The 54,613-nt window shown below is 73.5% G+C and carries 57 protein-coding genes, 4 tRNA genes and 1 pseudogene (2 of these 62 cut by a window edge); 22 read left to right on the forward strand and 40 right to left on the reverse strand.

Annotated features, from left to right (window positions below):
* Positions 1-243, forward strand: partial view of a hypothetical protein gene (locus tag ZF1_RS23730; protein WP_073576493.1) — the 3' portion only. It extends 42 nt beyond the left edge of the window; the window shows 243 of its 285 coding nt (coding positions 43-285); the start codon falls outside the window, past its left edge; it ends in the stop codon at positions 241-243.
* A gap of 59 nt (positions 244-302) precedes the next feature.
* Positions 303-1,403, forward strand: a complete 1,101-nt coding sequence (locus ZF1_RS23735; protein WP_482638383.1) for a CaiB/BaiF CoA transferase family protein — start codon at positions 303-305, stop codon at positions 1,401-1,403.
* Between the two features lie 72 nt (positions 1,404-1,475).
* Here the strand turns inward: ZF1_RS23735 and rplA are convergent, their stop codons facing one another.
* The 14 genes from rplA to rpmG (ZF1_RS23805) all read right to left on the reverse strand — a co-directional run bounded on the left by rplA (position 1,476) and on the right by rpmG (ZF1_RS23805) (position 6,871).
* Complete coding sequence (gene rplA, locus ZF1_RS23740; protein WP_149665504.1) at positions 1,476-2,198, reverse strand: 50S ribosomal protein L1; 723 nt, start codon at positions 2,196-2,198, stop codon at positions 1,476-1,478.
* An 85-nt stretch (positions 2,199-2,283) separates the two neighbouring features.
* The gene (rplK, locus tag ZF1_RS23745) at positions 2,284-2,718 is read right to left on the reverse strand and encodes a 50S ribosomal protein L11 (protein ID WP_073576496.1); all 435 of its coding nucleotides are present in this window, start codon (positions 2,716-2,718) and stop codon (positions 2,284-2,286) included.
* Positions 2,719-2,789: 71 nt separating this feature from the next.
* Positions 2,790-3,728: a transcription termination/antitermination protein NusG gene (gene nusG, locus ZF1_RS23750; protein WP_226367648.1), complete on the reverse strand. Its 939-nt coding sequence runs from the start codon at positions 3,726-3,728 to the stop codon at positions 2,790-2,792.
* A gap of 58 nt (positions 3,729-3,786) precedes the next feature.
* Positions 3,787-4,134 (reverse strand): preprotein translocase subunit SecE, encoded by a 348-nt coding sequence (secE, locus tag ZF1_RS23755; RefSeq protein ID WP_482638384.1) that lies wholly within the window; start codon positions 4,132-4,134, stop codon positions 3,787-3,789.
* 132 nt (positions 4,135-4,266) lie between these two features.
* Positions 4,267-4,342: transfer RNA gene (locus ZF1_RS23760), tRNA-Trp, on the reverse strand.
* Positions 4,343-4,451: 109 nt separating this feature from the next.
* Positions 4,452-4,901 carry a MaoC family dehydratase gene (locus tag ZF1_RS23765; protein ID WP_139282878.1) on the reverse strand — a complete coding sequence of 150 codons (450 nt, stop codon included), beginning with the start codon at positions 4,899-4,901 and terminating at the stop codon, positions 4,452-4,454.
* Positions 4,898-5,365, reverse strand: a complete 468-nt coding sequence (locus ZF1_RS23770; protein ID WP_482638385.1) for an FAS1-like dehydratase domain-containing protein — start codon at positions 5,363-5,365, stop codon at positions 4,898-4,900. Before ZF1_RS23770 ends, ZF1_RS23765 begins: the two co-directional genes overlap by 4 nt.
* Before the next feature lie 26 nt (positions 5,366-5,391).
* Positions 5,392-5,559, reverse strand: coding sequence for a 50S ribosomal protein L33 (gene rpmG / locus ZF1_RS23775; protein ID WP_020623293.1), 168 nt, complete (start codon positions 5,557-5,559; stop codon positions 5,392-5,394).
* 42 nt (positions 5,560-5,601) lie between these two features.
* Positions 5,602-5,677 (reverse strand) — tRNA-Met (locus ZF1_RS23780).
* A gap of 40 nt (positions 5,678-5,717) precedes the next feature.
* Positions 5,718-5,790: transfer RNA gene (locus tag ZF1_RS23785), tRNA-Thr, on the reverse strand.
* A gap of 126 nt (positions 5,791-5,916) precedes the next feature.
* Positions 5,917-6,222 carry a 30S ribosomal protein S14 gene (rpsN, locus tag ZF1_RS23790; protein ID WP_073576499.1) on the reverse strand — a complete coding sequence of 102 codons (306 nt, stop codon included), beginning with the start codon at positions 6,220-6,222 and terminating at the stop codon, positions 5,917-5,919.
* On the reverse strand, positions 6,222-6,458 hold the full coding sequence (rpmB, locus tag ZF1_RS23795; RefSeq protein WP_179761792.1) for a 50S ribosomal protein L28: 237 nt from the start codon (positions 6,456-6,458) through the stop codon (positions 6,222-6,224). Before rpmB ends, rpsN begins: the two co-directional genes overlap by 1 nt.
* Before the next feature lie 3 nt (positions 6,459-6,461).
* Positions 6,462-6,704: a 30S ribosomal protein S18 gene (rpsR, locus tag ZF1_RS23800; protein ID WP_482638386.1), complete on the reverse strand. Its 243-nt coding sequence runs from the start codon at positions 6,702-6,704 to the stop codon at positions 6,462-6,464.
* Positions 6,704-6,871: a 50S ribosomal protein L33 gene (gene rpmG, locus ZF1_RS23805; protein ID WP_020623297.1), complete on the reverse strand. Its 168-nt coding sequence runs from the start codon at positions 6,869-6,871 to the stop codon at positions 6,704-6,706. The genes rpsR and rpmG (ZF1_RS23805) overlap by 1 nt, the downstream gene beginning before the upstream one ends.
* Positions 6,872-6,952: 81 nt before the next feature.
* Here rpmG (ZF1_RS23805) and mrf point away from each other — a divergent pair, with 81 nt between their 5' ends.
* From mrf to ZF1_RS23835, 6 genes are all read left to right on the forward strand, one after another.
* A complete protein-coding gene (gene mrf, locus ZF1_RS23810) occupies positions 6,953-8,206 on the forward strand; it encodes a ribosome hibernation factor-recruiting GTPase MRF (protein ID WP_179761790.1) in 1,254 nt (417 codons plus the stop codon).
* Complete coding sequence (rpmF, locus tag ZF1_RS23815) at positions 8,206-8,385, forward strand: 50S ribosomal protein L32 (protein ID WP_073576503.1); 180 nt, start codon at positions 8,206-8,208, stop codon at positions 8,383-8,385. The genes mrf and rpmF overlap by 1 nt, the downstream gene beginning before the upstream one ends.
* A 91-nt stretch (positions 8,386-8,476) precedes the next feature.
* The gene (locus ZF1_RS23820) at positions 8,477-8,794 is read left to right on the forward strand and encodes a hypothetical protein (RefSeq protein WP_346108271.1); all 318 of its coding nucleotides are present in this window, start codon (positions 8,477-8,479) and stop codon (positions 8,792-8,794) included.
* A gap of 70 nt (positions 8,795-8,864) precedes the next feature.
* On the forward strand, positions 8,865-11,909 hold the full coding sequence (locus tag ZF1_RS23825) for a helix-turn-helix transcriptional regulator (RefSeq protein WP_482638387.1): 3,045 nt from the start codon (positions 8,865-8,867) through the stop codon (positions 11,907-11,909).
* Between the two features lie 188 nt (positions 11,910-12,097).
* Entirely contained in the window at positions 12,098-13,798 is a 1,701-nt protein-coding gene (locus ZF1_RS23830; RefSeq protein ID WP_346106130.1) for a class I adenylate-forming enzyme family protein, read from the forward strand.
* A 210-nt stretch (positions 13,799-14,008) separates the two neighbouring features.
* Positions 14,009-14,578: a hypothetical protein gene (locus tag ZF1_RS23835; RefSeq protein WP_179761786.1), complete on the forward strand. Its 570-nt coding sequence runs from the start codon at positions 14,009-14,011 to the stop codon at positions 14,576-14,578.
* A gap of 6 nt (positions 14,579-14,584) precedes the next feature.
* Here the strand turns inward: ZF1_RS23835 and ZF1_RS23840 are convergent, their stop codons facing one another.
* Positions 14,585-14,815: a hypothetical protein gene (locus ZF1_RS23840; protein ID WP_224401401.1), complete on the reverse strand. Its 231-nt coding sequence runs from the start codon at positions 14,813-14,815 to the stop codon at positions 14,585-14,587.
* Between the two features lie 211 nt (positions 14,816-15,026).
* Between ZF1_RS23840 and tenA the strand changes: the two genes are divergently transcribed.
* Positions 15,027-15,695, forward strand: a complete 669-nt coding sequence (gene tenA, locus ZF1_RS23845; RefSeq protein WP_482638388.1) for a thiaminase II — start codon at positions 15,027-15,029, stop codon at positions 15,693-15,695.
* A 15-nt stretch (positions 15,696-15,710) separates the two neighbouring features.
* Here tenA and ZF1_RS23850 read toward each other — a convergent pair whose 3' ends face one another.
* The 3 genes from ZF1_RS23850 to ZF1_RS23860 form a co-directional block, all read right to left on the reverse strand.
* Entirely contained in the window at positions 15,711-16,115 is a 405-nt protein-coding gene (locus ZF1_RS23850; RefSeq protein ID WP_073576508.1) for a phage holin family protein, read from the reverse strand.
* Complete coding sequence (locus tag ZF1_RS23855; protein WP_100880685.1) at positions 16,112-17,362, reverse strand: serine hydrolase domain-containing protein; 1,251 nt, start codon at positions 17,360-17,362, stop codon at positions 16,112-16,114. The genes ZF1_RS23850 and ZF1_RS23855 overlap by 4 nt, the downstream gene beginning before the upstream one ends.
* A 217-nt stretch (positions 17,363-17,579) precedes the next feature.
* Entirely contained in the window at positions 17,580-18,380 is an 801-nt protein-coding gene (locus ZF1_RS23860; protein WP_157818348.1) for a class I SAM-dependent methyltransferase, read from the reverse strand.
* 191 nt (positions 18,381-18,571) lie between these two features.
* Here ZF1_RS23860 and ZF1_RS23865 point away from each other — a divergent pair, with 191 nt between their 5' ends.
* Both ZF1_RS23865 and ZF1_RS23870 read left to right on the forward strand, forming a co-directional pair.
* Positions 18,572-19,567 carry a patatin-like phospholipase family protein gene (locus tag ZF1_RS23865; protein WP_161151856.1) on the forward strand — a complete coding sequence of 332 codons (996 nt, stop codon included), beginning with the start codon at positions 18,572-18,574 and terminating at the stop codon, positions 19,565-19,567.
* Between the two features lie 95 nt (positions 19,568-19,662).
* A complete protein-coding gene (locus ZF1_RS23870) occupies positions 19,663-19,926 on the forward strand; it encodes a hypothetical protein (RefSeq protein WP_179761782.1) in 264 nt (87 codons plus the stop codon).
* 63 nt (positions 19,927-19,989) lie between these two features.
* Here ZF1_RS23870 and ZF1_RS23875 read toward each other — a convergent pair whose 3' ends face one another.
* Entirely contained in the window at positions 19,990-20,199 is a 210-nt protein-coding gene (locus ZF1_RS23875) for an FDXHR family putative zinc-binding protein (RefSeq protein WP_202417011.1), read from the reverse strand.
* A 19-nt stretch (positions 20,200-20,218) separates the two neighbouring features.
* The gene (locus ZF1_RS23880) at positions 20,219-21,385 is read right to left on the reverse strand and encodes a GNAT family N-acetyltransferase (protein WP_476652700.1); all 1,167 of its coding nucleotides are present in this window, start codon (positions 21,383-21,385) and stop codon (positions 20,219-20,221) included.
* Positions 21,386-21,476: 91 nt separating this feature from the next.
* On the opposite strand from ZF1_RS23880, the gene ZF1_RS23885 reads away from it, so the two are divergent.
* Complete coding sequence (locus ZF1_RS23885; protein WP_482638389.1) at positions 21,477-23,114, forward strand: CocE/NonD family hydrolase; 1,638 nt, start codon at positions 21,477-21,479, stop codon at positions 23,112-23,114.
* A 148-nt stretch (positions 23,115-23,262) separates the two neighbouring features.
* Here the strand turns inward: ZF1_RS23885 and ZF1_RS23890 are convergent, their stop codons facing one another.
* Positions 23,263-23,631, reverse strand: a complete 369-nt coding sequence (locus ZF1_RS23890; RefSeq protein WP_405414914.1) for a hypothetical protein — start codon at positions 23,629-23,631, stop codon at positions 23,263-23,265.
* Positions 23,632-24,229: 598 nt separating this feature from the next.
* On the opposite strand from ZF1_RS23890, the gene ZF1_RS23895 reads away from it, so the two are divergent.
* The 4 genes from ZF1_RS23895 (at position 24,230) to ZF1_RS23910 (ending at position 26,229) form a co-directional block, all read left to right on the forward strand.
* Positions 24,230-24,403: a hypothetical protein gene (locus ZF1_RS23895; protein WP_482638390.1), complete on the forward strand. Its 174-nt coding sequence runs from the start codon at positions 24,230-24,232 to the stop codon at positions 24,401-24,403.
* Positions 24,404-24,495: 92 nt separating this feature from the next.
* The gene (locus tag ZF1_RS23900) at positions 24,496-24,852 is read left to right on the forward strand and encodes an ArsR/SmtB family transcription factor (RefSeq protein WP_405414912.1); all 357 of its coding nucleotides are present in this window, start codon (positions 24,496-24,498) and stop codon (positions 24,850-24,852) included.
* Positions 24,849-25,517, forward strand: a complete 669-nt coding sequence (locus tag ZF1_RS23905) for a cation efflux transmembrane domain-containing protein (protein ID WP_345654656.1) — start codon at positions 24,849-24,851, stop codon at positions 25,515-25,517. The genes ZF1_RS23900 and ZF1_RS23905 overlap by 4 nt, the downstream gene beginning before the upstream one ends.
* Before the next feature lie 277 nt (positions 25,518-25,794).
* Entirely contained in the window at positions 25,795-26,229 is a 435-nt protein-coding gene (locus ZF1_RS23910) for a cupin domain-containing protein (protein ID WP_208818979.1), read from the forward strand.
* A gap of 667 nt (positions 26,230-26,896) precedes the next feature.
* Here ZF1_RS23910 and ZF1_RS23915 read toward each other — a convergent pair.
* The gene (locus ZF1_RS23915; RefSeq protein WP_482638391.1) at positions 26,897-27,589 is read right to left on the reverse strand and encodes an alpha/beta fold hydrolase; all 693 of its coding nucleotides are present in this window, start codon (positions 27,587-27,589) and stop codon (positions 26,897-26,899) included.
* A 457-nt stretch (positions 27,590-28,046) separates the two neighbouring features.
* A tRNA-Tyr gene (locus ZF1_RS23920) sits at positions 28,047-28,128 on the reverse strand.
* A 97-nt stretch (positions 28,129-28,225) separates the two neighbouring features.
* Between ZF1_RS23920 and ZF1_RS23925 the strand changes: the two genes are divergently transcribed.
* The gene (locus ZF1_RS23925; RefSeq protein WP_062397949.1) at positions 28,226-28,717 is read left to right on the forward strand and encodes a YajQ family cyclic di-GMP-binding protein; all 492 of its coding nucleotides are present in this window, start codon (positions 28,226-28,228) and stop codon (positions 28,715-28,717) included.
* 133 nt (positions 28,718-28,850) lie between these two features.
* A pseudogene (locus ZF1_RS23930) lies at positions 28,851-29,306 on the forward strand (TetR/AcrR family transcriptional regulator); the annotation flags it as partial.
* A gap of 43 nt (positions 29,307-29,349) precedes the next feature.
* On the opposite strand, the gene ZF1_RS23935 reads toward ZF1_RS23930, so the two are convergent.
* From ZF1_RS23935 to ZF1_RS23950, 4 genes are all read right to left on the reverse strand, one after another.
* Positions 29,350-30,828: an amidase gene (locus tag ZF1_RS23935; protein ID WP_482638747.1), complete on the reverse strand. Its 1,479-nt coding sequence runs from the start codon at positions 30,826-30,828 to the stop codon at positions 29,350-29,352.
* Positions 30,829-30,856: 28 nt separating this feature from the next.
* Positions 30,857-31,681, reverse strand: coding sequence for a hypothetical protein (locus ZF1_RS23940; RefSeq protein WP_482638392.1), 825 nt, complete (start codon positions 31,679-31,681; stop codon positions 30,857-30,859).
* Positions 31,682-31,791: 110 nt separating this feature from the next.
* Positions 31,792-32,652, reverse strand: a complete 861-nt coding sequence (htpX, locus tag ZF1_RS23945) for a zinc metalloprotease HtpX (RefSeq protein ID WP_073576528.1) — start codon at positions 32,650-32,652, stop codon at positions 31,792-31,794.
* 97 nt (positions 32,653-32,749) lie between these two features.
* Positions 32,750-33,253, reverse strand: a complete 504-nt coding sequence (locus ZF1_RS23950; protein ID WP_251786717.1) for a PaaI family thioesterase — start codon at positions 33,251-33,253, stop codon at positions 32,750-32,752.
* Positions 33,254-33,290: 37 nt separating this feature from the next.
* Between ZF1_RS23950 and ZF1_RS23955 the strand changes: the two genes are divergently transcribed.
* The 3 genes from ZF1_RS23955 to ZF1_RS23965 all read left to right on the forward strand — a co-directional run bounded on the left by ZF1_RS23955 (position 33,291) and on the right by ZF1_RS23965 (position 37,173).
* The gene (locus ZF1_RS23955) at positions 33,291-34,064 is read left to right on the forward strand and encodes an enoyl-CoA hydratase (RefSeq protein ID WP_251786718.1); all 774 of its coding nucleotides are present in this window, start codon (positions 33,291-33,293) and stop codon (positions 34,062-34,064) included.
* 125 nt (positions 34,065-34,189) lie between these two features.
* Positions 34,190-36,121, forward strand: coding sequence for a 2-oxoacid:acceptor oxidoreductase subunit alpha (locus ZF1_RS23960; RefSeq protein ID WP_062397963.1), 1,932 nt, complete (start codon positions 34,190-34,192; stop codon positions 36,119-36,121).
* Positions 36,118-37,173 (forward strand): 2-oxoacid:ferredoxin oxidoreductase subunit beta, encoded by a 1,056-nt coding sequence (locus ZF1_RS23965; protein ID WP_482638393.1) that lies wholly within the window; start codon positions 36,118-36,120, stop codon positions 37,171-37,173. Before ZF1_RS23960 ends, ZF1_RS23965 begins: the two co-directional genes overlap by 4 nt.
* A gap of 77 nt (positions 37,174-37,250) precedes the next feature.
* Here the strand turns inward: ZF1_RS23965 and ZF1_RS23970 are convergent, their stop codons facing one another.
* A complete protein-coding gene (locus ZF1_RS23970) occupies positions 37,251-38,555 on the reverse strand; it encodes a sunset domain-containing protein (protein WP_482638394.1) in 1,305 nt (434 codons plus the stop codon).
* Positions 38,556-38,698: 143 nt separating this feature from the next.
* Between ZF1_RS23970 and rarD the strand changes: the two genes are divergently transcribed.
* The gene (gene rarD, locus ZF1_RS23975; RefSeq protein WP_482638395.1) at positions 38,699-39,640 is read left to right on the forward strand and encodes an EamA family transporter RarD; all 942 of its coding nucleotides are present in this window, start codon (positions 38,699-38,701) and stop codon (positions 39,638-39,640) included.
* Here rarD and ZF1_RS23980 read toward each other — a convergent pair.
* The 12 genes in view from ZF1_RS23980 to ZF1_RS24035 are tightly spaced (at most 48 nt apart) and all read right to left on the reverse strand, a layout consistent with a single transcriptional unit that may run on beyond the window.
* Entirely contained in the window at positions 39,616-40,593 is a 978-nt protein-coding gene (locus ZF1_RS23980) for a polyprenyl synthetase family protein (protein ID WP_062403804.1), read from the reverse strand. The genes rarD and ZF1_RS23980 overlap by 25 nt on opposite strands.
* A gap of 48 nt (positions 40,594-40,641) precedes the next feature.
* Positions 40,642-42,255 (reverse strand): NADH-quinone oxidoreductase subunit NuoN, encoded by a 1,614-nt coding sequence (nuoN, locus tag ZF1_RS23985; protein WP_251786722.1) that lies wholly within the window; start codon positions 42,253-42,255, stop codon positions 40,642-40,644.
* Positions 42,252-43,907, reverse strand: a complete 1,656-nt coding sequence (locus ZF1_RS23990; protein ID WP_482638396.1) for an NADH-quinone oxidoreductase subunit M — start codon at positions 43,905-43,907, stop codon at positions 42,252-42,254. The genes nuoN and ZF1_RS23990 overlap by 4 nt, the downstream gene beginning before the upstream one ends.
* Positions 43,904-45,856 carry an NADH-quinone oxidoreductase subunit L gene (gene nuoL / locus ZF1_RS23995; RefSeq protein ID WP_482638748.1) on the reverse strand — a complete coding sequence of 651 codons (1,953 nt, stop codon included), beginning with the start codon at positions 45,854-45,856 and terminating at the stop codon, positions 43,904-43,906. The genes ZF1_RS23990 and nuoL overlap by 4 nt, the downstream gene beginning before the upstream one ends.
* 7 nt (positions 45,857-45,863) lie before the next feature.
* Entirely contained in the window at positions 45,864-46,163 is a 300-nt protein-coding gene (gene nuoK, locus ZF1_RS24000; RefSeq protein ID WP_060710483.1) for an NADH-quinone oxidoreductase subunit NuoK, read from the reverse strand.
* Complete coding sequence (locus tag ZF1_RS24005; protein WP_062397973.1) at positions 46,160-47,011, reverse strand: NADH-quinone oxidoreductase subunit J; 852 nt, start codon at positions 47,009-47,011, stop codon at positions 46,160-46,162. Before ZF1_RS24005 ends, nuoK begins: the two co-directional genes overlap by 4 nt.
* The gene (gene nuoI, locus ZF1_RS24010) at positions 47,008-47,547 is read right to left on the reverse strand and encodes an NADH-quinone oxidoreductase subunit NuoI (RefSeq protein ID WP_060710481.1); all 540 of its coding nucleotides are present in this window, start codon (positions 47,545-47,547) and stop codon (positions 47,008-47,010) included. Before nuoI ends, ZF1_RS24005 begins: the two co-directional genes overlap by 4 nt.
* Positions 47,548-48,792: an NADH-quinone oxidoreductase subunit NuoH gene (gene nuoH, locus ZF1_RS24015; RefSeq protein ID WP_062403806.1), complete on the reverse strand. Its 1,245-nt coding sequence runs from the start codon at positions 48,790-48,792 to the stop codon at positions 47,548-47,550.
* 35 nt (positions 48,793-48,827) lie between these two features.
* The gene (locus ZF1_RS24020) at positions 48,828-51,269 is read right to left on the reverse strand and encodes an NADH-quinone oxidoreductase subunit G (protein WP_482638397.1); all 2,442 of its coding nucleotides are present in this window, start codon (positions 51,267-51,269) and stop codon (positions 48,828-48,830) included.
* Positions 51,266-52,615 carry an NADH-quinone oxidoreductase subunit NuoF gene (gene nuoF, locus ZF1_RS24025; protein WP_208818965.1) on the reverse strand — a complete coding sequence of 450 codons (1,350 nt, stop codon included), beginning with the start codon at positions 52,613-52,615 and terminating at the stop codon, positions 51,266-51,268. The genes ZF1_RS24020 and nuoF overlap by 4 nt, the downstream gene beginning before the upstream one ends.
* Before the next feature lie 4 nt (positions 52,616-52,619).
* On the reverse strand, positions 52,620-53,387 hold the full coding sequence (gene nuoE, locus ZF1_RS24030) for an NADH-quinone oxidoreductase subunit NuoE (protein WP_208818964.1): 768 nt from the start codon (positions 53,385-53,387) through the stop codon (positions 52,620-52,622).
* A protein-coding gene (locus tag ZF1_RS24035) for an NADH-quinone oxidoreductase subunit D (RefSeq protein ID WP_482638398.1) crosses the window boundary here: on the reverse strand, positions 53,384-54,613 show its 3' portion. Its footprint extends 129 nt past the window's final position; 1,230 of the gene's 1,359 nt are visible here — the last part of the coding sequence; the start codon falls outside the window, past its right edge; the stop codon is at positions 53,384-53,386. Before ZF1_RS24035 ends, nuoE begins: the two co-directional genes overlap by 4 nt.

Here is a 54,613-nt window from a genome sequence, read left to right on the forward strand (position 1 = left end):
CGGGGCGTGCTGCACCGGATGACCGAGATCGAGTGCGACGCACCCGACCCGCTGCCCCGCGACTTCGACGAGTGGCACGGCTGGGCCGAGGCCTGCCTGCTGGAGGTCGCGACGCGGGACGGCTGGCAGCACGGCCGCTACGCCTACACGATCCAGGAACGGGACGCGACCGACCATCCCGTCCGTGAGATCGGCAAGGACATCTGGGACTACGAGGAGCCGGCTCGCGAGTCGACCGGCTGAGCACCGGCGCCGGGTCGCTACCGTCGCCGGGAACCGATCGCGCGACGAGGAGGTCCACGGTGACACGGGGCAAGGGTCCGCTGGCCGGACTGAAGGTGATCGAGCTGGCCGGGATCGGGCCGGGGCCGCACGCGGCGATGATCCTGGGCGATCTCGGGGCGGACGTCGTCCGCGTCGACCGGCCGTCGGGCGGGCTGAAGCTCGGGTCCGACGCGGTACCCGACCCGACGGCGCGCGGTCGGCGCTCGGTCACCGCGGACCTGAAGGACCCGGCGGGCCGGGAGACCGTGCTGCGGCTGGTCGAGTCCGCCGACGTCCTCCTGGAGGGCTACCGGCCGGGCGTCACCGAGCGCCTCGGCGTCGGCCCCGAGGACTGCCACGCCCGCAACCCGCGCCTGGTCTACGGGCGGATGACCGGCTGGGGCCAGGACGGCCCGATGGCGCCGCGCGCCGGGCACGACCTGAACTACATCTCGCTGACCGGTGCGCTGCACGCGATCGGCCGCGCCGGGGAGCGTCCGGTCCCGCCCCTGAACCTGGTCGGGGACTTCGGCGGCGGGTCGATGCTGCTCGTCGTCGGCGTGCTGGCCGCGATCTGGGAGGCGAAGGCCTCCGGGCAGGGCCAGGTCGTCGACGCCGCCATGGTCGACGGCGTCAGCGTGCTGAACCAGATGTTCTGGGGCTTCCTGTCCCAGGACGCCTGGGTCGACGAGCGCGACTCGAACCTGCTCGACGGGCACGCCCCGTTCTACGACACCTACACCTGCGCCGACGGCGGGCACATGGCCGTCGGGGCGCTGGAGCCGCAGTTCTACGCCCAGCTCGTCGCCGGCCTGGGGCTCACCGAGGACGAGCTCGGCCCGCAGTACGACCGCGGCGGCTGGCCGGCCATGCGGGCCCGGTTCACCGAGGTGTTCGCCTCCAAGCCCCGCGACGAGTGGGCCGCGGTCTTCGAGGGCACCGACGCCTGCACCACCCCGGTGCTGTCGTTCGCCGAGGCCCGCGAGAACGCGCATCTGACCGCGCGCGGCACCATCGTCACCTCCGACGGCGTGCCCCAGGCCGCCCCGGCACCGCGCTTCTCCCGCACGCTCACCGAGACCGCCGGTCGCGGCACCGGCCCGGAGAGCGTCGAGGACGTCCTGCGCGACTGGGCCTGACCCCGCACACGACGACGCCCCCGGTTCCGCAGGGAACCGGGGGCGTCGTCGGGTCAGGCGCTGATCAGTCGATCAGTCGGTCTCCTCGTCCGCGACCAGCAGGTTGCGGGTGCGGTTCGGGTCCACCGGGATGCCCGGCCCGGTGGTGGTGGAGACGGTGATCTTCTTGACGTAGCGGCCCTTGGCCGCCGACGGCTTGAGCCGCAGGATCTCGTCGTAGGCGGCGCCGTAGTTCTCCACCAGCTTCTCGGTGTCGAACGAGGCCTTGCCGATGACGAGGTGCAGGTTGGCCTGCTTGTCGACCCGGAAGTTGACCTTGCCGCCCTTGATCTCGTTGATGGCCTTCGTGACGTCCGGCGTCACGGTGCCCGTCTTCGGGTTCGGCATCAGGCCACGCGGGCCGAGGATGCGGGCGATGCGGCCGACCTTGGCCATCTGGTCCGGGGTCGCGATGGCGGCGTCGAAGTCGAGCCACCCGCCCTGGATCCGCTCGATGAGGTCCTCGGCGCCCACGGCGTCGGCGCCGGCGGCCTCGGCCTCGGCGGCCTTGTCACCGGTGGCGAACACGATCACCCGGGCGGTCTTGCCGGTACCGTGCGGCAGGTTCACGGTGCCGCGGACCATCTGGTCCGCCTTGCGGGGGTCGACGCCCAGCCGCATCGCGACCTCGACGGTCGCGTCGGTGTTCTTGCTGGACGTCTCCTGGGCCAGCTTCGCCGCCGAGAGCGGCGAGTAGAGGCGGTCCGCGTCGATCTTCGCGGCGGCCTCTCGGTAGGCCTTGCTGCGCTGTGCCATCTGTCCTCGTCTCCTTAGAGAGGTCAGGTCGTGGTCGGAGCCGCGCCCGGCTCTCCCACGCGTACGGGTGGTGTGGGGGGCTCGCTCAGCCGTCGACCGTGATGCCCATCGACCGGGCGGTGCCGGCGATGATCTTGGCGGCCTGGTCGAGGTCGTTCGCGTTCAGGTCGTTCATCTTGACCTGGGCGATCTCCCGGACCTGGGCCATGGTCACGCTGGCGACCTTGGTCTTGTGCGGCTCGCCGGAGCCCTTCTCGACACCGGCCGCCTTGAGCAGGAGCCGCGCCGCGGGCGGGGTCTTCAGCTCGAAGGAGAACGACCGGTCCTCGAAGACCGAGATCTCGACCGGCACGATGTTGCCGCGCTGGGCCTCGGTCGCCGCGTTGTAGGCCTTGCAGAACTCCATGATGTTGACGCCGTGCTGGCCCAGTGCGGGGCCGACCGGCGGGGCCGGCGTCGCTGCGCCTGCCTGGATCTGGAGCTTGATGATCGCGGAGAGCTTCCGCTTCTTGGGGGGCATGTCCGTTCCTCAGTGATCGATGTGCACGCCGCGCGGCCCTGCCATGCCGCGGACGTTCCTCACGGGTGCGATCAGATCTTGGAGACCTGGTTGAACCCGAGCTCGACCGGGGTCTCCCGGCCGAAGATCGAGACCAGCACCTTGAGCTTCTGGGCGTCGACGTTGACCTCGGAGATGCTCGCGGGGAGCGTGGCGAACGGGCCGTCCATGACGGTGACCGACTCGCCGACCTCGAAGTCGACCTCGATGGTGGGGGCGCCGCCGGACGAGCCGGAGCCGCCGCCGGACGCGGTCCTGCCGGCCTCGGCCTCCTTCTTGGGGGCCTCGACCTTCGGCAGCAGGAACTTCACGACCTCGTTGATCGTCAGCGGCGACGGCTTGGACGTCGCGCCGACGAAACCGGTGACGCCCGGCGTGTTCCGCACCGCGCCCCAGGACTGGTCGTTGAGCTCCATCCGCACCAGGATGTAGCCGGGCAGCACCTTGCGCTGGACCTTCTTGCGCTGCCCGTTCTTGATCTCGGTGACCTCCTCGGTGGGCACCTCGACCTGGAAGATGTAGTCCTCGACGTCCAGGGTCTGCGCCCGAGTCTCGAGGTTCGACTTCACCTTGTTCTCGTAGCCCGCGTAGGAGTGGACGACGTACCAGTCGCCGGGCGCGCGACGCAGTGCGGCGCGCAGCTCCTCCTCCGGGTCCACGTCCTCGGCCGGCTCCTCCGCGACGGCGTCGGCACCCTCGGTGTCGGCGTCCCCGGAGTCGGCGTCGTCCGCGTCCCCGGCGGTCGGGACCGTCTCGCCCTCGCCGTCCAGCGTCTCCGCCTCGGCGCCGGGGGTGCTGTCGTCGTCGGCCTCGGTGTAGTCGCCGGAGACGGCGTCCTCACCGTGCGCCGCCTCGACGTCGGCGTCCTGGACGGACTGCTCGGGCAGCGTCTCGTCGGCCGCGTTCTCGGCGACGGCGTCGATCGCGGCCTCGTCGGCCGCCTCGTCGTACGCCTTGCTGTCGGAGGTCACGTCCTACTCGCTTCCATTGTTCGGTGTCGGTCGGAGCCGGTCGGCGTTCGTACTCGCGTCAGTTGCCGAACAGCAGGGCGACGCCCTCGGCGAACGCCGAGTCCAGCACGAACACCAGCGCCACCATGATCGACACGAAGATCAGGACCGCGATGGTGTACTTCACCATCTGGCCGCGGTCGGGCCAGATGACCTTGCGGAGCTCGGCGACGACCTCCCGCAGGAACCGGGCGAGCCGGGCGAAGAGCGACGGCTTCTTCTCCTTCGTCGCCGCGGCGGCGCGGGTCGGGGTGGCACGGCCCTTGCCGGGGGTGCTCGCGGAGCCGGAGGCCCGCCGCCCACGACGGTCGGCGGCGTTGCTCGGGCGCTCCCGCCCGGGCCGCTCCGACTCGTGCTCGTCGCTCACGCGTGTCGCCCTCCGCACGTGGCGGGCGTCCGCCCGCCCTCGGTCACGTCCTCCGCTTCGGGAGAACCCTCGTCGCTTCGCCGTCCGTGCCGTCGGCCGCGCCGCCGTGATCTCCGGCGGCCTGCGGCGTCGTGGCAGGGGTGACAGGACTTGAACCTGCAACCTGCGGTTTTGGAGACCGCTGCTCTGCCAATTGAGCTACACCCCTTTGCCCCGATCCGCCACGTGGCGGCGGGGCGGACGCAACGGATCGTCCGGTGCGTCCGGCTGGAACGAGTGTACGCACCCGCTTCCGCGGGCCCGTACCCCGGGTCGCCTCACCCCGGGAGGACGACCTCGGCGCGGGCGCGGCCGAGCACCGTCTTCCCCTCGAAGGCCGCCTTGAGATCGACGACGGCGATCCGCTCCCCGCCCTCCTCGCGCACCTCGGCGACGGTGCCGGAGAGCTCGACGGTGGCGCCGGCGTCGTCGTCCGGGACGACGACGGGCCGTGTGAAGCGGGTGCCGTAGCTGCGGATCGCGGCCGGGTCCCCGGTCCACGCGGTCAGCACGCGGCCGGCGAGGGCCATCGAGAGCATCCCGTGCGCGATCACACCGGGCAGCCCGGCGACCGCGGCGACGCGGTCGCTCCAGTGGATCGGGTTGAGGTCGCCGGAGGCACCGGCGTAGCGCACCAGGTCGGCGCGGGTGACCTGCACGGTCAGCGACGGCAGCGCGTCGCCCTTGGCGCAGGCGGCGGCGGTCTGCGGGGTCAGCGGTGCACTCACGCGTCCCCCTCGCCGCCCGTGTCCTCACCGGCGGGGCTGACCAGCATCGAGTGCGTGGTCGCCACCGGCTCGCCCACCGCGTCGGTGACCTCGCAGCGCAGCGTCAGCATGTGGTTGCCGGCCCGGGTGCGCAGCTCGTCGACGTGCAGCACCGTGGTGAGCTCGTCGCCGGCGACGACCGGCCTGCGGAACGTGATCCGCTGGTCCCCGTGGACCATGCGGGTGTAGTCCCACCCGAAGGCGGGCTCCCGGAGGAAGCCCTCGATGACCGGCATCGTGAAGCAGGTCGGGAACGTCGGCGGGGCCACCAGGTCCGCGTGACCCGCGGCACGTGCCGCGTCCACGTCACGGAAGAGCGGATCGCCGTCACCGATGGCGACGGCGAACTCGCGGATCTTCTCGCGACCGACCTGGTACGGCCCGACCGGGTCCGAGCTGTGCCCGACCCAGGACTGGTCGACCACCGTCAGCTCCGGGAGTCGCTACGCACTCAGCGGGTCTCGCGGTGCGCCCGGTGGGTGCCGCAGTTCGGGCAGAACTTCTTGATCTCGAGCCGGTCGGGGTCGTTCCGCCGGTTCTTCTTGGTGATGTAGTTGCGGTGCTTGCACTCCTCGCAGGCCAGAGTGATCTTCGGCCGCACGTCCGTGGCCTTGGCCATCGCGGGTGCCTCCCAGCATGTCTCGTGAATGATGCGCCAACGTGGTGACGATGGCCGGACTTGAACCGGCGACACAGCGATTATGAGCCGCTTGCTCTACCAACTGAGCTACACCGTCATGCAAGAAGCCCCGCCGCATGCGGCGAGGCCCCTTGTAGAGCCCCCTTACGGAATCGAACCGTAGACCTTCTCCTTACCATGGAGACGCTCTGCCGACTGAGCTAAGGGGGCGGCAGCACCGGTGTCCTGCGGGCCCGAGGGCCTCGCTCTCACCGACGGGAAGAACTTTACACCGGGGTCCCGGGCCCCCGAACGGGGGGTCCCGGAACCCGGTTCCTGCAGGTCAACCGCTGTTGGTCACCAGCTCGACTTGCGGACACCCGGCAGTGCGCCGTCGTGTGCGAGCTCGCGCAGCCGGACCCGGGACACCCCGAACTTGCGGAGGTGCCCGCGGGGACGCCCGTCGACCGAGTCGCGGTTGCGGACCCGGGTCGCGCTGGCGTCGCGTGGCTGGCGGCGCAGCTCGGCGACCGCGGCGGCCCGCTCCGGCTCCGGCGTCGACGGGCGGGCGATGAGCGCCTTGAGCTCGGCCCGCCGCTCGGCGTAGCGGGCGACGATCTCCTTGCGCCGCTCGTTCTTCGCGATCTGTCCGGTCGTGGCCATCAGACCTTCACCCCGTTCGCCCGGATCTTCGCCACCGCGGCGGAGACGCCGATCCGGTCCACCGTCCTGATCCCCTTCACCGAGAGCGTGAGCCGCACCCAGCGGTTCTCCTCGGCCAGCCAGTAGCGGCGGGTCTGCACGTTGGGGTCCCAGCGCCGGCTGGTGCGCCGGTGGGAGTGCGAGACCGACTTGCCGAAGCCCGGCTCGCGGCCGGTCAGGTCACAGCGCTTCGCCATCGCTCACCGTCCCGCGTGCGGGTAGGGCAGCAGGGCCATCTCGCGCGCGTTCCGGATCGCGGTGGCCACCTGCCGCTGCTGCTGCCCGTTGAGACCGGTCACCCGGCGGGCGCGGATCTTGCCGCGGTCGGAGATGAACGTGCGCAGCAGCGCGGCGTCCTTCCAGTCCACGTGCTCGATCCCGCGCTGCTTCAGCGGATTGGGCTTGCGGCGCGGCGCGCGCACCGACTTGCCACGTGCGGGCATCAGCGCTCCTCCTTGAACTCGACGTGCCTGCGCACCTTCGGGTCGTACTTGCGCAGGACCAGGCGGTCCGGGTCGTTGCGGCGGTTCTTGCGGGTCACGTAGGTCGTGCCCGTCCCCGCCGTCGAGCGCAGCTTCACGATCGGCCGAACGTCGGTCGACTTGGCCATCGCGCCCCTCCTCTCAACATGGGAATCGTTTTCGTTTACGCTACACCGGACCGCGACCACGTCCGACTCCGGGAGGAAGACATGACCGAGCTGGTGGTCCTGTGCGGGACCGAGCCCGACGGGGTGGAGCGGACTATCACGCGGATGCGCGAGCTGGACCCGGGTGTCGTCGTGCTCCACCACGACCTGCGTGACCTCGGCCGCGGTGTGGTGCACCGGCGGCTGCGGGACGCGGGCCGCGACGAGCGCACCGTGCTGGAGCTCGCCCACGGCTGTGTGAGCTGCACCATCCGCGAGGACGTGCTGCCGACCCTGGCCGCGCTGGCCGGGACGGTGGACCGGGTGGTGCTGCACCTGGACCCGCGCCTGGAGCCGGAGCCGGTGTGCTGGGCGCTGGGGGCGGTGGTGTTCGAGCCGCCGGGTGGCGGCGAGGCCTGCACCGCGACCGACCTCGTCGACCTGCGCGGCGTGGTGGCCGTGCTCGACCCGGACCACTGGCTGGACGACGCCACCGGGGACGCGACCCTGCCCGAGCGCGGGCTGTCCACGCTGCCCGACGACGAGCGGACCGTCGCCCAGCTCGCCGTCGGGCAGGCCGAGTTCGCCGACGTCCTGGTGCTGACCCGCGCGGTCGGGCCCGGGGGCGCGGACCGGACCGCCGCCGTCCTGGACCGGCTGTGCCCGACCGCACCCCGGCTGCTCGCCGGGCGGGCCGACCACCGGGTCTTCTGCGACGGGCTCGACCCCGCGTCCCGCCGCGGTGTCCCGGGCGGGGTGCACGACCCGCTGCTGCGCGGGACACCCCCGCTGGAGGCCGACAGCGGCGTCCGCACCCTGCTGTTCTCCGCCCGACGCCCGTTCCACCCGGACCGGCTGCACGACGCGATCGACAGCCTGCTCGACGGCGTCGTGCGGGCCCGCGGCCGGGTCTGGCTCGCCACCCGTCCCGACGCGGTGCTGTGGGTGGAGAGCGCGGGCGGCGGCATGCGGATCGGCCACGCCGGCGACTGGCTGGCCGGCGCCGACGAGCAGGCGTGGACCGAGGCCGGCGACCAGCGCCGGGCGCTGGCCGCCCTGGCCTGGCACCCGCGCTGGGGCGACCGCGCCCAGGACATCGTCGCGATCTGCCACGACGCCGACCCCGACGAGATCGACGCCGCCCTGCGCTCCGCGCTGCTCACCGACGCCGAGATCGCCGCGGGCGAGGACGCCTGGGCCGCCCTGCCCGACCCGTTCGGCTGGGCCCACGACGAGCCCTGCGCCGAGTCCGAGCCCGTGGGGCCCGCCGCCCTGGACGACCCCACCGTCCGTTCCGACCGAGAAGGAGACCTCTGATGGCCGTTCCCAAGCGACGGACGTCGCGATCGAACACCCGGCACCGCCGGTCGCAGTGGAAGGCGACCACACCCGACCTGGTGCCGCTCACCCTGGAGGGACGCCGTCACCTGGTGCCGCGCGCCCTCGTCCCGGCCTACCGCCGGGGCCTGCTGCCCCCGCCCGCCGGACGGGGCTGAGGGCACCCCTTACCCGCGGGCCCCGGGCGGCCCGCGGGACGGCGTGATCGCCCGATGCCCCGGCCGGCCCCTCAGCCGCAGTGTCGTCGTCATGCTGATGACGCACATCCCGATGGACCATCTCGTCGCCCTCGCCGAGCAGCGGCAGGCCCGGCTGCGGGAGGAGGCGGACCGGTACCGCACGGAGCGGCTGGCGCGCGGCGCCGCCGGCCCGTCGCCGGTGGGACGGCTGTGGCTGCGGCTGCGGGCCCGGCTCACCGCCGCCCGGCGGCCGGGCCCCCGCGGGACCACCGTCGCCGGACCGGCGCCGCACCGGGCACCCCACCCGGCGGGCCCCCGCGGCGCGGTAGGGACCGGGCGGGACCCGGCGGCACCGGACGGGCGGGTCCCGGCCGGGCCGCGTGCCTGAGCCGCGCGGACGGTCCGGTGCCGCCGTCGCGCCCCCGGGGGTGTCGGTGGCCCGTGCCACGATGCGCTCCATGACGGCGGGAGCGACCCACGGGGACGGCGCGACCGGCCCGGACCCGGACGAGCTGGTGGGCCGCGCGGACGAGCTCGCCGGTCTGCTCCGCGACCTCGACGCCGCCCGGGCCGGGCGGGCCCGCGCCGTGCTGCTCGCCGGGGAGGCGGGGATCGGCAAGTCCCGGCTCGCCACCGCACTCGGCCGGGCCGCCGCGGGGGCGGGCGCGCAGGTCGTCGTCGGGCGGTGTCTCGACGCGGGCGGCGCCGCACTCCCCTACCTTCCCTTCTCCGAGGTGCTCGACGCGCTGGCCCGGGCGGGCACCGCGCTGCGGCCGGTGCTGCACGGGCTGCTGCCCGGCGCGGCGGAGGCACCCCGTCCCGCGGCGGGGGACGGGGACTCCGGGCGCCTGCAGGTGTTCGACGCGGTGGCCGGTGCCGTGCGCGACGCGGCCGCGACGGCGCCGCTGCTGGTCGTGCTGGAGGACCTGCACTGGGCGGACCGTTCCACCCGCGAGCTGCTCGCGTTCCTGCTCGCCCGGCTGGGCTCGCAGCGTCTGCTGGTGCTGGGCACCTACCGCTCCGACGACCTGCACCGCAGGCACCCGCTGCGCGCGTCGCTGGCCGAGCTCGTCCGGCTGCCCGCCGTCCGCCGGGTCGAGCTGGGCCCGCTCACGCCCGACGCCGTGCTGGCCCTGGTCCGGGCCCGGGCGGCCACCGGGGGTGTCGACGAGGCCACCCTGCACCGGATCGCCGCCCGCAGCGAGGGCAACGCCTTCTACGCCGAGGAGCTGGTCGCGGCGGGGTCCGACGGCCTGCCGGGCGGCCTGGCCGACGTACTGCTCACCCGGCTGGACCGGCTCGGCGGACCGGCGCGCGAGGTGCTGCGGGTGGCCTCGCTGGCCGAGCGGAGCATCCCCCACGACCTGCTGCGCGACGCGTCCGAGCTGTCCGCGGCCGACCTGGAGGCGGGGCTGCGGGAGGCGGTGTCGCATCACCTGCTCGTCCCGGACCCGGCGCCCGGCGCGGAGTCCTACGTCTTCCGGCACGCCCTGCTCCGCGAGGCCGTGCACGACGATCTGCTCCCGGGTGAGCGGGTCCGGCTGCACGCCCGGCTCACCGCGCTGCTCGCCCGCCGGTCCGACGACCCCGGGGTGGCCGCCGCGCTCGCCCGGCACGCGCTGGCCGCCCACGACCTGCCGCGGGCGCTCGCCGCGTCGGTGCGCGCCGCCGAGGAGGCCCACCGTAGGCACGGCCCGGCCGAGATGCTGGCCCACGCCGAGCGGGCCCTGGAGCTGTGGTCCGCCGTCGAGGACCCCGAGCGGCTCACCGGTGTCACCGAGAGCGCGCTGACCCGGGAGGCGGCCTGGGCGGCGAGCGCCTCGGGCGACCAGGAACGGGGCATCGCCCTCGGCGCCCGCGCGGTCCGGGTCGCCGACCTCGACGAGGATCCACGGGCCAGGGCCGGGGCGAGGCGGCACTACGCGATGCGGCTGCTCGACAGCGGGGCCCGGGTGGACGCGGCGGTGGCAGCGGCCACCGAGGCCGTCGCGCTGCTGGCCGGGGGCCCACCCGGCACGGAGCTGGCCTGGGCGCACGCCGTGCTCGCGCGGGCGCACCTCAACGCCGACCACGCCGAGCCCGCCTGGTCGCACGCCCGCGCCTCGCTGGCGGCGGCCCGTGCCGTCCACGACACCGCGCCACCGGCGGAGGGGTCGACCGCCTACCGCGACCTCAGCGCGGTCTGCGCGGACGCGCTGATCACCCTGGCCTTCTGCGCCCGGATGGAGGGGGACCCGCAGGCGGCCCGGGACCGGCTCGCCGGGGCGTCCTCGCTGGCCGCCGCGTCGGGGAACCGGGTCGTCGAGCTGCGGACGGTGTGGAACCGCGGGGTGTCGTTCATCGAGGACGGCCTGCTCGACGCCGCCGCGGACGAGTTCGCCGAGGGGGCCCGGCGAGCCGCCGCGTACGGCCTGCTCTGGGGCCGGTACGGCCTGGAGTTCCGGATCGCGCAGGTCCGCGTCGACGTCCAGCGCGGGGAGTGGGACGCCGCCGTCCGGACCGCCGCGGACGTCGACCCCACGCTCCCGCTGCGCGTCACCGGGCAGCTGGCGGTGGCGGGGGCGCTGGTCGGCGTGGCCCGCGGCGACCTCGACGGCGCCGAGGAGCTGCTCTCCGTGCTGGCCACCGAGCCACCGGTGCACGACCAGGCCGCGCTGCTGCAGGGCGTCGTCGGGGCCGAGTCGGCGCGCTGGCGGGGCGACGCGGCCCTGGCCGTGGACCGCGTCGCCACCGCGCTCGGGGTGCTGCGGGCGGAGTACCCGCACCACCTCGGCGAGCTGGCGCTGTGCGCACTGGGCGCAGCGGCCCGTGCCGACCTCGCGGAGGCCGCCCGTACCGCGGGCGACCCGGCGGGGGCGCAGGCGCACGCCGGGGCGGCGGCCGGCCTCGCCGACGAGGCCGCGCTCACCGCCGAGCGCGGCCTGCCCCGCGGGACCGCGGTCGGGCCGGAGGGCCGGGCGTGGCTGGCCCGGGCCCGCGCCGAGGCCGCCCGGGCCCACGGCGAGGCGGCACCACAGGTCTGGGACGCCGTCGTGGAGACCTTCGCCGGGTACGGCGACGGCTACCGCGCCGCGGAGGCCCGGTGGCGGCGGGCCGAGGCCCTGCTCGGACGGGCGCACCGCGGTGGCCCCGGCACCGACGGCGAGGCCGACCGCCGCGCCGCCGCCGAGGACCTGGCCGTCGCCGCCACCGGGGCCGACCGGCTCGGGGCGCGCCCGCTCGCCGAGGCCGTCGCCGCGCTGCGGCTGCGGGCCGGCGACGGCGGTCCCCGGCCCGCACCGCCGTCGGGCGCCGGTGGTTCCCCGCTCACCCCGCGCGAGCACGCGGTGCTGGAGCTGGTCGCGCACGGGCTGACCAACCGGGCCGTCGGCGAGCGGCTGTTCATCTCCGAGAAGACCGTGAGCGTGCACCTGTCCCGGGTGATGGCGAAACTCGGCGCCTCCGGCCGTGCCGAGGCGGTCGCCCTCGCGCACTCCCGGGGTCTGCTCACCCCCCGCGACTGAGGACCGGGGCACGCCGGTCTGTCCCCTCCGGACCGGACCGGACCGGGCCCGTGCGGGCCGTGACGTGTGCCACCCCCCGTGCCTAGGGTCGGTCGTGCCGCACGTCACCGGCAGACCGATGGAGGTCGCATGGTCGTCCACGGGCTCGTCCCGTCGTCCCGGACCGGCAGCGGGGCGGGGGTGACCGCATGATCGCCCGTTCGCCCGCCCCGGACCTGGACGTGCCCGCCCTGCCCGCCTCCGCGACGCTCCGCGGCGCGGCCGACCGGTTCGGCGACGCGACGGTCCTGCACCAGGCCGGGCACGAGGTCACCTTCCACGGGCTGCTGGCCCGCGCCTCGGCGTTCGCGCACGCGCTGCACGCCGACGGGGTCGGCCGCGGCGACGTCGTCGCACTGCACCTGCCGAACTGCCCGCAGTACGCGATCGGTTACTGGGGGACGCTGCTGGCCGGGGCGACCGTCACCCCGGCGAACCCGCTGCTCGCCCCGGACGACCTGGGCGCGCAGCTCGCGGACGCGGGGGCGGCCGTCGTCGTCAGCTGGGAGGCGGCACTGCCCGCGGTGCTCGCCGCGCGGCCGGCGACGTCGCTGAAGCGCGTGCTCGTCACCGGTGCCCACGGCGACCCGGAGCAGCTGCCCCCGGAGGTGACCGGGTTCTCCGCGCACCTCGACGGCAGGCCGGCCACCCCGCCGGGCACCGACCTGGAGGTGGACCCGGACCGCGACCTCGCCCACCTGGCCTACACCGGCGGCACCACCGGCCGGTCCAAGGGTGTGCGGGTCACCCACCGGCACGTGCTCACCAACGCACTGCAGGCCGCCTGCTGGGGCACCGGCGCCCGGCCGGACGTGACCGCCACCGTGCACGGGCCCGGCGTCGTCCTGGCCGACCCCGGTCCGGCGTCGGAGTTCCCGACCCCGATCGGCACCGGACGGGCGATCGGCATCGCCCCCTGGTTCCACGCCATGGGCACGATCGGCGGGCTCAACGTCCCGCTGCTCACCGGGACGACGACGATCGTGCACGCCCGCTTCGATCCGCGCGCCTACCTGGCCGACGCCACCCGGTTCGCCGTCACCTCGCTGTCCGGCGCGCCACCGGTGTACGCGGCGCTGCTCGCCCACCGCGAGGCCGCCGGGGACCTGTCCTCGGTGCGGTCGCTGACCTCGGGCGCGGCACCGCTGCCGGTCGAGATCATCCGGGCGCTGCGCGACTGGTTCGGCGAGGACCTGGTCATCTCCGAGGGCTACGGCCTGACCGAGGTCACGATGGCCGCCACCCTCGGTCCCGCCGCCCGGTCCGCGGACCGGCGCCCGGGCACCGTCGGGCTGCCGATCGCGGGCACCGAGATCCGCATCTCCGGACCGGACGGCGAGGAGCTCGACGCCGGCGCCGAGGGCGAGGTGTGGATCCGCGGGCCGCAGGTCACCGGCGGCTACCACCGGCGCCCGGCCGAGACCGCGGCCGCCTTCGACGGCGACGGGTGGCTGCACACCGGCGACGTCGGCGTCCTCGACGGCGACGGCTACCTGCGCATCGTGGACCGGCTCAAGGACATGCTGCTCCACAAGGGCTACAACGTGTACCCGCGCGACCTGGAGGAGCGGCTGCTGGCGCTGCCGGGCGTGACCGGTGCAGCCGTCGTCGGGCGCCCGGTGGGGGTCGACGGCGAGCACCCGGTCGCGTTCCTGACCACCGTGCCCGGCGCCGACGGGGCCGCGGTCCGCGCCGCCGTCGGCGGGCTGAACGAGCGCCTGCTGCCCTACCAGCGGCTGCGGGAGGTGCACCTCGTCGGGGCGATCCCGGTCTCGGCGGCGGGGAAGGTGCTCAAGCGGGACCTCCGCGAGCAGCTGCCGGCCCTGTCCCCGGACGTGGCGAAGGAGTGACGATCAACCACTCTGTGTGAGGGAACGGGCGCTGCACGGGTGGACGAGTACGTCCGATGGGTGGAGTAGTCACTCCTACGGTTGGCGTAGGGGATGACCGGATAACAGGCTGGTCGTACGACACGACAGACGGGTGGAAGCAGGAGCCGGCGGCGCGCACCGGATCCCGAAGAACCCCGTATCGACTCCCCCGAGATCGTGGTGATCGTCATGTCCGCGCCCGCCGTCCACATCCCCAGCCCGCGCCGTCCCCTGGGCGCCGCCCCCGCCACCCCGTCGGTCCCCGCACCGCGGGCCGGTGGGACCGGGCGTGCGGACCGGGTCGAGGGGCGGCACCGCCGTCGCGAGGACCACGTCGACCTGCCGGCGCCGCGCCGGGAGCGTCCGCGGTCGACCTCGCCGCTGGCGCCGGGCATCCCCGCACCGCGACCGGCGTCGCCCGGGTCGTCGGCGTCGCGTCCGGGCCCGGCGGCGCAGCACCGCACCGTCCCCGCACCGCGTCCGGCCGGCGGCTCCGTCCCGGAGCCCCGCCGCACCGGCACCCCGGCCCGGCCGCTCGGCGGCACCCCGGCGCGGGGCCCGGTCGCCCCGGACCGGGACGGCGCCGGACGCACCGGCGGGCCGTCGGCCGTCGCACGCACCCTGGACGTCCTGGGCCGGGTCGGAAGCATCACCACGATCGCGGCGATGCTGGTCCTGTCCGCCGCGCTGGCCGGGCTCGCCGACGGCACCCCGCCGAGCGGTGCGGCCGCCGAGGTGGCCGTGACGACCCTGCGCTGAGCGGGGTCAGGCCGCGTCGGAGCGCGCCGCCCGGTCCGGCGGCACCGCCTTCATGACGTGGTCGACCAGGTCCAGGACCATGCGGTTCCCGCCGAGGCGGTACCCGAAGTCCTCCCAGCCGAGCAGCTCGCGCGAGATCAGCTCGCCGACCGGCCCGGGGTAGATCCGGGTCGCACGGAACGCGGCCGCGCGGATCCGCATCTTCTCGTGGTGATCCATGGGTTGCGGGTCGCTCATACCCTCACCTCCACGTCAGGGGGACTGGACGTGGCGCGTCCTCCACACTGAGTGGCTCGCCTGCGTTCCATCGTGACACCCCCACGCCGCAGGACCAGGCGACGTGCGCAGGATCTCAGGCGCCGTGTCACCGGGGTGTTCCCCGCCGGTCACGCCGGCGTTGCGGGGTCGATCACACGACCGCCCGGGCCCCGGTGGATACCGTGCCCGCATGGCCGACCGCACCCGGGACCTGCTCTGGTCCGACGTCGACACCCTGTACGGGGCGATCCTCGCCCACCCGTTCGTCACCGGGCTGACCGACGGCTCGTTGCCGCACGAGACGTTCCGGCACTACATCGTCCAGGACGCGCACTACCTGCGCGGCTACGCCACCGCGCTCGCCGTGTGCGCGGCGAAGGCCCCGACCGACGACGACACCCTCATGTTCGCCGAGCACGCCGCCGGCGCGATCGCCGCCGAGCGGGAGCTGCACGCCGACCTGCTCGGCGCGCTCGGCCTCACCTCGGAACAGGCCCGCGAGCTGCCGGTCGCCCCGGCCACCCGCGCCTACGTCAGCTACCTGCTGGCGGCCGCCTACGGCGGGTCCTACGCCGAGGGCGTCGCCGCGGTGCTGCCCTGCTACTGGATCTACGGCCGGGTCGGCGAGCACCTGGTCGGCGCAGGCTCCCCCGACCCGGTCTACCAGCGCTGGATCGACATGTACGCGGGCGAGGAGTACCACGCCGTCGTCGAGGCCGTGCTGGACGCGACCGACCGGGTCGGCGCCGCCGCGTCGACGGGGGAGTTCGCCCGCATGCGCGAGCACTTCACGACGACCTCGCGCTACGAGTGGATGTTCTGGGACGGCGCGTACCGCCGGGAGACCTGGCCGGTCTGAGCCCGGCCGGTCGCCTCAGCGGTTGTCGAGCCGGTCCGGGATCACCAGGTGCAGGAAGAACGACACGATCCCGACGACGATCGCGCCCCAGAACGCCGCCCAGAACCCGTCGACGGTGAACGGCAGGTTCAGCACCGACGACAGCCAGCCCGTCAGCAGGAACATGAGCGCGTTCACCACGAGCGCGAACAGACCCAGCGTGAGGATGTAGAGCGGGCAGCCCAGCGTCGCCACGATCGGCTTGACCACGGCGTTGACCAGGCCGAACACCAGGGCCACGCCGATCAACGTGAGGATCGAGGTGGAGGTGCCGGCGCTGTCCAGCCGGATGCCGCCGACCAGCACCGTCGCCACCCACAACGAGGCGGCGACGACGAGCGTGCGGATGGTGAAGGTGAGCACGGGGCTCGGTGGGGTCATCGGTCGGTCACCGCCTGCTGGACCAGCGTCTGGAGCTGGGATCGGATCGGATAGGTGCTGGAGGGGACGAGCTGGGTCATGAAGACGACCACCAGGTCGTCGACGGGGTCCACCCAGAACGCGGTGGAGGCCAGCCCGCCCCAGGCGAAGGTGCCCTCGTTGGCGAAGCCCTTCGTCGCCGCCCCGTCGACGACGACGGAGAAGCCGAGCCCGAAACCGACACCGGCGAACGCCGACTCGGAGAAGATGGGCCGCCCGACGGTGTCGAGGTCGGCGCCGCCGGGCAGGTGGTTGCGGGTGGCCCGGGCCAGGGTGCGCGGGCCGAGGATGCGAGCGCCGTCGAGCTCGCCGCCGCGGGCGAGCATCCGGGCGAACCGCAGGTAGTCGCCGGTGGTGGACAGCAGTCCGCCGCCGCCGGAGAGGAAGGTGGGCTCGCGGGTCGCGGACCGGGCGAGCACCTTGTTCTCGACCAGACCGCCGCCGGGGCGGGCGTTGTAGAGCGTCGCGAGCCTGCCGGCCTGCGCGGACCCCTCCGGCACCCAGAACGCGGTGTCGGTCATCCCGAGCGGGCCGGTGATCTCCTCGCGGAGGAACTCGTCGAGCCGGCGTCCGGACGCGACCTCGACGATACGGCCGAGCACGTCGGTGGCCACCGAGTAGTTCCACTCGCGGCCCGGCTGGAACAGCAGCGGGAACGACGCGAAGTGCTCGCTCGCGGCCGCGAGGTCCATCCCGGACGGGGCGCCGAACTCGAAGCCCTTGGAGCGGTACATCTCGTCGACGGGGTGGGCGTGGTGGAAGCCGTAGGTCAGGCCCGCGGTGTGGGTCAGCAGATGGTGCACCCGCATCGGCTCGACGGCCGCGTCGGTCCCCGGATTGAGCGCCGAGCCGCCGCGGTAGACGCGCTGCTCGGCGAACGCCGGGATGTAGCGCGACACCGGGTCGGTGAGCTCCAGGGCGCCTCGCTCGGCGAGCATCAGGACCGCGACCGAGGTGATCGGCTTGGTCATCGAGTAGATGCGCCAGAGCGTGTCGTCGGTCACCGGAGCGGCGGAGTCGAGGTCGCGGACGCCGAGGTGGGTCAGGTGCGCGAGCCGGTCGTGCCGGGCGACGGCGATCGTCGCGCCGGCGAGGCGGCCGTCGTCGACGTAGCGGCGGAAGTGGCTGTCGATCCGGGCCAGCCGGGCGGGGTCGAGGCCGACCTCCGCCGGGTCCGCCTCGAGCGTGCCGAAGGTCGGGGAGGTCACGATCACGACCCTACCCGCGGGCCGCGTCCACAGTTCTGACGATCCTGCGGCCCGGCGCGTCACCCGGCGGACGCCCGCTCGTACTACCGGAAGTGCCCTGCGGGGCACGCGGACACCGGCGGGGGCCGGTGCCCGCCCACGCGTCGTGGCCGGTCCGAACGGGGAGCCCGGGCGGGCCACGGCGCGGCCGGGCCGGAGCGACGCGGACCCGAGCGGCTCAGACCGGCACGATCTCGTAGCGGGCCAGGCGCTCGCCGCGCAGCGCGGTCGCCCGCAGCGCCGCGGCCAGTGCCCGCGACGCCCGCGGCAGCCGGGCCGCGATCTCGGCGGGTGGGGTCGCGGCGTCGCAGGAGGCGGCCAGGCGCAGCCCCCACGGCTCCAGCTCGCGCGGGTCCTCGCAGGTCCAGTCGACCTCCAGCTCGCGCAGCGGGCCCGCGGCGAGCCGCCCGGCCGCGCCCCGGGACAGCAGGTCGGTGACGAGCTCGGCGCCCGGGAGCATCCGCGCGGCGGTGAACACGATCCGCTGCACGCCCTGCTCGGGCAGCAGCGTCAGCACCCGGTCGGAGACGACCAGGTGCGGGCCGGGCAGGTCGCGGGCCAGCTCCAGCCAGTCCTCGTCGAGCGCGGACCCGGCCACCAGGTGCGCCGGGCCCGCCAGCAGCTCGCGGCGCAGCTCGGCCACCCCGGGCAACTCGACGTCGACCCAGTGCGCCGGGCCGTCGTCGCCGAGCCGTCCCGCGCGGTCACCCAGCCCCGGTCCCAGCTCGACGACGGTCCCGCCCGGGTGCCGTCGTGCGAATCCGCGCACCCACTCGTCGAGGACCGCGACCCGCAGCAGCGTGGAGAGCGTGTCGGCCCGCCCGGGCGCCGAGCCCAGGTCGAGGTCGTCCGCGACGACGGCGGCGGCGTGGTCCCCGACCACCGGATGGCGGCGACGGGCGTCGCGGGCCCTGGCGTGTGCCGCGGGCAGCGACGTCGCCTCGAGCGCCTGCAACCGCGGACGGCGTCGTTGCGTCACGGTGTCCTTCCCCCCTCCAGCGGGCCTCCGCGAGGGCGTCGGCGCTGGTCGCGCGAACGTACTAGTTGCGCGACGAGGCACCCGAGCCGGGAGGCGCCGGGCGGTGGACGGTCCGCGGTCGGTGGCTCGTGAGCGGTCCCCGGACACCGGGGCGCCGCCGCCGCGGGGCCGCGGGGCCGCGGACCTCCATGATGGGGGGCGTGCCTCCCGCCCTCCTCACCTCCGCCGCGCACGGCGACACCGAGGTCCTGCGCCTGCTCGAGCGCCGCCGCGACACCGGGCGCCGCCCCGGCCGGCACGCCGACGGGGCACGGATCGCGCTGGTCGTCGGCGGGGGCGGGATGCGCGGCTCCTACGCGGCCGGGATGGTGCACGCGCTGTCCGACCTCGGGCTCGCCGCCGGCGTCGACGAGGTGTGGGGCAGCTCGGCCGGGGCGTTCGTCGGGACGGCGCTGGTCATGGGGCACGGAGCCGAGGTGTCCCGGGTGTTCGAACGGGACATGGCGTGCCGCGAGTTCATCGACCCGCGCCGGTTCGGCACCCGTCGCCCGATGGTGTCGTTGGACCACCTGTTCGACCGGATCCTGGTCGACTCCCTCCCCACCGACTGGTCACGGCTGGTGGACCCGCCGGTCCCGCTGAACGTCGTGGTCACCGGGGCGGTCGACCTGCGCCCGCGGGTGCTGACCGCGCTTCCCGACGGCGCCACGTGGAGGACCGCGATGCGGGCGACGGCCGCGATCCCGCTGCTGGCGGGCCCCCCGGTACGGGTCGGCACGGGCGAGGACGCCGAGGACTTCATCGACGGCTCGGTCGGCGACCCGCTCCCGGTCGCACGGGCCCTGCGCGACGGCGCCACGCACGTCCTGGCCCTGCTCACGCGCACCGCCGACGACCTCACCGGCATCCCGCCGGACGCCCGCACCCCGCTGTGGGCCCGCTCACTGGACCGGCTCGCACCGGGCCTGGGCCGGATGGCGCAGGACGCCGCCCGGCACGGCGAGTGCCTGCCCCTGCTCGCCGACGCCGCGCACCCGGACCGGGCCGGGGCGCACCTGCTGACGCTGAGTCCGCACTCCCCCGCCGGCGTCCACGGCCTGTCCACCGACCCCGGGCGGGTCGCCGCCGCGGCCCGGATCGGCTACGAGACGGTGCTGTCCGCGACGGCCCCGGCCGCCGCGGCCTGAGCCCCCTCCCGCCCGTGCGCCGATGACTTCGGCGCGGCCGGGCGGTCGGAGCTGGTGTGAGCACCGTGCCCCGCACCGGACCCGGGGGGTGGCCCATGCACGACGACGCGCCGTCGCGGGTGCGGACCCGCACCGTCGTGCTCGCCCCCGGCGAGGTCCACCCGCACGTCGAGGACGAGTGGCGGGGCGCCGTCGTCGTGGTCGACGCCGGCCGGATCGAGCTCTGCTGCGCCGCGGGCGGGAGCCGGACCTTCGGTACCGGGTCGGTGCTGTGGTTCACCGGGCTGAACCTGGTCCGGGTCCGCAACCCCGGGCGGGACGAGGCGGTGTTCCGCGGCATCACCCGCGGGCCGCCCTGACCCGGTCCCCCTCGGCCCGCCGTGTCGAGCCGGCCCGCCGCGTCGAGCGTCCGCTGCGTCGGGTCAGCCCGCCGCGTCGAGCGCCCGCTGCCAGATCCCGTTGCGCGTGGCGACGAGGCCGAGCTCGCGCGGGTCGGTCACGCACACCCCGCGGGGACGGTGGGTGTCCCACAGCTGCGCGTCGTCGAAGACGGCTCCGCAGCCGCCGAACCGGCGGCAGCAGTGCGCCCGGTCCGGCCCCACCCACTCGGTACCGCAACAGGACATCCGCATGATCCGCACGGCGGGCAGGCTACGGGGCACCCCCGACAGTTCCGGTGGGCGCCGGGATCGGGTCGGTGGCGAGGAGGTCGTACCAGACGCCGTCGTCGACGATCTCGTTCTCCGTGCCGTGCACGCCGTCGGCCCGCGGGCGGCCCCACAGCCGGAACCCGGCGCGCTCGGCGACGCGGCGGCTGGCGGTGTTGTCCGCCGCGGCGCCGAGCTGCAGCCGGTGCCGGCCCATCCCGCCGTCGGCGACCGGGGTGAACGCGTGCCGCACGACCCGTCGGACCGCGGCGGACACCGCGCCGCGGCCGCGGGCGTCGGGGTGGGCGCGGTAGCCGACCTCGCCACCGGTCGGGGTGTAGGCCCGGTCGGTGCCGAACACCGAGACGGTGCCGAGGTAGCGGTCGTCGTCCGGGTCGGCGATCACCCAGCCGACACCGGAGCCCAGGGAGCGTTCCAGCGGGTGGTCGCGCAGCCAGCGTCGGGCGTCGTCGTCGGTGTAGGGCACCGGGAGGGTCGCGCTCCACCAGCGGGCGAGGGGGTCGTTGCACGCCTCGACGTGCCGGATGAGGTCGGCCCCGGTGGGCGGGCGGAGCCGGACGCCGTCGCCGTCGAGCACCGGGTGCGGCCACCACGTCGTCGCCGGGGGCCGGTCGGCGACGGGTGTGCCGGGCAGCAGCACGGCGGTCCAGGCGTCGACGAGGTCGTCGCCGGCCGGCAGCGCCCGGGTGCGGACACCCTCGAAGCGGAACCCGCAGGCGTGTGCCACGCGCCAGGACGCGACGTGCCCGGCACGGCAGTCCCAGTGCAGCGCGGCGAACCCGGCGACGTCGAAGCCCCAGTCGGCGGCCAGCCGCAGCGCACGGCTCGCGAGCCCCCGTCCGCGCGCCCACGGCGCGAGCAGGTAGCCGACCGACGGCAGCGGGTCGCGACGCAGGTCGATCGAGCCCGCGTAGCGCGGGCGGCCGTCGCACTCGGCCTCCACCGCCCACACGTACTGACGGCCGTCGGCCCACCGGCGACGGGCGAGGTCGATCCACTCCCGGGCCCGGTCCTCCCCGGAGGTCGGGTCGAGCGACGTCCAGCGGTGCACGTCGGGGTCGCGGTACACCTCGAGCATCCCGGGGACGTCGGATCCGGTGTGCGCGCGCAGGGTCACGACCCCGTCGGTGAGTACGGGAGGGACGGTCACGTCGACACCGTCACCGGCCACGCCCGGTCGGGGCAACCGGGTTCTCCTACGATCGGACCTGTCCGCAGGGGGCGGGCGAGGGGGAGGTGTCATGGCCGCGCTCACGGAGCGACTGGTCGACCGCAGGCTGGGCTTCGGTGCCGACGAGCCGTACGTGCGCGAGCGTGACCTGCGGGTCCCGCTCTCCGACGGTGTCGTCCTGCTCGCCGACCTCTACCGGGCCCCCGGCCCGCTCCGGCCGCGTCCGACGGTGCTGATGCGCACCCCCTACGGCCGCGACGGCCTCGGGTCGATCATCGGTTCGCTGCTGGCGCGCCGCGGGTTCCAGGTGCTGGTGCAGTCCACCCGGGGCACCTTCGGCTCGGGCGGGCAGTTCCGCCCGTTCCTGCACGAGAGCTCCGACGGTCTGGACACGCTCGCCTGGGTGCGCGGGCAGAGCTGGTGCGACGGCCGCGTCTCGATGGTCGGCCCCAGCTACGTCGGGCACACCCAGTGGGCGGTCGGCCCCTACGCCGACCCGGGTCTGTGCTCGATGAACGCCGACATCACCGCGTCGGAGTTCACCAGCACCTTCTACCCGGGCGGCGCGCCCGGCCTGCTCAACCTCGCGACCTGGGTGAACCAGATCGGCCGCCAGGAGCGCATCGGCGCGGTCACCGGCTTCCTCGCGACGCCGGTGTTCAGCCGTCGCAAGCGCCGCGCGGTGACCTCCCAGCCGCTGCAGGCCGCGGACGTCGCGCTGACCGGGGCGCCGGTGGTGTTCTGGCGGGACTTCGTCGAGCACGCCGAGCAGCCGCGCGAGTTCTGGGCGCCCGCCGAGCACGACGGTTTCGACGCCGCCGCGATGCCGCCGGTCTGCATGGTGACCGGCTGGTGGGACCTGTTCCTGGACCGTCAGCTGGTGGACTTCACCGCGCTGCAGCGCGGCGGGGCGACGGCGCGGATCACGATCGGCCCGTGGACCCACGGCGACCGCGGCTCACTGTCGACCATCGCCCACGAGATGGTCCACTGGCTGGGCGTGCACCTGCACGGCGGCGAGCACGACGAGCGCGCGCCGGTCCGGGTGTACGTGCAGCACGCCGACCGCTGGACCGACCTGCCGTGCTGGCCGCCGCCGGAGGCCCGCCCGACCGAGTGGTACCTCGACGCCGACGGCGGGCTGGGCCCGGACCGGCCGGCCGGGACACCCCCGCCGTCGCGGTTCGTCTACGACCCCGCCGACCCGACACCGACGGTCGGGGGCCCGATGCTCCAGCCGCCGTCCAAGCAGCTGGACAACCGCGCCGTCGAGACCCGCGACGACGTGTGCGTCTGGACCGGCCCGCCGCTGGAGTCCGACCTGGACCTGCTCGGTCCGGTGTCGGCCGTGGTCTACGTGCGGACCGGGACGGGGATCGGCGACGTGTTCGTACGCCTGTGCGACGTCGGCCCCGACGGGACCTCGATGAACATCACCGACGCGATGCACCGGCTGGTGCCCGACCGGGAGGCCACCGCCCCGGACGGCACGACGGTCGTCCGGATGACGCTGAGCCCGACCGGGTACCGCGTGCGGGCCGGGCACCGGCTCCGGGTGCAGGTCGCCGGCGCGGCGTTCCCGCGCTTCGCCCGCAACCCGGGAACCGGTGAACGGACGGCGACCGCGGTCGGCGGGGAACGGATCTCCTACGAGATCCTGCACGATTCCGAGCACCCCTCGCACGTGGTCCTGCCGCACCACCCCTGAATTCCGGGTCCACCATTCGTCTTTCCGGTCGTCCCCGGAAATGCGGATATCCCCCGCTCCGGTCGGAAGAGCGGGGGATCTCCGGAAGTGCAGGGTCACGGATGACGGGAAGACGGTCCCGTCATCGTGCCCGGTGGTGCAGGTGCACTCAGTCCTGGATGTTGGTCTGGTTGTCACCCTGCGAGCAGTCGCTGAAGCTCGGGGCGTCCTCACCGTTGGTGGCCTGGCCACCCAGGATGCCGAGGACGCTGGCGGCGACGTCGGCGCTGTTCAGCGAGCAGCTGAGCACGTTGGCGTTGTTGAGGGCGTTGACGTCGCCGACGTTGACCAGACCGGTCTGGTCGCCGCTGACGCGGTCCTTCTCCAGGTTGTTGATCTGGTCGGCGTTGATGCGGTCGCCGCCGTGGCCGTGCCCGTGGCCCTTGTCCCAGCCGCCGTCACCCGCGAAGGCGAGCGGGGAGATGGCGAGCAGACCAGCGGTGACGCCGGCGGTCAGGATTCCAGCCTTCTTCAGCACAGTTATTTCTCCGTCGTGTACGGGGTCCGATGTCGGACCGGCGTGTTCGGCGTGGGTTCGGGAGCCCCGCCGATGCACAGAACGCTATCCGGTCCATCCCCGATCCAACGAACTTTCTACCACTATCGGACGATGGGCATTACTGCCCGCGAGGTTATTGCTCTCTTCCGGTAGCCGGGAATCCGCGTGGACGTCGCTTCCGGACGCTGTCCGCGACGGATCGTCACCACAGTGGACCCGAACGGACGCGTACCTTTTTCCCGGAACACGCTCCGTGATGCACCCTCCGCACGGCCGTGTCACCGCGTCACCCTGTCGTATTGACCCGGGGGACCTCCCGGCACCGGATCGCACCCCCCGACGGACGGATCCGCCCCGGAAGAGTGGGCCGGAACCGGCTCGTGCGCGGCGTGCCGCCGTCGACGTCCGCCGCCGACGACACGCACCGCCGGGATCGCCACGACCTCCGACGTCCCCGCCGCCGCGGAACTGCTCTGCGCGGCGCTCCTCGACCACCCGTTCACCCGTCACACGATCGATGCGGTCGAGCACCCGCGACGCCCGGGCGCCGGCCAGGAGCTGCTGGTGCGCGAGGTCGGTGTCCCGCACGGGCCGGGCCGGGTGGACCGCGACGGACTCCCGGCCCTCGCTCGCGTCGGACGTGCGGCTCCGCACCCGCCCCGGCTCCCGGGTCACCGCCGAGGTCGACCGGCCGCGCGGCGGGCCCCGCACCTGGTCGATGCTGCGCTCGGCCACGACGAGTGGCCCCTGAGAACGGCCCGGGAACGGACCGGACACCGGGGCCCGCCCGCTGAGACCGGCTCACGGTGTTTCTTCATCGTTCTCTCTGACTAACATTGCCCCATGGCGATGAATTGTTGCCCTGATGTCGGCCCGGCGGTGGCGCTGTTCCGATCGCTGGCCGACCCGGCACGGCTGGCCATCGTGCTGCGGCTCGGCCGGGGTGAGGCCCGCGTGGTCGATCTGACCCGCCAGCTGGGTCTCGCCCAGTCGACGGTGTCGAAGCACCTGGCCTGCCTGCGGGACTGCCGCCTGATCGACTCCCGGGCCGAGGGACGCCAGTCCTACTACCGCCTCGTGCGCCCGGAGCTGCTCGACCTCCTGCGCAGCGCCGAGACGGTGCTCGCCGAGACCGGCGACGCGGTCGCGCTGTGCCCTACCTACGGCGCACCGGGACAGACCGGGGAACGGGCGTCGTGACCCTGTCCCTCTCCGACGACCGTCGCGCCGTCCTCGTCCGCCGCATCCGCCTGCTCGTCGCGATCACCATCGGCTACAACGTGGTCGAGGCCGTGGTCGCCATCGCCGCAGGTCGTGCCGCGTCCTCGATCGCCCTGATCGGGTTCGGACTGGATTCGGTCATCGAGGTCAGCTCGGCCGCTGCCGTGGCGTGGCAGTTCGCCGGCCGCGACCCGGCCCGCCGCGAGCACATCGCCCTGCGGGTCATCGCGTGCTCGTTCTTCGCCCTCGCCCTCTACGTGACCGTCGAGGCGCTGCGGGGCCTGTCCGGGGCGGCGGAGGCGGACCGTTCGACGGTGGGCATCGTGCTGGTCGCGGCCAGTGTTGTGGTCATGCCGTTCCTGTCGTGGGCGCAGCGGCGCGCGGGGCGCGAGCTCGGCTCGGCCAGCGCCGTGGCCGACTCCCGGCAGACGCTGCTGTGCACCTACCTGTCGGCCGCGGTGCTCGTCGGGCTCGTTCTCCACACCACCCTCGGCTGGTGGTGGGCCGACCCCGTCGCCGCGCTGGTGCTGGCGGGCCTGGCCGTGCGCGAGGGTGGGAACGCGTGGCGGGGAGAGGGCTGCTGCGCCGCGCTGCCCGGCGCCGTCGCGACGTCCGACGCGCGCGCCGACGGCTGCTGCCGCTGACGGTCCGGAGCCACCACGATGTGGACACCCCTCGGGCGAGGGGTGCGGCCGGATCCCGCGCCTGGACGTCGTCCTGGCGATGGATCGTGTACCTCACGAACACGATCAGGGCCGATATCCCGAGATGGACGTCAGGGCTTCTCGTCTCGGAGACTGCCCGGGGTGGCCGCTCCGGGTCACCGCGCCGGCCAGGGTCTGCGCCGCCCGCCCGCAGAGCCCCGATCGAACGGGGATGCGGCCGGCGTTCGGCGGCCGGGTCGAGTCGTGAGGGATGTCGATGAGCGACGGCACGTCGAGCAGGTTCCACGTCAGGGCGCAGGACCAACCCGTCGTCGACCAGGGCGACGCCGGGAACGAGTCGTGGATGAGCGCCGGCGGTGACCCGCGCGATCGGGGACGGCTGATCGAACTCGTGTCGGAGCAGCTCGTCGGGTCCGAGCGCCTGATGGTCGGACTGGCCTGGCTGAGCCCCGGCGAGGTGCACCTGCTCCACCATCACCCGCACGCTGACGAGTGGTACTACGTCATCCGGGGGTCGGCGCAGTTCACCATCGGCGACGAGGTCATCCGTGGTGAGCCCGGTTCGGCTCTGTGGATCCCCACGGGGGTACCGCACCGGATCCACAACGACCGTCCGCGGGAGACGCTCGAGTTCCTGTGGGGCTTCGACCGCCCGCGTCTGGACTCGGTCGGGATCGTCTGGGACGAGTAGCCCGCGGGACATGATCGCGCGGTGGCTCGACGGGCACGCAGCGGATGGCATGTGGACACCGATGCCGGACATCCGGGCTCGCTCGGCGACCGGGGCCGGGTGGCCGGTTCCGGCGGCCGCGACCGGGTCGGAGGTGGAGGCGGGGTGCCTGTCCGAGAACCGCTACGGGCGTCTGCGGGCCGCTGCCCGGCCGAGCGCGATCTCGCCGGACGAGGCCACCTTCCCGCTCGCCCCCACCACCTCCGGCACGCCGCGGTGTCGACGTGGGCACCCCGGCGGGGCCCGGTGACCGACCGCGGACGACTGCTGGCCGACCGGGTCGTCACCGCTCAACGGGGGCGTCCCGGTCGTCCAGGTCGCGACCTGGGCCGGGCACAGCGTCGATGTCCTGCCGGGGGTCTACGCGAACTGCATCGGAGCAGCAAACCCCGCGTGCGTCCGCATAGAGTCTGTAGCTCGCGCCGGCGGGTTGTGGCCATTTCTCCCCCGTCCCCTCGTGCTGGCCGCATCGCTCGTCGTGGCGGCGGAGGCAAGGGGTGGCGCAGCCATCGCGCAGCGACGCCCTGCGGCCGACACCACGACGTGGGCGCTCAACGGCCGAGGGGTCGAGCCCGGCTACCCGACAGTCGTTCGTCGACGTCGATGGCCGTCGGGAATCGAGTGCGGGTCAGCGCACTCGCCCGAGGATGGCGGCGAGCTCGTCTGGAGCGGAGATCATGGGGCTGTGCGACGACGAGATGTGTTCGACGTGGTCCGCCACTGGGGCCACCTGCTCCTGGACGGCCGCGGGGAGGGCCTCGTCGTTCTCGGTGATGATGTAGGTGGCCGGGTGTCCTCGATCGGGGGCGGAGCTGGGTGCTGCGGCAGCGGCGATCGACAACGGCACCATGCGACGCATATAGATCTCGGCGGACTTTCTGTCCACATCGGCGCAGAGGGCCTGCCGGAGCAGCTCCAAGTCGTCGGTGACTCTCAGCGTTCCGTCATCGTGTGGCGCGAGCCAGGTGGCTGGCGGCATCCCGGGCATGGACATCAGGTCCATCAGCGGCTGGCCGAGCGACGGCATGGCCGCGGCCAAGTAAACACTGTGGGCAACGCCTGGATGGCCGGCGAGCTCGGTAATGACCATCCCGCTGTAGGAGTGCCCGACGAGCACCACGGGTTCACCAGCGCTCTCGATGTGCTTCCTGATGGCAGCCGCGTCGGCCGCCAGGTCCCCGAGTGAAGTCGGATCGGGACCACAGCTCGGTAGCTGCTCGACCACGTCGACCAGGTGGCCGTCCTTCTCCAACCGCTTGGTGACTTCGCCCCAGTACCAGCCGCCGACGAAACCCCCATGAACGAGAACGAAGGTGGACATGTCGGAGGCCTCCTGGTCGTGGGCGCCGAACGAGGATCGTCCTGCCCGGAGCCTGTGTCTGCATCGGCACTCCTGGGTAACCGCCCGGTACGCCGTGGACGAACTCCCGATGGCCCAGCGCCGATAGAGGAAGGGTGCCTGCCCTGGTGGCTGCGTGCCGGGTAGCCGGACCGACGGCCGTGCCCGGCCGGAGGTAGAGGGTCGGACCGTGGGCCGGCGTGGCCGGCCCGTTCGGACTCCACCGGCCCGCCCCGCCGGGGACACCGATCCGGATCTACGCCAAGTGCACCACCGGTCAGGACGACGCGGTTCGCCGTCGCGTGGAGGACGCGCTCCGCGACCAAGATCAGTCCGTGCATGGTCCGTGAACACCCGTCACGAGCCGTCCGGAGCCGGACAACGAAAAAAACCCCCGGTTCCAGCATTTCCGCTGGTCGGGGGTCTCTTTCACCTGCTGTGGCTGGTCCAGGATTCGAACCTGGGAAGGCTACGCCGACGGATTTACAGTCCGCTCCCTTTGGCCGCTCGGGCAACCAGCCGGGGTGCACGTCGCTCTCGCTGAGTGCGTGAACGAGGATACGACACGACCGACGGCCCCCGACGAGGGGGCCCCGACCGACCCCGAGGGAGTGACCGATGGCCGACCCGTCGTTCGACGTCGTGAGCAAGGTGGAGCGCCAGGAGGTGGACAACGCCCTGAACCAGGCCGCCAAGGAGCTGTCGCAGCGCTTCGACTTCCGCGGCACCAACACGACGGTCGCATGGGCCGGTGAGGAGGCCGTGACCTTCGAGTCCGACACCGAGGAGCGGCTGCTCGCCGGGATCGAGGTGTTCAAGGAGAAGCTGATCAAGCGCTCGATCAGCCTGAAGGCTCTCGAGGTGGACGAGCCCCAGCTGTCGGGCAAGGCCTACAAGGCCGGCGGCAAGATCCTGCAGGGCATCGCGCAGGACAAGGCCAAGGAGATCAGCAAGGCCATCCGCGACGAGAAGCTCAAGGGCGTCCAGGCCCAGATCCAGGGCGACCAGCTGCGCGTCTCGGGCAAGAAGAAGGACGACCTGCAGGCCGTCATCGCGCTGCTCAAGTCCAAGGACTTCGGCATCGCGCTGCAGTTCACCAACTACCGGTAGCCGGGCCGGCCCCGGCACGGCCGGACACCTCCCGCCCGCCACGCCACACGCCCACGATCGACAGGCTGTCGCCGATCGTGGCGGTCGGGTCGCGGGCGGGCGGGCCGGCTCCCGGCCGGACGCACACCCCTCGATGCGTCCCGCCGCAGCCTCTCGGGCACACCGGCCCCGGACGGTGACGCGGGCCGGCGTCGCCGTCGGGTCGCTGTACCAGTACTTCCCGGACAAGCAGGCCCTGCTCGACGAGCTGGTCGCCCGGCACGTCCGGGAGGCCCGGTCCACTCTGAACGCGATCTGCGCCGAGCTGCGGGCGGACCCGCCGGAGCCGCGCACCGCGCTGCTGCGCATCGCCGACACCGCGGTGGCCCTGCACGCCGACCACCCGCGTCTGCACGCGCTGTTCGCCGCGTTCGCGACCCGCACCCCGCACGGCGTCGCGGCCGTCGAGGCGCTGCGGGAGGACTGCGTCCGGGAGGTCGCGTTCCACCTGTCACGGCGGCCCGGCACGGCGGACCCGGACGGGCTCGCGCGCACCCTGGTGCACGCCGTCGACGGTCTGCTGCACCACGCCCCGGCCGTGGCCGGAGTGCAGCGGGAGCGGGTGTGCGGGAACTCGCGCGGCTCGTCGACCCCTAGACCGCGGGCCGCAGGTGCGCCCACGGCCGCGCCCGCTCCAGCTGCGCCGCCAGGGCGAGCAGCAGCGGCTCGGACCCCGGCCGCCCGACGAACTGCACGCCCAGCGGCAGCCCGGACGCCGTCCGGTACAGCGGCACCGACGACGCGGGCCGCCCGGTCAGGTTCGCCAGCTGGGTGTAGGGCACCGGGGCGAAGTTGGCGTCGACCAGGCTCTCGACCAGGCCGAGCCGTCCGAACAGGCCGGATGCGCCGGCCCGCAGCAGCGCCTGCGCGCCGATCCGGGCCGGGGCGGGCAGTGCCAGCTCCCCGATCGGCCACGGCGGCCGGGCCAGGGTCGGGGTGAGGAGCAGGTCGTAGCGCTCGTGGAACGCGGCCAGCGCGCGGGTGTGGTCCTGGCGGCGGGCGAGCGCGGCGAGGTAGTCCGGCGCGGGGGTGGCGCGGCCGATCGCGGCCATGACCCGGGTCTCGGTCTCGAAGGCGTCGTCGCCGCAGCCGGTCAGCGCCCGCGCCGACGCCACCTGCGCCGAGATCGTGGAGAACCAGGTGGTGAGGAAGTCGGTGGCCAGCGCCCGGCCGTCGAGGGCGGGGGCGGACTCCTCCACGACGTGCCCGAGCGAGGTCAGCAGCTCGGCGGCGTCGGTGGCCGCGGCGACCGCTTCGGGGTCCACGTCGGTGCCCAGCGGCGCGGCGGTGGCCAGCCCGATCCGCAGCGGCGCCGGGTCGTCCCGGACGGCGTCGACGTACGGGCGCTCCGGCGGACGCACGACGTAGGGGCCCTCCGGTTCCGGACCGGCCGTCACGTCGAGCAGGGCCGCGGAGTCCCGCACGGTCCGCGACAGCACACCCTGCACCGCCGCGCCGTGGAAGCCCTCGGCGACGTCCGGCCCGGACGGCGTCACGCCGCGGCCGGGCTTGAGCCCGAACAGCCCGCAGGCGGCGGCCGGGATGCGGATGGAGCCGCCGCCGTCGCTCGCGCCGGCCGCGGGGACGATCCCGGCGGCGACGGCCGCGGCGGACCCGCCGGAGCTGCCGCCGGGGGTGCGGCCGGGGTCCCACGGATTGCGGGTCGGGCCGCCGAGCGCGGGTTCGGTGACGGCGCGGGCACCGAACTCGGGCGTGGCGGTCCGTCCGAACACGACGAGACCGGCCTCGGTCCAGCGCCGGACCACCGTCGAGGTCTCGGGGCGCGGGTGGTCGGCGAGCGGACGGGAGCCGGACGCCGTCGGGACCCCGGCGATGTGCTGGGCGAGATCCTTCACCAGGAACGGGACGCCCGCGAACGGCCCGGTCAGCGGGCCACGTGCGCGGGAGCGGGCGGCGTCGTCGAGGCGCAGCCGGATGGCGTTGAGGCCCGGCTCGACGGCGTCGGCGCGGGCGACGGCGGCCTCCAGCAGGTCGGCCGCGCTCACCTCACCCGCGGCGACGAGTGCGGCCAGCCCGACGGCGTCGTGGCTGCGGTAGTCGTCCCAGGAGATCCCCACGGCGGGGATACAAGCAGATCGGTCAGGGAGTGGACACCGGGGCGGGCGCGGGCGCCGGCAACGCGTCGGACGTGCCGGTGACCCCGGCGACGACACCGAGGGCCAGGACGACCGCGGCCGCCGCGCCCAGGACGGCGGGCAGCACCGGCCGGGTGCGGGCCGGGAAGTCGGGCAGCCGGAAACCACCGGAGGTTCGGGTGCCGCCGCCCTCGGGCAGCGGCGCCGCGCGGAACGGCTCGGGGAGCCGCTGGACGGCCGGGGCCTGTGCTGCGGGTCCCGACGGGAATCGCGCGGGCGGGCGCTGCACCGCCGGGGGCCGGCCCGCCACGGGCTGCCGGGGCGCCGTCGGTCGGAACGGGTGTCGCGGGGCCGCCGCGGCGTACTGCCCGGGGACGTAGGCGCCCGGGGCCTGCCGGGGCGGGACGCCGACCGGCCGCTGCCGGCCGGGACCGGCCGCGTCGCGGGGACGCGGGACGACGGGCAGCGCGGTGGTGGGTGCGTAGTCGGAGGACCCGCCGCCGGGCGCCGTGTCCGGCGCGGCCGCACGGGGGGCACGGGGCTCCGGCGTCTCCGGCTCCGCGTCCGGGGTGGGCGCGGCCGCGGTGTCCGTGTCGGAGTCCGGGGCGGAGGAGGCCGGGACGTCGGCGGCGACCGGTGCGTCGGCGTCCGAGGACGACCGGGCCGCCGGCAGCGCGACCTGCTCCCCCGGGCCGGTCCCGGTGACCACGTCGTCCCCCGGGCGCGCCGGTGACGGCACCTCGACCGGGCCGCCCTGGAGCGGCACCGACGGCGTCCCACCGGTGTCGGTGAGCGTGTGGCGGGGCTTCTGGGACGGGGTCTCGCTCATGGGTCCTCTTCCGCAGGGGGAGCTCTGCTCTGGGAGTTCCATCGCTCGCGGTACCCCGAACCGTTACGGAACAGCGACCCGGGGACACGCAACCACCCCGAACGGTCCGCTCAGCGGCGGGCCATCTGCTGGAGCCGCGCGATCCGGTCCTCGATCGGCGGGTGGGTGGAGAACCACCTCGCCATCTTCTCGCCGGGCCGGAACGGGTTGGCGATCATCAGGTGCGACTGCGCGGTGAGCCGCGGGTCCGGGGGCAGCGGGGCGGCCGCGGTGCCGTACTTGAGCTTGTGCAGCGCCGAGGCCAGGCCCAGCGGGTCGCCGGTGAGCTCGGCGCCCGACGCGTCGGCCTGGTACTCCCGGGACCGGCTGACGGCCATCTGCACGACGCCGGCCGCGATCGGCCCCAGCATCGCGACCAGGATGATCGCGATCGGGTTCGGGCGGTCCTCGTCGCCGCCGCCGAAGATCGAGGCGAACATCGCGAAGTTCGCGAGGAACGACACCGCCGAGGCGAGCGCACCGGCGATCGAGGAGATCAGGATGTCGCGGTTGTAGACGTGGCTGAGCTCGTGGCCGATGACGGCGCGCAGCTCGCGCTCGTCGAGCAGGTGCAGCAGACCGGTGGTCACGCAGACCGCGGCGTGCCGCGGGTTGCGGCCCGTGGCGAACGCGTTCGGCGCGTCGGTCGGGCTGATGTGCAGCGACGGCATGGGCTGGCGGGCCCGCTGGCTCAGCTCGCGGACGATCCGGAACAGCTGCGGGTACTCGGCCTCGGTGATCGGCTGGGCGTGCATGGACCGCAGCGCCGTCTTCGCCGAGTTGAAGTAGGCCCACCCGTTCACCGCGAACGCGATGACGAGCGCGATGACCAGTCCGCCGCGCCCGCCCAGGACCCCGCCGATCGCGAGGATCAGGGCGCTCATCGCGCCGAGGAGGACGGCCGTCTTCAGACCGTTCATGTGGCTGTGCACGCCGGGGTCGCCTTTCCGTGCGGTCCTGCGGGGGTCACCCGGGTCAACGGACGAACCGGGCGCCGCGTTCCCGGGTGTGACCCGCCCCGGCCGCGGCTCAGCGCGCGTGCCGCTCCCGGAAGCGGGTGCCCTCGGGGGCGTGGCGGCGGAAGTGGTCGAGCGTGACGCCGAGGAAGAGCGCCGTCGCCGACACCGCGACGGTGCCGTCCGGGGCGTCGAGCCTGCCCGTGCCGCGGACCCACAGCTTGCGCCCGTCGACCGACTCGATCACCGCGTCGAGGTGCAGCGTCGTGCCGAGCGGCACCGGCGCCCGGTAGCGGGTGGTCAGCTCCGCGGTCACGTAGTGGCCGTCGAGGTGGTGCTGGAGCGCGCCGAACAGCTCGTCCATCGCCGCGGCCAGCACCCCGCCGTGCACCAGCCCGGGCGCGCCCTCGTGCGCGTCGGCGACGACGACCGCCCCCGTCACCCGGGCCCGCCCGTCGGAGTCGGGGCCGGGATCGGCGAAGCGCATCCGCAGCCCGCCGGGGCCGTCACCGCAGGCGAAGCAGCCGGCGTGGTGGCGGGGCAGCTCGGCCCGCCCGGTCACCTGTGCACCCGTCACGTGCGGGAGGCTAACCCGGCGTGGAAGAGTCGGGCCCATGAGCGACGGCGATGTCACGACAGAGGTCCGCACCGAGGTCACCGACGGTGTCGCGGTGCTCACCGTGTCCAACCCGGCACGACGCAACGCGCTGAACCTGGACCTCTCGCAGAAGCTCGTCGCCGCCGTCGAGGCCGCGAACGCCGACGACTCGGTCGGTGCGATCGTCGTCACCGGGCAGGCACCCGCCTTCTGCGCGGGCGGTGACCTCGCCGAGCTGCAGGAGGCCGACCCGGCCACGCTCAAGCGCGTCTACTCCGGATTCCTCGCCATCGCCTCGTCCCCGCTGCCGACCCTGGCCGCGGTCAACGGCGCCGCCGTCGGCGCCGGGATCAACCTGGCACTGGCCTGCGACGTCCGGCTGGCCGGCCCGACCGCGAGGTTCGACGTCCGCTTCATGCAGCTGGGCCTGCACCCCGGCGGCGGCTACACGTGGATGGCCCAGCGCGCCCTCGGCGCCCAGGGCACCGCGGCGATGACCCTGTTCGGCGACGTCCTCGACGCCCGCGAGGCCGAGCGCGTCGGCCTGGCCTGGCGCGCCTACGACAGCGACGAGGACCTGATGGCAGGCGCCCACGAGCTCGCGGGCCGGGCGGCCGCCGCACCGCGGGATCTGATCGTCACCACCAAGGCGACGATGCGGATCACCTCCCGGCTCACCGCGCACGCCGACGCCACCGACGTCGAGGTCCGCGCGCAGGCCGAGACGGTGCACTCCGAGGCGTTCGCGGAGCGCGTCGCGGCGCTGCAGAAGAAGATCAGCAAGAAGTGATACGCGACACGAACGTAATCCGGGTTATGTGACGTGACCCCGGGTCTCCGGACAGGGGGCCGAACCGGGAGTTAACCTCGATGCATCGAGGGACAATTCGACGCCGAACTGGGGACCATCAGCCCATGACGACCAGCGACACTCCCGTCGAGGCACGCGACTCCGAGGTCGTGCAGCGCGACCGGGTGGTCATCCGGTTCGCCGGCGACTCCGGCGACGGCATGCAGCTGACGGGTGACCGTTTCACCTCCGAGACCGCGAACTTCGGCAACGACCTGTCGACGCTGCCGAACTTCCCCGCGGAGATCCGGGCGCCTGCCGGGACCCTGCCGGGGGTGTCGTCGTTCCAGCTGCACTTCGCGAACTACGACATCCTGACCCCCGGTGACCGCCCCGACGTGCTGGTCGCGATGAACCCGGCGGCGCTGAAGGCCAACATCGGCGACCTGCCCCAGGGCGGGGTGCTGATCGTCAACACCGACGAGTTCACGAAGCGGAATCTGACCAAGGTCGGCTACGCGGCGAACCCGCTGGAGGACGGCTCGCTCGAGCCCTACGCGGTGCACGGGGTCGCGATGGCGACCCTGACCCGCGGGGCGCTGGAGGAGACGGGGCTGTCGAAGAAGGACGCCGAGCGGGCGAAGAACATGTTCGCCCTGGGTCTGCTGTCCTGGATGTACCACCGCCCCTCGGAGTCGACCGAGCGGTTCCTGCGGGAGAAGTTCGCGAAGAAGCCCGACATCGCCGAGGCCAACATCCTGGCGTTCCGCGCGGGGCACGCCTACGGGGAGACGACCGAGGCGTTCGCGGTGACCTACGAGGTCGCGCCGGCCCGCCTGGCACCGGGGACCTACCGGCAGATCACCGGGAACGTCGCCCTGGCCTACGGGCTCATCGCCGCGGGGCGGACGACGAGCCTGCCGGTGTTCCTGGGGACCTACCCGATCACCCCGGCCTCGGACATCCTCCACGAGCTGTCCAAGCACAAGGCCTTCGGCGTGACCACGTTCCAGGCCGAGGACGAGATCTCCGGTGTCGGCGCCGCCCTCGGCGCAGCCTTCGGCGGGGCACTCGGCGTGACCACCACGTCGGGGCCGGGGATCGCGCTCAAGGCCGAGACCGTCGGCCTGGCCGTCGCCCTGGAACTGCCGCTGCTGGTCATCGACGTGCAGCGGGGTGGGCCCTCGACGGGGTTGCCGACCAAGACCGAGCAGGCCGACCTGCTCCAGGCCCTGCACGGGCGCAACGGAGAGGCGCCGCTGCCGGTGATCGCCCCCTGCACGCCGGGGGACTGCTTCATCGCCGCGGTCGAGGCCGCCGCGATCGCGGTGAAGTACCGCACCCCAGTCATGCTGCTGTCGGACGGGGCCCTGGCCAACGGTTCGGAGCCGTGGAAGATCCCCGACGTCGAGTCGTTGCCGACGGTGGACCCGGGGTTCGCGACCGAACCCAACGCCCCCGACGGGTCCGGGGAGTTCTGGCCGTACCTGCGTGACCCCGAGACCCTGGCCCGGCCGTGGGCGATCCCGGGCACCGCCGGGCTGGAGCACCGGGTCGGTGGGCTGGAGAAGGCCGACGGGCGCGGCTCGATCTCCTACGACCCCGACAACCACGACCGCATGGTCCGGCTGCGCCAGGCCAAGATCGACGGCATCGACGTCCCCGACCTCGTGGTCGACGACCCCGACGGCGACGCGGACTTCCTCGTCATCGGCTGGGGCTCGACCTACGGCCCGATCAACGCCGCGGCGCGGCGCGTGCGCAAGCTGGGCCACTCCGTCGCCACGGTGCACCTGCGCAACCTCAACCCGATGCCGGCCAACCTCGGCGAGATCCTGGGCGGCTACCGCACGGTGCTCTGCCCCGAGATGAACCTCGGTCAGCTCGCCATGCTGCTGCGCGCCGAGCACCTGGTCGACGTCAAGAGCTACACCAAGGTCGCCGGGCTCCCGTTCGGGGCCGAGGAGCTCCAGGACGTGTTCCTGGACTACCTCACCGGCAAGCACCCGGAGTCGGCGTCCGACATCGCCAACGAGACCACTGGAGCGCAGGCATGACCGCCACCGACCTGGGCCTGCCGTCCATCGGCGGCCTCGACGGCGTCCCGACCACGGACGCGAAGCAGACCGCGAAGGACTACACCTCCGACCAGGAGGTCCGCTGGTGCCCCGGCTGCGGCGACTACGCCGTCCTCGCCGCCGTCCGCCAGTTCCTCCCCACCCTGGGCATCAAGCGCGAGAACACCGTCTTCGTCTCCGGCATCGGCTGCAGCTCGCGGTTCCCGTACTACCTCAACACCTACGGGATGCACTCCATCCACGGCCGCGCCCCGACCATCGCGACCGGTCTCGCGACCAGCCGCGAGGACCTCAGCGTCTGGGTCGTGACCGGCGACGGCGACGCGCTCTCCATCGGCGGCAACCACCTGATCCACGCGCTGCGCCGGAACGTCAACATCAAGATCCTGCTGTTCAACAACCGGATCTACGGGCTGACCAAGGGCCAGTACTCCCCGACCTCCGAGGTCGGGAAGGTCACCAAGTCCACCCCGATGGGATCGCTGGACCACCCGTTCAACCCGATCTCGCTGGCCCTCGGGGCCGAGGCGAGCTTCGTCGGACGGGCCCTGGACTCCGACCGCAAGAGCCTCACCGCCGTGCTGCAGGCCGCCGCCGAGCACCGCGGCTCCGCCCTGGTCGAGATCTTCCAGGACTGCCCCATCTTCAACGACGGCAGCTTCGACGTGCTCCGCAAGGGCGACACCGACAACCGGCTCATCCCCGTCGTCCACGGTGAGCCGATCGTCTTCGGCGCCGAGGGTTCGCACGCCGTCGTGCAGGACGGGTTCAAGCTCAAGGTCGTCGAGACCGCCTCGGTGGACGCCTCGCAGATCGTCGTGCACGACGCCGCCGACCACGAGCTGGCCTTCGCCCTGTCCCGGCTCTCGGACCAGGACCTCACCCACACCGTCACCGGGATCTTCCGCAACACCGACCGCACCACCTACGACGACGCCGCCCGCGCCCAGGTCCAAGCGGCCAAGGACGCCAAGCCCGACGCGGACCTGCAGGCCCTGCTGAACGGCCGCGACACCTGGACCATCGTCTAGGTCCCGGCCCGTGACACACCGCGGCCCCGGTACTCCTCGGAGTACCGGGGCCGTCGTGTGTCCGGAGGCGGTGGGTCTCAGCGGGCCCCGGGGCGTTCGTGCCAGGCGATGAACCCGGCCGCCCGTGCGGCGCCCTCCGCGGTGAAGTACAGGTCCGCGCGGGTGCGGACGTAGTACGGCGACTCGGGCGGGTGGAACCGCCGCGAACCGCTGTGCACCTTCACCCGGTGCGTCTCGGGCGGGTCGCCGCCGTCGGTGGGGGCGAGCACCGAGTCCGGGTACGGGCCGGGACGCACACCCGGGGGCAGCGGCGCGGACGCCGCGGACGGGCCGATGATCATGGAGTCGAGCGCCGCCAGCGCCGAGCCGCCGGCGCCCTGTCGCGGCCGCGACGGGATCGGCAGCGGTGCGGGCGGGCCGTCGTCGGCCGGCGCGGGGCCCGGCTCGGGCAGCGGGGCCGGTTCGACGTCGTCGCGCAGGGCGTGGCGGCCGGCCGGCTCGTCGTCCTCGGCCGATCCCTCCGGCGACGCCGGGTCGCTCTCGGGGCGCGGGAGGGGGACCTCGGGGGCCGTGGCGGCGCTGCCCGGCTCGCCCGGGATCGGGACGGGGCCGGCCGCGCCGTCGTCCACCGGACCGTCGTGGGCCGCACCGTTCTGCACCGCACCGACCTGGGCCACACCGACCTGGGCCACGCCCTCGTGGGCTGTGCCGTCCGGGGCTGTGCCGTCCGGGGCTGTGCCGTCCAGGGCTGTGCCGTCCAGGGCTGTGCCGTCGTGGGCCGCACCGTCGTGGGCCGCACCGTCGTGGGCCGCACCGTCCTGGGACAGGGCAACGGCACCGTCGGACGTGGGCCTGTCGCCGCCACCCGGGCCGGTCCCGCCCGCCGTGACGACGTCCCCGTCGGCTCCGTCTCCGGCGGCACCGCGATCCGACACCTCCGGACCGGACGGGTCCGGGGCCGTCGCCGTGGCTCCGGGCGCGACGTCCGGTGGCCGCGTCCCGGGCGCCGGGTCGTCCTCCGTCCCGTCGGACAGCCCGTGCCCAGCCGGCGCATCGCTGGTCCCGGTGGGCCCGCCCGCGGTCGCCCCGGGGCCGGACCACTCCTCCGCACCGTCCGCCGAGGAGGGCTGCGGTGCGACGTCCGGCGACGGCGCGTGCGACCCGGCCGCCGCGGCGGACGGGTCGACCACCCCCGCGGTGTCGAACAGCGCCACGGTCCCGGGGTCGCGCCCCGGGCCCGGCCCGTCGGGCACCTCCGCCGTGTCGGGCGTCCCCGTGGCCTCCGGACCGCCCTCGACGGTCCCTCCGCGGCGACGGGACACCAGTACTCCCGCCGCCACCAGGACCACGAGCACCGCCAGCAGTACCCACATCCAGCCCATGCCGGACCTCCGTCCGCCCGGGACCGTCCCGGACCGCTGTCGCCGTGCTTGGTATCACGGATCGTGCCCGCCCCGCCGTCGTCTCGCGCGGGAGCACACCCGTACCGGATCATCGTGCCCGTGACCGACCACCCGAAGCGACCATGACCACCGCTCGTTCCCCCGAACGAACCACACCCGAACGGAGCGAGCGGAACCCCGCCGGGCTCACCGCGGGGATCGGCGCGTACGTCCTGTGGGGCCTGTTCCCGGCGTTCTGGCCGCTGCTGGACCCCGCGGCGCCGCCGGAGGTGCTCGCCCACCGCGTGCTGTGGACCGCGGTGCTGATGTCGCTGGTGCTGACCGTGCTGCGCGGCTGGGGCGACGTGCGCGGGCTCGGTGTCCGCGGATGGCTCGCGACGGCCGCCGCCGCGGTGTTCATCGCGGTGAACTGGGGCCTGTTCATCTGGGGCGTGTCGGCGGGCCTGGTCGTCGAGTCCGCGCTCGGCTACTACATGACCCCGCTGGTCGGGGTGCTGTTCGGCGTCCTCGTCCTGCGGGAGCGGCTGCGGCCCGCGCAGTGGGTGGCGCTGGGGCTGGCGGCGACGGCCGTCGTCGTCATCGCCGTCGGGAACGGCACGGTGCCGTGGCTGTCGATGGCACTGGCCTGCTCGTTCGGGATCTACGGACTGTTCAAGGCGACCGCGCCGCTGCCCGCCGCGGCCGGGCTGACCGCGGAGGGCCTCGTTCTCGTCGTGCCGGCCGCGGTGTTCCTGGTCGTCGTGGAACTCTCCGGCGGCGGCACGTTCACCGGGCACGGCCCGTGGCACCTGCTGCTGATGCTGTCCGCGGGCCCGGCGACGGCGCTGCCGCTGCTGCTCTACGGCTCCGCGGCGCGCCGGCTGCCGCTCACGACCCTCGGGGTGCTGCTCTACATCAACCCCACGCTGCAGTTCCTGTGGGGCGTGCTGGTGGTCGGGCAGACGATGGCCCCGGCCCGCTGGGCCGGGTTCGCCCTCGTCTGGCTGGCGCTGGTGGTCTTCACCGTCGACCTGCTGCGACGGCGACGCCCACCGGCCCCTCAGCCCACCCGCTCCACCGTGTAGTCGGTCAGCGTCCGCAGCGCCTCGATCGCCGGGCACGGCGGCAGCACCGCCAGCTCGGCGCGCGCCCGGTCCGCGTACCCGGCGACGGTCTCGCGGGCCTTGACCAGCGCGTCACCGGAGCGGAGCAGCTCCAGCGCCTCGGCCACCTCGTCGTCGTCGCTGATCGGGGCGGCCAGCAGCTGACGCAGCCTGCGCGCGTCGGCGGAGTCGTCGCCGTCGCGCAGGGCGTAGAGCATCGGCAGGGTGTGCACGCCCTCGCGCAGGTCGGTGCCGGGCGTCTTGCCCGAGTCGTCCGACGGCGACGCGATGTCGATGATGTCGTCGGAGATCTGGAACGCCGCCCCGATGACCTCGCCGAAGGTCCGCAGCGCCTCGACGTGCTCGGCGGGTGCGCCGGAGAACATGCCGCCGTAGCGGCCCGAGGTCGCGATGAGCGACCCGGTCTTCTCCGCGACCACCCGCAGGTAGTGCTGCACCGGGTCGTCGGACGCCTTGGGGCCGCGGGTCTCGCGCATCTGACCGGTCACGAGCAGCGCGAACGTCTCGGCGATGATCCGCACCGCGTCCGGCCCCAGGTCGGCGACCAGCCGCGACGCGTGCGCGAACAGGAAGTCCCCGGTCAGGATCGCGATCGAGTTGTCCCAGCGCGAGTTCGCGGACTCCGCGCCCCGCCGCATGGACGCCTCGTCCATCACGTCGTCGTGGTACAGCGTCGCCAGGTGGATCAGCTCCACCACGGCGGCCGCCGTGATCACCTCGTCGCGTTCGGGATGCGGCCCCACCTGCGCCGCGAGCAGCGTGAACAGCGGACGGAACCGCTTGCCCCCCGCGTCGATCAGGTGCAACGAGGTCTCGGTGACGAACTCGTAGTCGCTGTGCACCTCGCGGTGCAGCAGGTCCTCGACCCGCTTGAGCCCGTCAGCGGTGGCCTCGGCCAGGACCGGATCGGCCATCCGGATCCCGGCCACACTCTGTGTCTCCACCCCCACAGCCTACGAACGTCAGCCCGAGAACGCGCCGCTGGCGGCCCATTCGAGGACGGGTGTGGGAAGAATCCCGAGAACGAGGGTCGCCAGCGTGCCCAGGGTGATGGCCACGGTGGTGAACGCCCCGGGCACGACGACGGCCGGACCGTCCTCGGCGGGCTCGGAGAAGTACATGAGCACCACGATGCGCAGGTAGAAGAACGCGGCCACCGCGGACGCGACCAGCGCGATCACCACCAGCGGCACCATCCCGTCCGCCGACGCCGCCGAGAACACCGCGAACTTGGCGGTGAACCCGCTGGTCAGCGGGATGCCGGCGAGCGCGAGCAGCAGGAACGTCATGATCCCGGCGACGAGCGGCGACCGCTTCGCCAGGCCCGCCCAGGCCGCCAGGTCCGAGGCCTCGCCGTCACCGGTGCGGACCAGCGAGATGATCCCGAAGACCGCGATCGTCGTGAAGCCGTAGGCCAGCAGGTAGAACATGAGCCCGGACGTGCCCTGCGGGGTCAGCGCCATCGCGCCGAGCAGGATGAACCCGGCGTGCGCGATCGAGGAGTAGGCGATCATGCGCTTCACGTCGGTCTGGGTGAGCCCCAGCACCGCGCCGACGACCATCGAGACGACCGCGACCACCCACAGCACGCCGCGCCACTCCCAGACGGTGCTGCCGAAGCCGACGTAGAGCACCCGGGCGATCGCGCCGAACGCGGCGACCTTCGTGCAGGCCGCCATGAACGCCGTGACCGGCGTCGGGGCGCCCTGGTAGACGTCCGGGGTCCAGGTGTGGAACGGGGCGACCGAGCCCTTGAACAGCAGCCCCACCAGCAGCAGCGCCAGGCCCGCGAACAGCAGCGTGTCCGACGCCAGGGTGCCCGCGGCGGCCTGGGAGATGGCCGAGAGCCGCACCGAGCCCGCGTAGCCGTAGAGCAGCGCGATGCCGTAGAGGAAGAACGCCGAGCCGAACGCGCCGAGCAGGAAGTACTTGACCGCGGACTCCTGCGACAGCAGCCGGCGGCGCCGCGCCAGCCCGCACATCAGGTACAGCGGCAGCGACAGGACCTCGAGCGCGATGAACATCGTCAGCAGGTCGTTCGCCGCGACGAACGCCATCATGCCGCCGAGCGCGAACAGCACGAACGGGAACGGCTCGGTCTGCATCGTCGGTGTCTCGTCGGGCGCCCCGTAGGAGCGGTCGACGTGCTCGCCGCCGGCCGGGGTGGCCGGGCCGCCGCCGGCTCGGACCGCGGCCCGCTCGGCGGCCGAGGCGACGAACACCCCGCCCGGCTCCACCGACCGGTCCGCGATCAGCAGCAGGCTGGGGATCGCGAGGACGATCAGGGTGCCCCACAGGAACAGCGACGGCGCGTCCACCGACAGCGCGGTGCCGAAGGTCAGCACGGCCGCCGGGGACCCGAGCGCGTACCCGGCCAGCGCGACGAGCGCCGCGACCAGGGTCAGCCCGGTCAGCACGACCTGGACGGGCCAGCGCTGGTGCCGCGGGAGGAACGCCTCCAGCAGCACCGACACGCAGGCACCCGCGAACACGATCCACAGCGGCGCGGTGGCCGCCCAGTCGACCGCGGGCATCTCGATCGGAGCCACCTGGGCGGGGAGAACCAACGAGCTCATCGAGCGATCCCTCCAGCGACGACCGGGTCGGGCAGGCCGAGCTCGGTCATCGTCGCCGTCACCGACGGGTTGATCAGGTCGAGCACCGGGCCCGGGTAGAAGCCGAGCACCACGATCGCGACGATCAGCGGCACGAGCACGCCGATCTCGCGACCCGTGAGGTCGGGGAAGCCGGTGCCCTTGCGCTGCGCGGCGACCGCCGGGTCGATCATCGACCCCGGGCCGCCCACGCCGCCGCGCTCCAGCGCCGCCATGACCGCGGTGCCGCGCACCGGGCCCTGCATCGTGCGCTGGTAGAACCACAGCACGTAGAGCGCGGCGAAGATGATGCCGATCGTCGCGATCACGGTGAACACCGGCCGGTTCGGGAACGAGCCGACCAGCACCAGGAACTCCGAGACGAACGAGTTCGTGCCGGGCAGCGCCAGCGAGCTCATCCCTGCCAGCAGCAGGCAGCCCGCCATCACCGGGGCGAGCTTCGCGACGCCGCCGTAGTCGGCGATCAGGCGCGAGCCGCCGCGGCTGATCAGCACGCCGACCATGACGAACAGCATGCCGGTCGAGAGACCGTGGTTGACCATGTAGAGCGTCGCGCCGGCGAAGGCCTGCGAGGAGAACGCGAACACCCCGAGCGCGATGAAGCCGAAGTGCGCCACCGAGGTGTAGGCGACGAACCGGCCCATGTCGGTCTGGGCGACCCCGAGCAGTGCGGCGTAGACGATCCCGGCGACGGCGAGCACCAGCACCAGCGGCGCCAGGGTCTGCGACGCCTGCGGGAACAGCGGCAGCAGGTAGCGCAGGAAGCCGTAGGTACCGACCTTGTCCAGCACGCCGACCAGCAGCACCGCGCCGACGATCGGGGCCTCGGCACCGGCGTCGGGCAGCCAGGTGTGGAACGGCACGAGCGGCGCCTTGATCGCGAAGGCGACGAAGAAGCCGAGGAACAGCCAGATCTGGGTCGACTCCGGCACGCTCGACGCCATCGCCTGCAGGTCGGCCCAGGTGAACGTGCCCTGGCCCAGCTGCTGCTCGCTGACCACGAACAGCCCGATCAGCGACGCCAGCATGATGAGGCCGCCGAGCAGCGAGTACAGGAAGAACTTGACCGCCGCGTACTGCCGGCGCGGCCCGCCGAAGCGGCCGATCAGGAAGTACATCGGGACCAGCATGGCCTCGAAGAACACGTAGAACAGGAAGACGTCGGTGGCGGCGAAGACGCCGACCAGCGTCGCCTGGGTCGCCAGCAGCAGCGCGAAGTACCCGGCGGCCGAGCGGCCCTCGGGCACCTTCTCCGCCCACGCGAACAGCATCAGGCCGGGCACCAGGAACGCGGTGAGCCCGATCAGCGCCAGCGCGATGCCGTCGACGCCGAACGCGATGTGCGTACCGAACGCGGGGATCCAGGACATCGAGAACTCGAGCTGGAACCGGGCGCCGGCCTGCGCCGCGGGGATGGAGTAGAGCGCCCACGCGACGACGACGAGCACCAGCTCCAGCAGCGCCGTCGCCATCGCGACCGCCTTCGCGAGCCCGGTGTTGGCGCGCAGCGGGTACATGACCAGCGCGCCGACGACCGGCACCAGCAGCAGGACGATCAGGAACGGGTTGCCCCCGGAGCCGGGGACGATGGGAGCCGTGTCCAGGGGGGTCATGAGACGAACCTCACCGCCAGCATCGCGGCGACGACGATGACCGCCCCGCCGAGCATCGAGAGTGCGTAGGACCGGACGAAGCCGGTCTGGAGCCGGCGCAGGCGGCTGGAACCGCCGCCGAACGCCGACGCGGTGCCGTTGACGGCCCCGTCGATCCCGCGGTCGTCGAACCAGGCGAGCGCCCGTGTGAGGACGATGCCGGGCCGCTCGATGAACGCCTCGTTGAAGGCGTTCGCGCCGAGGTCGGCACGGGCCGCGGCGACGACCGGCGACACCCGCTGCGGGCGCTCCACCGGCACCGGGGAGCGGCCGACGAACAGGTAGCCCGCCAGCACGCCGAGCAGCGAGACGCCGACGACCAGCCACGGGATCACCGCGTGCGGCAGGGCGCCGCCCTCGAGCTCGAGGCGCTCCCCCACGACCGGGGCGAGCCACTCCGGGATCATCCCGTAGAGCACGCCGCCGCCGAAGACGGAGCCGACGGCCAGCACGATCATCGGGACGGTCATCGTCGCCGGGGACTCGTGCGGGTGGTAGTCGCGGCCGTCGGTGGACTGCACCGTGCGCCACCGCTCCGCACCGAAGAACGTCATGATCATCAGGCGGGTCATGTAGAAGGCGGTCAGACCGGCCGCGAGCGTCGCGAGCCCACCGAACACCCAGCCCTGCCAGCCCTCCTGCGCGAACGCGGCCTCGATGATCGCGTCCTTGGAGAAGTAGCCGGACAGGAACGGGAAGCCGATCAGTGCGAGGTAGCCGAGGCCGAAGGTCACGAAGGTGACCGGCATCTTCCGCCACAGGCCGCCGAAGCGGCGCATGTCGACGTCGTCGTTCATGGCGTGCATGACCGAACCGGCGCCGAGGAAGAGCCCGGCCTTGAAGAAGCCGTGCGTCAGCAGGTGCAGGATGCCCAGCGCGTAGCCGGCCGGCCCGAGCCCGACGGCGAGGATCATGTAGCCGATCTGGCTGACCGTGGAGTAGGCCAGGACCTTCTTGATGTCGTCGTAGGCGCAGCCGATGATCGCGCCGATCATCAGCGTGACGACACCGATGAGCGCGACGACCAGCCGTCCGGTCTCGGACAGGTTGTAGATCGGCGACGCCCGGGCGATGAGGTAGACGCCCGCGGTGACCATCGTGGCCGCGTGGATCAGGGCCGAGACCGGGGTCGGGCCCTCCATCGCGTCCGGGAGCCAGGACTGCAGGGGGAACTGGCCGGACTTGCCGCAGGCGCCGAGCAGGAGCAGCAGCGTGATCGCGAGGACCGTGCCGCCGCCGACCTCGCCGATGCGGGCGAAGACCTCGGTGTACTGCAGGGTCCCGAGCTCCAGCCAGAGCAGGAAGATCGCGATCGCCAGGCCGACGTCGCCGACCCGGTTCATCAGGAACGCCTTCTTCGCCGCCGTCGCCGCGGAGGGCCGGTCCTGGTAGAAGCCGATCAGCAGGTACGACGCCAGACCGACGCCCTCCCAGCCGAGGTAGAGCATCACGAAGTTGTTGCCGAGGACCAGCACCAGCATCGCGGCGACGAACAGGTTCAGCTGCGCGAAGAACCGCCGCCGGTTCGGGTCGTGGCTCATGTAGCCGACCGAGTAGAGGTGGATGAGCGCCCCGACCCCGGTGATCAGCAGTACGAACGTCAGCGACAGCGTGTCGATCCGGAGCCCGAAGTCGACCTCCAGCGCGCCGGAGGACATCCAGGACCACAGCGACTGCTCGCGCAGCCGCTCGTCGGCGGAGAGACCGAGGATCTGCAGGAATATCGTCACACCGACGACGAACGCGCCGACGACGGTCGCGACGCCGAGCCAGTGGCCCCAGGCGTCGGCCCGCCGTCCGGCGAGGAAGAGCACGAGTGCACCGGCCGCGGGGAGCGCGATCAGCAACCAGGCCAGCGAGGCGGCGCCGGTCGCCTGCGGGGCGGCCTGTGCGAGAAGGACGGTCACCAGCGCGCTCCTAGTACTTCAAGAGGTTCGCGTCGTCCACCGACGACGACTGGCGGGTGCGGAAGATGGCCGTGATGATCGCGAGCCCGACGACGACCTCACAGGCCGCGACGACCATCACGAACAGGGCCATCACCTGGCCGTCGAGGTTGCCGTTGATGCGCGAGAACGTGACCAGGGTCAGGTTCACCGCGTTCAGCATGAGCTCGATGCACATGAACACGACCACGGCGTTGCGCCGCACCAGGACGCCGACGGCGCCGATGGTGAACAGCAGCGCCGAGAGCAGCAGGTAGTACTCGGGCCTCATCGGTGCTCCCCGGTGTCGGCGGCCTCACCGGAGGCGGCGGTCCGGTCGGGTGCGGGGCGGCCGGTCAGCGCGTGCGCGTCCGGGGTCGTCGTGTCCGGCACGTCGACCGCGACCGACTCGATGATCTCCGACAGCGACTCCGGGGCGATCGAGCCGTCGGGCAGGATCGCCGGGACCGCGACCGAGTTCGCCGTCGCGTAGACGCCGGGGCCGGGCAGCGGGGAGATGCGGGCGTGCTCGCCGCGCAGCCGCTTCAGCACCGTCGCGCGCTGGCCGATCTTGGTGTGCTGGCTGCTCTGCGAGCCGGACAGCACCATCGCGCCGAGCGCGGCGACCATCAGCAGGGCCGCGGTCAGCTCGAACGCCAGCAGGTAGTCGGTGAAGATCAGCCGGCCGAGGCCGGGGACGTTGCCGTTCCACCCGAGCCCGCCCTGCGCCAGCCCCGCGGGGGTGACGCTGGTCAGGCCGCGGGCCAGCCCGCCGACCAGGAGCGCGGCCAGCGCCACGCCGAACACCAGCGCCGCGGCCCGCTGCCCGCGCAGGACCTCGATCACCGAGTCCTTGGAGTCCCGTCCGACCAGCATGAGGACGAACAGGAACAGCATCATCACGGCGCCGGTGTAGACGATGATCTGCACGAACCCGAGGAACGGGGCGGACTGCACCAGGTACAGCACCGCGATCGAGAACATCGTCAGGACCAGCAGCAGCGCGGCGTGCACCGCGTGCCGGGCGAAGACCAGGCCGAGCGCACCGGCCAGCGCCACCGGTCCGAGGATCCAGAACGCGACCGCCTCGCCGGTGCTCACCTCCCCGGCCGCCTGGGCCAGGACCGCGGCCGTGGTCATCGGGCCTGCTCCTTGGTCTGGTCCTGGGCGGACACCTTCGCGAGCGTCGGGCCGGAGACGTAGTAGTCCTGCTCGTCGTCGCCCAGGCGCATCGGGTGCGGCGGCTGCTCCATGCCCGGCAGCAGCGGGGCCATCAGCTGCTCCTTGGTGTAGATGAGGTCCTGCCGGTTGTCGTCGGCCAGCTCGTAGAAGTTCGTCATCGTGAGCGAGCGCGTCGGGCAGGCCTCGATGCACAGGCCGCAGCCGATGCACCGCAGGTAGTTGATCTGGTAGATCGCGCCGTAGCGCTCACCGGGCGAGTACCGCGCCTCCTCGGTGTTGTCCCCGCCCTCGACGTAGATGGCGTCGGCCGGGCAGGCCCAGGCGCACAGCTCGCAGCCGACGCACTTCTCCAGCCCGTCCGGGTGCCGGTTGAGCTGGTGGCGCCCGTGGTAGCGCGGCGCGGCGGGCGGGAAGTCCTCGGGGTACTCCTCGGTGACGACCTTCTTGAACATCGTCGAGAAGGTGACGCCGAATCCCTTGAAGAAGTCGAACATCTAGCGCGCGTCCTTTCCGGCCGTGACGGCCTTCCGACGCTTCGGGGGTGAGTCGGGGACCACCAGGTCCAGCGGCGGCACCGGATAGTCCGACGCCGGTTCGACCGGTGGCGCCTCGGTCTGCCGGTCGGGCAGCAGGAACGCCACCGCGAGCACGACGGCGAGCGCGAAGCCGATCAGCGACAGCAGCAGCACGTAGTTGTCCGAGCCGGTGTTGACGAACGCCCGGATGCCGAAGATCGCGACGATCCAGACCAGCATGACCGGGACCAGGACCTTCCAGCCCAGCTTCATGAACTGGTCGTAGCGGAACCGCGGCAGCGTCCCGCGCAGCCAGATGAACACGAACAGGAACAGCAGCACCTTGATGATGAAGGCGACGAACTGCATCCAGCCGTACTCGTTGAGGAAGCTCAGCGGCCACGGCCACATGCCGCCGCCGAGGAACAGCGTCACCGCCATCGCCGAGACGGTCACCATGTTCACGTACTCGGCGAGGAAGAACAGCGCGAACTTCAGCGACGAGTACTCGGTGTGGAACCCGCCGACCAGCTCCGACTCGGCCTCGGGGAGGTCGAACGGCGCCCGGTTGGTCTCGCCGACCATCGCGATCACGAAGACCACGAAGCTCGGCAGCAGGAGCCAGAAGTACCAGCCCGACGCCTGCGCCCCGACGATCGTCGCGGTGGACAGCGAGCCGGAGTAGAGGACGACGCCGACGACGGCCAGGCCCAGCGCGATCTCGTAGGAGATGACCTGGGCGGCCGAGCGCAGCGCCCCGAGCAGCGAGTACGGCGAGCCCGAGGCCCAGCCGCCGAGCACGATGCCGTAGACGCCGATCGAGGAGCAGGCCAGCACGACGAGCACGCCGACCGGGACGTCGACGAGCTGGAGCACCGTCTGCTCGCCGAAGATCGTGACCTCGCCGCCGAACGGGATGACGGAGAAGGCGACGAACGCCGGGATCGTCGAGATGACCGGGGCGATGAAGTAGACCTTCTTGTCGGCCATCGCCGGCATGATGTCTTCCTTGAACGCCAGCTTCAGACCGTCGGCGAGGCTCTGCAGCCAGCCGCCGGGGCCGGTCCGGTTCGGGCCCGGACGGTGCTGCATCCGGCCGACGACCTTGCGCTCCCAGTTGATCATGAACAGGGTCAGCACGACGCCGAGCGCGAACAGCCCGACGACCTTGATCAGGATCAGCCAGATCGGGTCGTCGGCGAGCAGCGCCTGGGTGTGCGTCAGCTGGTCCACCGGGGCGGGCGGGACCTGGGACAGGTTCACGACGCGCTTCCGTTCCCGGCCGGACCGACCGTCACGAGGTCACCGTGGCCCACCCCGAGCGTGGGGCGGACGTGCGAGCCGGGCGAGCAGGTCGGCAGCCAGACGACGCCGTCGGGCAGGTCGGTCAGTGCGACCGGCAGGGTGATCGCCCCGCGGTCGGTGCGGACCGTCGCCTCGGCGCCCTCGACCAGCGCGAGCCGCTCCGCGGTGGCCGCGTTGACCTTGACGTAGGGCCGCCGCGCCGTGCCGGCGAGCGCGGGCTCGTCGATCTGGAGGCTGCCGTCGTCGATCATCTGGCGCGAGGTGGCGAGGACCGCCTGGCCGTAGCCGGGACGCCGGGCCTGGCCCGCCGTGTGGTCCGGTGCGACGCCGTCGGCGCGGCGCGAGCCGAGCCGCTCCAGCTCCCCGGCCGCGGCGGCCGGGGTCTGGGTGAACAGGTCCGCGTCCATCTCGACGCCGAGGGTGTCGAGCACCCGGCAGTCCGGGAGCACGCCGGTCGCGTCGAGCGCGACGCCGAACTCGCGGCGGCGCCCCTCCCAGTTCACGTAGGCGCCGGAGCGCTGGGCGTCCGGGGCGACCGGGAGGACGACGTCGGCGAGCTCGGTGACCGCCGAGGTGTGGATCTCCAGGCTGACCAGGAACCCGACCTCGCGCAGCGCGGTGATCGCGGCCGTCGGGTCGGCCATGTCCTGCGGGTCGACGCCGCCGACGACGAGCGCGGCCAGCTCACCGGACGCGGCGGCGGCGAGGATCGCGTCGCCGTCGCGGCCCGGGGCGGACGGGACGGGGGCGCCCCAGACCTGCTCCAGCTCGGCGCGGGCGGCGGCGTCGGTGACGAGCCGGCCGCCGGGCAGCAGGGTGGGCAGCGCGCCCGCCTCGACCGCACCGCGGTCCCCGGCCCGGCGCGGCAGCCAGCCGATCGCCGCGCCGGTGCGGGCGGCGAGCGCGGACACCGCCGAGTACAGGCCCGGCGACTCCGCGGCCCGGTCCCCGACCAGGATCACCGCACCCGGCTGCTCCAGCGCGGCGACGACGTCGGCGCCCGGGTCGGCGACGACCGCGGCCTCCGCGCCGGGCACAGCGTGCAGCACGGTGGCGCCGGTCTTCTCGGCGCCGTAGCTGGTGAACGGGCCGACCTGGAAGTGGCGCAGCCCGCGCTTCCGGTACGCCTTGCGCAGGCGCAGGAAGACGATGCCCGACTCCTCCTCGGGGTCGGTGCCGACGGTGAGCACCGCGGGGGCGTTCTCGACCGCCGTGAAGGTCACCGAGTCCTGAGGAGTCCCCCCGGCGACGTGCGCGGCGAGGAACTCCAGCTCCTCGCCCGAGTGCGGGCGGGCGCGGAAGTCGATGTCGTTGGTGCCGGCGACGACGCGGGCGAACTTGGCGTAGGCGTAGGCGTCCTCGACGGTCAGCCGTCCCCCGGGCAGGACGCCGATGCCGCCGGCCGCGCGGGCCGCGAGCAGCCCCTCCGCGGCGACGGCGAGCGCCTCGGTCCAGGAGGCCTCCTCCAGCGTGCCGTCCGCGCGCCGGACCAGCGGCCGGGTGATGCGGCCCTGGCTACCGGTGTAGCGGAAGGCGAACCGGCCCTTGTCGCAGAGCCACTCCTCGTTGACCTCCGGGTCGTTGCCCGCCAGCCGGCGCAGCACGGTCCCGCGACGGGAGTCGGTGCGCGAGGCGCAGCCGGAGCTGCAGTGCTCGCACACGCCCGGGGTCGAGCGCAGGTCGAACGGGCGCGACCGGAACCGGTACGCGGCGCTGGTGAGCGCCCCGACCGGGCAGATCTGGATCGTGTTGCCGGAGAAGTAGGACTGGAACGGCTGGTCCTCGGCGATGCCGATCTGCTGCTTCGCCCCGCGCTCGAGCAGGTCGATGAACGGGTCGCCGGCGATCTCCTCGGAGAACCGGGTGCAGCGCTGGCAGAGCACGCAGCGCTCGCGGTCGAGCAGCACCTGGCTGGAGATCGGCAGCGGCTTCGGGAAGGTCCGCTTGGTCTCGACGAAGCGGGAGTCCGACCGGCCGTGCGCCATCGCCTGGTTCTGCAGCGGGCACTCGCCGCCCTTGTCGCAGATCGGGCAGTCCAGCGGGTGGTTGATGAGCAGCAGCTCCATCACACCCTGCTGCGCCTTGTCGGCCCGCTCGGAGGTGTGCTGGGTCTTCACCACCATCCCGTCGGCGACGGTCATGGTGCAGCTGGCCTGCGGCTTCGGCATCGGCCGGCCGCCCATCTCCACCTCGACCAGGCACTGGCGGCAGGCGCCGGCCGGGTCGAGGAGCGGGTGGTCGCAGAACCGCGGGATCACGATGCCGAGGCGCTCGCAGGTGCGGATCAGCAGCTCGCCCTTGGGGGCGTCGACGACCTGGCCGTCGATGGTGAGACGGACGTGGCCCTCGGGGACGGGTGTCTCCTCGGTGGCGTTCCGCTCCGGTGTGAGGGTCATGCGCTCGCTCCGGTCAGTGCGGCCAGCTGCTCCGGGCGGTCCACATCGGGCTGCTCCGCGATGAGGTCCAGGAACTCCTGGCGGAAGTACTTGATGGCGCTGGTGATGGGGCTCGTCGCACCGTCGCCGAGGGCGCAGAAGGAGCGGCCGAGGATGTTGTCGCAGACGTCGAGCAGGGTGTCGATGTCGGTCGAGGTGCCCTCGCCGCGCACCATCCGCTGCAGCACCTGGACCAGCCAGTACGTGCCCTCGCGGCACGGGGTGCACTTGCCGCAGCTCTCGTGCTTGTAGAACTCGGTCCACTTCATGACCGCCCACGGCACCGAGACGGTCTCGTTGAAGACCTGCACCGCGGTCGTCCCCAGCATGGAGCCGGCCTCGGCCGCGCCCTCGAAGTCCAGGGGGACGTCGAGGTGCTCGGCGGTGAACAGGGGTGTCGACGAGCCGCCCGGGGTCCAGAACTTCAGCGGGATCCCGTCCTTCATCCCGCCGGCGAGCTCCAGGAGCTCCCGCAGCGTGATGCCCAGCGGCGCCTCGTACTGGCCGGGACGCTCGACGTGCCCGGAGACCGAGTAGATCTTCGGGCCGGGCGACTTCTCGCGCCCCATCGAGCGGAACCAGGCCGCCCCGCCGTTGACGATGGCGGGGACGCTGGCGATGGTCTCGACGTTGTTGACGACGGTCGGGCAGGCGTAGAGCCCGGCGGTCGCCGGGAACGGCGGCTTGAGCCGGGGCTGACCGCGACGGCCCTCGAGCGAGTCGAGCAGCGCCGTCTCCTCGCCGCAGATGTAGGCACCCGCACCGGCGTGCACCACGATCTCCAGGTCGAACCCGGAGCCGAGGATGTCGCGGCCGAGGTAGCCCTTCGCCTTCGCCTCGCGGACGGCGGCGCGCAGCCTGCGGATGCAGTGCAGCGCCTCGCCGCGGACGTAGATCGCGCAGAAGTTGGCGCGGATCGCGTAGCTGGTGACGATGCAGCCCTCGATGAGCGCGTGCGGGTCGGCCATCATCGTCGGGATGTCCTTGCAGGTACCCGGCTCGCCCTCGTCGGCGTTGATGACCAGGTACTTCGGCTTCGCACCGGGCCCCGTGCCGCTGCCGTCGTCCTGCGGGATGAACCCCCACTTCATGCCGGTGGGGAACCCGGCACCACCGCGGCCGCGCAGCCCGGAGTCCTTCACGAGCTGGATGAGCTGGTCGGGGTGGGCGGCGAACGCGGTACGCAGGGAGGTGTAGCCCTCGAGCTGCTCGTAGGTGTCGATCGACCAGGACCGCGGCGACAGCCAGCGCCTGGTCAGGACGGGCGTGATCGGGTCCGGCTTGCGCACAGGCTCAGTGGTGCTCATGCGATCACTTCTTCTCCGGTAGCGCGGGCATCGCCGGCGGCTCGTCGGGCAGCGCCGGGGCGGTCCAGCCGTTCTCCTCGGCCATCCGGGCCCCGCGCACCGACTCGATCGCACCGGACGGGCCCTCGACGCGGGCCGTCGTGTCGACGCCTCCGGCGTCGTCGGTGAACCCGGCCAGCTCCAGCTCGACGGTCCGCAGATCGGTCAGCGGCGCCCCGCGGGTCGGCTGCGGGCGCTCGCCGCGACGCAGGGCGTCGACGAGCTCCACCGCGGACTCGACGGTCTGGTTGTCGAAGTACTCGTAGTTGACCTGCAGCACCGGGGCGAGGTCGCAGGCCGCGAGGCACTCGGCGTGCTCCAGGGTGACCGAGCCGGTGCTGCCGGGCTCCCCCGCCGTCTCCTCGTGGCCCAGCGGACGGTCCTCGGTACCCAGCTGCGTGCGCAGGCGGGCGTAGATGTCGTCGCCGCCCAGCGCCGCACACAGCGTGTTGGTGCACACGCTGACCAGGTGCTCGCCGCACGGAGTGCGCTTGTACATCGTGTAGAACGTCGCGACCGCCGACACCTCGGCGGTAGTCAGCTCCAGCGCCTCCGCGCAGTAACGGATGCCGTCGGGGCTGACGTACCCCTCGACCGACTGGACCAGGTGCAGCAGCGGCAGCAGCGCCGACCGGGACTCCGGGTAGAGGGAGATGATCTCCGTGGTGCGCTGCCGGGTCAGCTCGTCGAACACCGGCGAGACGGGGCTCTTCTCCTGCGGGGGGACCGTCATCGGTCGCAACCTCCCATCACGGGATCGATCGAGGCGACGGCCGCGATGACGTCGGCGACCTGGCCGCCCTCGCTCATCGCGGGCATCGTCTGCAGGTTCACGAAGCTGGGGTCCCGGACGTGGATGCGGACCGGGCGGGTGCCGCCGTCGGACACGGCGTGCACCGCGAGCTCGCCGCGCGGGGACTCGACGGCCGCGTAGGCCTGCCCCGGCGGGACTCCGAAGCCCTCGGTGACCAGCTTGAAGTGGTGGATCAGCGACTCCATCGACTGACCCATGATCTTGCGGACGTGCTCGAGGGTGTTGCCCATGCCGTCGCTGCCGACCGACAGCTGCGCCGGCCAGGCGACCTTCGGGTCGTCGACCATGACGCGGCCCGGGCCGAGCTCGTCGAGCTTCGTCACCGCCTGCTCCATGATCTTGAGCGACTCGTGGATCTCGGCGACGCGCATCCGGTAGCGGGCGAAGCAGTCGGCCTCGGTGGCCGTCGGGACCTCGAAGTCGTACTGGTCGTAGACCGAGTACGGCATGTGCTTGCGCAGGTCCCACGCCAGACCTGCCGAGCGGAGGATCGGGCCGGACGCGCCGAGGGCCAGGCAGCCGTCGACGGGCAGGTAGCCGACGCCCTCCAGGCGCTGGCGCCAGATCGGCTGCCCGGTGAGCAGCCGGTCGTAGTCGGGCAGCCGGGAGTTCATGACCGCCACGAAGTCACGGACCTTCTCCTGCCAGCCCTCGGGCATGTCCTGGGCCAGGCCGCCGGGGCGGATGAACGCGTGGTTCATCCGCAGGCCGGTGAGGAACTCCAGCAGGTGGAGCACCTCCTCGCGCTCGCGGAAGCCGGAGGTCATGCCGGTCAGCGCGCCCAGCTCCATGCCGCCGGTGGCCAGCGCGACCAGGTGCGAGCCGATCCGGTTCAGCTCCCAGAGCAGCACCCGCAGGTGCTCGGCCCGCTGCGGGACCTCGACGCCCAGCAGCTTCTCGACGGCCATGCAGTAGGCGCCCTCGTTGAACAGCGGGGACAGGTAGTCCGCGCGGGTCACGAAGGTGACACCCTGGGTCCAGGTCCGGTACTCGCAGTTCTTCTCGATACCGGTGTGCAGGTAGCCGATGACCGCGCGGCCCTGGGTGACGGTCTCGCCCTCCAGCTCCAGGACCAGGCGCAGCACCCCGTGCGTCGACGGGTGCTGCGGGCCCATGTTGATGACGATGCGGTCGTCGTGCTCGGC

It is taken from the genome of Pseudonocardia sp. ZF1, from assembly GCF_056835605.1.

What these genes read in the sequence shown, in the direction of transcription:
- rplA (WP_149665504.1), bottom strand. Translation starts at nt 2,198, where the DNA reads ATGGCACAGCGCAGCAAGGCCTACCGAGAGGCCGCCGCGAAGATCGAC.
- rplK (WP_073576496.1), bottom strand. Translation starts at nt 2,718, where the DNA reads ATGCCCCCCAAGAAGCGGAAGCTCTCCGCGATCATCAAGCTCCAGATC.
- rpmG (WP_020623293.1), bottom strand. Translation starts at nt 5,559, where the DNA reads ATGGCCAAGGCCACGGACGTGCGGCCGAAGATCACTCTGGCCTGCGAG.
- rpsN (WP_073576499.1), bottom strand. Translation starts at nt 6,222, where the DNA reads ATGGCCACGACCGGACAGATCGCGAAGAACGAGCGGCGCAAGGAGATC.
- rpmB (WP_179761792.1), bottom strand. Translation starts at nt 6,458, where the DNA reads ATGGCGAAGCGCTGTGACCTGACCGGCCGCGAGCCGGGCTTCGGCAAG.
- rpsR (WP_482638386.1), bottom strand. Translation starts at nt 6,704, where the DNA reads ATGCCCGCACGTGGCAAGTCGGTGCGCGCGCCGCGCCGCAAGCCCAAT.
- rpmG (WP_020623297.1), bottom strand. Translation starts at nt 6,871, where the DNA reads ATGGCCAAGTCGACCGACGTTCGGCCGATCGTGAAGCTGCGCTCGACG.
- mrf (WP_179761790.1), top strand. Translation starts at nt 6,953, where the DNA reads ATGACCGAGCTGGTGGTCCTGTGCGGGACCGAGCCCGACGGGGTGGAG.
- rpmF (WP_073576503.1), top strand. Translation starts at nt 8,206, where the DNA reads ATGGCCGTTCCCAAGCGACGGACGTCGCGATCGAACACCCGGCACCGC.
- ZF1_RS23820 (WP_346108271.1), top strand. Translation starts at nt 8,477, where the DNA reads ATGCTGATGACGCACATCCCGATGGACCATCTCGTCGCCCTCGCCGAG.
- ZF1_RS23825 (WP_482638387.1), top strand. Translation starts at nt 8,865, where the DNA reads ATGACGGCGGGAGCGACCCACGGGGACGGCGCGACCGGCCCGGACCCG.
- ZF1_RS23830 (WP_346106130.1), top strand. Translation starts at nt 12,098, where the DNA reads ATGATCGCCCGTTCGCCCGCCCCGGACCTGGACGTGCCCGCCCTGCCC.
- ZF1_RS23835 (WP_179761786.1), top strand. Translation starts at nt 14,009, where the DNA reads ATGTCCGCGCCCGCCGTCCACATCCCCAGCCCGCGCCGTCCCCTGGGC.
- ZF1_RS23840 (WP_224401401.1), bottom strand. Translation starts at nt 14,815, where the DNA reads ATGAGCGACCCGCAACCCATGGATCACCACGAGAAGATGCGGATCCGC.
- tenA (WP_482638388.1), top strand. Translation starts at nt 15,027, where the DNA reads ATGGCCGACCGCACCCGGGACCTGCTCTGGTCCGACGTCGACACCCTG.
- ZF1_RS23850 (WP_073576508.1), bottom strand. Translation starts at nt 16,115, where the DNA reads ATGACCCCACCGAGCCCCGTGCTCACCTTCACCATCCGCACGCTCGTC.
- ZF1_RS23865 (WP_161151856.1), top strand. Translation starts at nt 18,572, where the DNA reads ATGGGGGGCGTGCCTCCCGCCCTCCTCACCTCCGCCGCGCACGGCGAC.
- ZF1_RS23870 (WP_179761782.1), top strand. Translation starts at nt 19,663, where the DNA reads ATGCACGACGACGCGCCGTCGCGGGTGCGGACCCGCACCGTCGTGCTC.
- ZF1_RS23875 (WP_202417011.1), bottom strand. Translation starts at nt 20,199, where the DNA reads ATGCGGATGTCCTGTTGCGGTACCGAGTGGGTGGGGCCGGACCGGGCG.
- ZF1_RS23885 (WP_482638389.1), top strand. Translation starts at nt 21,477, where the DNA reads ATGGCCGCGCTCACGGAGCGACTGGTCGACCGCAGGCTGGGCTTCGGT.
- ZF1_RS23900 (WP_405414912.1), top strand. Translation starts at nt 24,496, where the DNA reads ATGGCGATGAATTGTTGCCCTGATGTCGGCCCGGCGGTGGCGCTGTTC.
- ZF1_RS23910 (WP_208818979.1), top strand. Translation starts at nt 25,795, where the DNA reads ATGAGCGACGGCACGTCGAGCAGGTTCCACGTCAGGGCGCAGGACCAA.
- ZF1_RS23915 (WP_482638391.1), bottom strand. Translation starts at nt 27,589, where the DNA reads ATGTCCACCTTCGTTCTCGTTCATGGGGGTTTCGTCGGCGGCTGGTAC.
- ZF1_RS23925 (WP_062397949.1), top strand. Translation starts at nt 28,226, where the DNA reads ATGGCCGACCCGTCGTTCGACGTCGTGAGCAAGGTGGAGCGCCAGGAG.
- ZF1_RS23940 (WP_482638392.1), bottom strand. Translation starts at nt 31,681, where the DNA reads ATGAGCGAGACCCCGTCCCAGAAGCCCCGCCACACGCTCACCGACACC.
- ZF1_RS23955 (WP_251786718.1), top strand. Translation starts at nt 33,291, where the DNA reads ATGAGCGACGGCGATGTCACGACAGAGGTCCGCACCGAGGTCACCGAC.
- ZF1_RS23960 (WP_062397963.1), top strand. Translation starts at nt 34,190, where the DNA reads ATGACGACCAGCGACACTCCCGTCGAGGCACGCGACTCCGAGGTCGTG.
- ZF1_RS23965 (WP_482638393.1), top strand. Translation starts at nt 36,118, where the DNA reads ATGACCGCCACCGACCTGGGCCTGCCGTCCATCGGCGGCCTCGACGGC.
- ZF1_RS23970 (WP_482638394.1), bottom strand. Translation starts at nt 38,555, where the DNA reads ATGGGCTGGATGTGGGTACTGCTGGCGGTGCTCGTGGTCCTGGTGGCG.
- rarD (WP_482638395.1), top strand. Translation starts at nt 38,699, where the DNA reads ATGACCACCGCTCGTTCCCCCGAACGAACCACACCCGAACGGAGCGAG.
- ZF1_RS23980 (WP_062403804.1), bottom strand. Translation starts at nt 40,593, where the DNA reads ATGGCCGATCCGGTCCTGGCCGAGGCCACCGCTGACGGGCTCAAGCGG.
- nuoN (WP_251786722.1), bottom strand. Translation starts at nt 42,255, where the DNA reads ATGAGCTCGTTGGTTCTCCCCGCCCAGGTGGCTCCGATCGAGATGCCC.
- ZF1_RS23990 (WP_482638396.1), bottom strand. Translation starts at nt 43,907, where the DNA reads ATGACCCCCCTGGACACGGCTCCCATCGTCCCCGGCTCCGGGGGCAAC.
- nuoK (WP_060710483.1), bottom strand. Translation starts at nt 46,163, where the DNA reads ATGAGGCCCGAGTACTACCTGCTGCTCTCGGCGCTGCTGTTCACCATC.
- ZF1_RS24005 (WP_062397973.1), bottom strand. Translation starts at nt 47,011, where the DNA reads ATGACCACGGCCGCGGTCCTGGCCCAGGCGGCCGGGGAGGTGAGCACC.
- nuoI (WP_060710481.1), bottom strand. Translation starts at nt 47,547, where the DNA reads ATGTTCGACTTCTTCAAGGGATTCGGCGTCACCTTCTCGACGATGTTC.
- ZF1_RS24020 (WP_482638397.1), bottom strand. Translation starts at nt 51,269, where the DNA reads ATGACCCTCACACCGGAGCGGAACGCCACCGAGGAGACACCCGTCCCC.
- nuoF (WP_208818965.1), bottom strand. Translation starts at nt 52,615, where the DNA reads ATGAGCACCACTGAGCCTGTGCGCAAGCCGGACCCGATCACGCCCGTC.
- nuoE (WP_208818964.1), bottom strand. Translation starts at nt 53,387, where the DNA reads ATGACGGTCCCCCCGCAGGAGAAGAGCCCCGTCTCGCCGGTGTTCGAC.